The sequence below is a fragment of the Rhizobium sp. Rhizsp82 genome, from assembly GCF_047325115.1.
GTDB lineage: Bacteria > Pseudomonadota > Alphaproteobacteria > Rhizobiales > Rhizobiaceae > Rhizobium.
This window is the reverse complement of sequence record NZ_CP168571.1, coordinates 604,496-658,423: the sequence shown is the minus strand read 5'-3', so window position 1 is coordinate 658,423 and position 53,928 is coordinate 604,496. Positions and strand designations below refer to the sequence as shown.

Genomic DNA, 53,928 nt, shown 5'->3' with positions numbered 1-53,928 from the left:
TCACCCCGCGGCCACCGCCGAGCATCACCGATCGGCAATACGCCCGGAAATCCGGACCGCAGGTGCGGCGCATGACGATCAGTTCTTCGCGCGGTGTAAACGACGCCATCGGCATCGCCGCGGGCGCGCCTCCACTGGCCGTCTTGGCGGTATTCGCAGCGGGTGCGGATCCGCCACCGCCGAGCGCGCCGACCGCCGCTTGGCAGGATGGCGAGAGCGCCGCATTGTGCTGTTGAAGGCAGGCAAGCGCCTGCGATCCGCCGGGTGTCACGCCCGAGCACTGCGCCATGAAATCCGAACGGCAGGCCGATTTGATCGCATTCCGCTGCGCATCCGTCGGCTGTCCCGCTGGTTTCGGCGGAGCGGCAGGCGCTGCTGCAGCGGTCGTTGGCTGAGCCGCGGGTGTCTGCGCCGGCGCAGCGTCGCTCAATTTCTTCTTGCCGCCGAGCGCCGAGATCGCATCCCGGCACGCCTTCGAAAGTGACGCGTCATGCTGCTGCAGACAGTTCAGCGCCTCCATGCCTCCTGGCGTTACACCCGAGCATTGCGCGATGAAGTCCGACCGGCAGGCCGAGCGGATGGCGTTCCGCTGCGCATCCGTCGGCTGCTGCGCGTGGGCGGCGATCACTGGAAGGCACAAAGCGCCCGCAAGCGCCAGGGCCGCCAGCCTCACCAGCCGAAAACCGGATTTTTCATACAGAATTATCGCCCGAAAGGCCGCAAATTTTCCCATCGTTACCTCCCCCCAAGGAAGAACTTTCCGGAATATGCAGAAACGTGGCAGACCAAGGAAATAACGCAGGCCGGACAATCAGGAACCACGCCTCAAGTCTATCTTCGATTATTATAAATTAGCACAAACGGATACTATCGGAAAGCTTGTGAAGGCGTGAATTTTTCTGACAATTACAAGGCGTATATTCATCGACAGCTTGTTTTCTTGAAGACAACAAATACCGGCCGCCGCCGGAGGCAAGGCCGGGGCGGGTCTAAGGAAAGCTCGCCATATGAAGCGCCGGCCGCGTCAAAAGGGGCAGCCGTCCTTACAGATATTACATGATGCTACAGGCCCCAGCCGACACCAACTGCTAGCGTTCGCCTCCAGGACATCCCCTTCGAGCAGCAGCCGGAATGTGCAGATGGTAAAACGCGTTGCCCCTATTCTCCTTCTCCTGTTGCTGACGGGTTGCGGGCATCCTGATGGCGTCATGGTGCCGGTCGCGGCCTCGACGGTGGCCCCCGTGCCATCGAAGGTGGAGATGCTGGTGGCGACGACACGCCAGCCATCCGGCGACCCCGCCACGCTCTTCAACGGTGAGCGCAGCCCGAAACCCTACCTGACGCAGATCACCGTCTCGATCCCGGCGAAGCGCGAGGCGGGTACCGTCGAATGGCCGAAGCGGCTGCCGCCCAATCCGGCAACTGAGTTTGCCGTCACCCATGTCTCGCAGATCGATACGATCGCTCAGGGGCGGACGTGGTTCAGCCAGCATACGAAGGGTGGCCATGCGCTGGTCTTCATCCACGGCTTCAACAATACCTATGAGGATTCCGTCTTCCGGCTGGCGCAGATCGTCCATGACAGCAAGATGAATGCGGTGCCGGTGCTTTTCACTTGGCCCTCGCGCGCAGAGATCACCGCCTATCAATACGACAAGGAAAGCACCAACTATTCGCGCACCGGCCTCGAGCAGGCGCTGCGCACGCTGGCCGCGGATCCGAATGTGAAGGACATCACCGTCATGGCCCATTCGATGGGCTCATGGCTTGCGATGGAATCGCTGCGCCAGATGGGGATCCGCGACGGCCATGTGAATTCGAAGATTCACAATGTTATCCTCGCCTCCCCCGATATCGATATCCAGGTCTTCGCCAAGCAATATGTGGAGATGGGCGGCGCGCCGCGTCCGAAGCTGACGATCTTCGTCTCGCAGGACGACAAGGCGCTGGCGATCTCCAGTTTCATAACCGGCCGCGTCTCCCGTCTCGGCGCGATCAACCCGGCCGAGGAGCCATACCGCTCGAAGCTTGAGGAAGCCGGCATTACGGCCATCGACCTGACCAAGGTGAAAAGCGGAGACGGCCTCAATCACGGCAAGTTCGCGGAGAGCCCGGAGATCGTCCAGCTCATCGGCCAGCGGCTGATGACCGGACAGACGCTGACGGATTCCAACGTGTCGCTCGGCGAGGGCATCACCGCCGTGGTCGGCGGCACCGTATCGAATATCGGCACGGTCGCTGCAACGGCCGTTGCAGCGCCCGCGATCATCGTCGACCAGCCGCACCGCGCCAAGAAGAAGGCAGCCGACCAGACGCTGAGCGGCGATCTAGAACCACAGACGCTGACGCAGTAGGGATGTCATCATGAGATGGTTTCTGTCTCTCGCCGCCGCATTTTTCTTCGCCTTCGGCGCCTTGGCGCAAACCCCTGCGCCTGCTGCTCCTGCCGCTTCGCAACAAAAGATCGATGACCTCGTGCGCCTGTTGCAGGACCCCGACATCAAGGCCTGGCTTGACACCAGGGCCGCCGCAGCGCCCCCTGCAGCAAAGCCGGCGCCAGCGGCTGAAAGCTCCCCCTTGGCAAAATGGGAGGCCGTAGCACGTGGCCGCGTCCATGAAATACTGACGGCAATCCCGAATATTCCGACAGAGATCGGAGCCACCATCCTCCGTGTCCGGCAGGATGCGACGAGCCGCGGCTATGCCCCCGTCTTCGTCATCTTCGGCGGCCTCGTCGGTCTTGGCCTGATCGCCGAAGGGGTCTATCGCAAACTCGCCGTCCGTCGCGAAACGCTGATTGGCCGGCTGATCCCGATCGGCATCTTCACGGCGGCGATGGCGATCGTTTTCTTTGCGGTCGACTGGCCGCCGCTGGCGCGCATTTCTCTGCTTGCCTTTCTCTCCGCCTTCGTCGTCTTCCGCGTCGTTGCCGTTCTGCTCGCCGCGGCCGCCTCGACGCCTGCCCTGCGCAGACGGCTGACGCTCATTGCCGGGGTTCTCTGCCTGGCGATTTCGATCGCCGCGCTCGGCGAGCCGCTCGGCGTCTCGGCCCCGGTCACCGATGCCATCAGCTACTGCTTCTCGGCCGTCGTCCTGCTTCTGGCGATCGAAGCCCTCTGGTCGACCTCCGGCAAGACCCTGTCGCGAAAGGCCGCGCTCGCCGCATTTCTCGTCCTGCTCTGGCTGATCTGGTGCGTGAACATGCGCGGCCTCTTCTGGATCGGCGTCTATGCGCTTGCTCTGCCGTCAGCGCTGAACACCGTCGGCCGCATCGCCGGTTCCTTCGTCAGCGATCTCAGCAGTCTTCAGGGCATTATCGTCGTGCGCGGCGCACGCGCGATCGCCATTGCGCTCGCCGTCGGCTGGCTGGTGCTCGTCTGGCAATTCAATCCCGATACGCTGGGGCGCCGCGATCCGATCTTCGCCGCCCTGTTCTACGGCGCATTGAAGAGCATCCTGATCATCGTCGTCGCCGATTTTCTCTGGCAGCTGGCCAGAGGCTGGATCGACCGGACGATCCGTGTCTCAACCGACACGACATCGCTCGCCCCGGCCGATGCGGCGCGGCGGGCACGCTTCCGCACTCTTCTGCCGATCTTCCGCAATGCGCTCGCGGTCATCGTCGCGGTCATGGCCGGCCTCATCGTGCTGTCGCAGATGGGCGTGCAGATCGCTCCACTGATCGCCGGCGCCGGTATCTTCGGCGTCGCCATCGGCTTCGGGTCGCAGACGCTGGTGAAGGATGTCATCAGCGGCGTCTTTTACATGCTCGACGATGCCTTCCGCGTCGGCGAATATATCCAGGCCAAAGATTACAAAGGAACAGTCGAAGGCTTCAGCCTGCGCTCGGTGCGCCTGCGCCATCACCGCGGGCCCGTCTTCACCGTCCCCTTCGGCGAACTCGGCGCGGTGGAAAACATGAGCCGCGACTGGGTGATCGACAAGTTCAGGATCACCGTCGGCTTCGACACCGATATCGAAAAGGCGCGCAAGCTCACCAAGAAAGTCGGCGCGGACTTGAAGGAAGATCCCGAACTCGGAAAGCTCTTCATCGAGCCATTGAAGATGAAGGGCGTCGAACAGTTTGCCGATTACGGCATCGTCCTGAGCTTCGCGATGACGACGGTACCCGGCATGCAGACCTATATCCGCCGCAAGGCCTACGCCAAGATCCGCGAAGTTTTCCTCGCCAACGACATCTCGTTTGCCCAGCCGATGGTGCAGGTCGGCGGCGACGACAAGGGAGGAGGCGCAGCCGCCGCCCAGGCGCTCAGGGCCCAGCAGGCTGCGGCCACTCCGGCGAAATAAGCCCGTAAACGCAGCTGTTCGCTACCGTATTATACGTCCCCCCCAGCGCCGCTTCGTGCGACTTTCGCCGTGACGGAAGTCAGAGCGAGGGAGGACCAACATGTTGAAACGCCGATTGTTATTGGCGGCAGTTACCTGCATGCCGATGATCTTTGCCGCAACGGTCTCAGCACAGACGCTGAGCTACGCGGATGCCGTGACCAAGCTTGCCGACGATTGCGGCAAGGATATCCAGAAACTCTGCAAGGGGCTGAACCTTGGCGGCGGGCGCATTGCCGATTGCCTGCAGCAGAATGCAGACAAGGTATCGCCGGCCTGCAAGGCGTCACTGGCGACCGTCTTCCAGTCGATCACCCAGCGCGAACACGCGCAGACCGCCTACCGGCAGGTCTGCCAGCGCGACATGTCGAAGAGCTGCTCGGGCATCAAGGGCGACGGCTTCGTGCTCGCCTGCCTCGTGAAGAAGGAGCCGCGCGTCAGCAAGGAATGCAATCAGGTCATCACCGATGCAGGTTGGAGATAAAGCCATGAGACACAGCATTTCCAAAACCATGCTGCTCTTCGCCGCCGGGCTGCTGCTCTCGGGAACCGCCTCCGCGCAAGAGGTCTCGCAGGAACGGATCGTCAAGGGCCTCGGCAAGCTGACCGCGGCCGCCCCAGCGATCGATCTCGAAATTCTGCGGCAGGAGGCGATCAACGGCGGACACAAGCCGATGGCGGAGCTTCCGAACTGGAAGCGGATCGCCAAGCTGCCGCAGATGGTCGTCGAGATCAATTTCGAGAACGACTCCGTTGCCATCCAGCCGCAGTCCTACCGCACGCTCGGCCTGATCGCCGATGCGCTGCATCATCCGAACCTGTGGGCCTACAAGTTCCTCGTGGTCGGCGTTGCGAGCTCGACGGGCGATGAGAAGCACAATCTCGAACTTAGCGAGCAGCGGGCGGCGGCGATCAAGGAAGCACTCTCGACGACCTTCGCGGTCGATCCGCAGCGGCTCTATGCGATCGGGGTCGGCGAGTACCTGCCGATCGAAGGCAGCGATACCGCGGCATCGAACAACCGCCGTGTGCAGCTGATCAATCTCGGCGTCTTCAAGAGCAAATCCTGATCGCGGTTTGCGAGACCTCTACTTCTCGGTCACCTGCCTGTCGTCCAGCGGCAGGCCGGCGGCCGCGAGGCCGGCGAAGAAACGTTCCTGATCCTCGGGCCGTGCCAGACGCCGGCCGATCTCGCGCCTGACGTTTGGAATGAGAGCCGGCGAGCGGGTCTTGAGCCAGGTGAGCTGCGTTGCCGCCTCATCCTTCTTTCCAAGCGTGCCGAGAATGGCGAGCAGCACCAGGCGGTGCATCGGATTGTAATCGAGATCGGACATGCGCGACCAGAGTTCGGCCGCCTGCGTATCGCCGCGCATGAAGGCGCAAAGCGCCATCCCGACCTCGTAATAGCCGCGCGGTCCGGCATTCTTGCTGACGGCTTCAGAAATCAGCGCGCAGCCCTTATCCCATTCTCCCGACATCGACAGGCGCACGCCGTATTCGCCGGCAACCTCGGTATCGTTGGGATTGATGGCATAGGCGGCCGCCCCCGCCCGCATGGCCCCGGCATTGTCGTTTTCAAAGAAGTCGGCAAGCATCAGCGCCTGGAGAGCACGCGCATTTTTCGGGTCCAGCTGCACGGCGCGTTGGGCGAGATCCTTGGCGAGCTTCAGCGTCTCAGCATCCGGCTTGGTGTTCAGCTGATAGGGAAAGCGGAACTCGTCGAGATAGGTGAGCGACAGAAACGCGGCCGCGTTGGAGCTCTCCGGCGCCTTTTCGATGGCTTGCTGCAGGCAGGCTTTCGTTGCGTCATGGGCCGCAAGCGTCAATTCAGTGCGATAGCTGTAATAGGACAATGTGCAGGAGAACGCATCGGTGCTTCCGGCAATGCTGGCGGCATTTGTCTGGAACATGACCCCGAAGGGCCGCGCCACCGCGGTCACGATATCGTCGGCGAGGCTGGCCTGGGTCTTCAGGATGCCCTGCACCTTCATATCGGCATCGTAGTTATTCGCCCAGATGACGGCTCCATCGGCGCGCCGCATCAGCCGCGCCGTCGAGCGCAGCGTGCTGCCCTCGAGCCGGACGCTGCCCTGCAGCGCATAGAGCGGCTCGGGCGCGGCCTGACCGCTCCTGCTTTTCGGCAGGGCGGCAACGACGACGATGTCGTTGAAGGGAACCAGCTTCTCGATGACATCGTCGGTGATACCCCGCGATATATCGGAGGCAAGCCTACCCTCCGAGGCGCTTTCGAACGGCTCGACCAAAATGGTCGCGTGGTTCACCGGCGCCGGTGGCGTGGTGCCGCCGAACTCCCAGCCATGCAGCATGGCGGATGCGGCGACGAGAACCAGCAGCGCCCCTCCGGCGACGAACCAGTAGCGGGCAAGCGGCCAGTTTTGATCGGCAATGCCGCTGCTGAGACCGCGCCGGACCCATTTTTCCTGCCGACCATCATCTCCCGAGAAGGACACGCGGGCGGGCTCCACATCCTCATCCGCAGCCTCCTGTCTGACGTCGAAGACCGGTGCATATCCACCCCGGGGAACGGTGATGATCACCCGGTCAGCGCTGCCATCCGTCAGGTAATAGTGCTCGAGCTCCCGCCTCAGCCGGCCGGCCTCGATGCGCACGCAGGGGTCCTGCTGCGCGTCGAAATTCGCATCACGGCCGAAGACGGCCTGGGCAATGGTGAAAGCCTTGAGATAATCGCGCCGCCCGGCCAGCGTTTCGGCCACGACGAATTCGAGAAACCGTCTCGTCCGCTCGGGAAGACGGAATTCCGGGCTCAGCAAAATGCGCTCAAGCTGCTCCCGTACCTCACCCTCGGCCGGAATACTGCTGGTAGCGCTGTCAATACTTGCACTCGCCATCGGCTCCCCAGCCTCCGATTCCGTACAATTTGCAGCTTGATGCGCAACGATAATCCCAAGTTGTGGCCGCGGCAACGCAGGAGAAATATTAAATCAGATTACTCTTAATAACCCGAATGTGTAGGCACATGCGGTGCAATTCGGCGGCCCAAACGTAGGCTACAGTATCTTACTGCCCTCGCTTCTCCCCGCGCCCTATCATCTTCTCGACACTCTGGAGGAGATGGCGATGACAGCACCTGAAACGTCCACATCCAAACCCATGGCGAGCGCCGAGGAGTTGCGCAAACGCGCGCTCGAACTGCAGCTTCTGGAAATGGAGCGCAACGACAAGATCAAGGCGCGCGAAGCCAAGAAGCATGCCGAATTCGTCGAGGATTTCTTCCGCAAGCATATCGGGGAAACCGAGCGCGCCGTCATCAAGCGGCTGGTGATGAAGGCGGCGGCGGACGGCAAATACGAGGCGCTGATCTACAGCTTCCCATCGACCTTCTGCACCGACAGCGGCCGGGCGATCAACAACAACCTCCCCGGCTGGCAGAAGACGCTGCAGGGCCGCGCCAAGGAGCTGCACGAGCTTTTCGAAGAGGTTGCCAAGCCGCAGGGCTACGGCCTGAAAGCGATGATCATCAATTTCCCCGACGGCATGCCGGGAGATGTCGGCTTCTTCCTCACTTGGGAACCGCCTGTCGAGGAGTAAGACAGGCATCGACGAAGGATTGGCACGTTGAAACTGACCGAGATCGAGCGAAAGTTCCTGGTCCGCAATGACGGCTGGCGCTCCTGCGCCGCCGATCCGCATGTCTTTCAGCAGGTCTATCTTTCCCGCCGTGACCAGACCACCGTCCGCGTCCGTCTCATCGACGGCACCTCGGCGCTGCTGACGATCAAGTTCCGCAGCGTCGGCTTCACCAAGCAGGAATATGAATATGAGATCCCCGTCGACGAGGCGATCGACCTGCTCACCAAGACCGGCCATGTGCTGGAGAAAACCCGCTACCACGTGCTCCATGACGGCAGGAATTGGTATGTCGATGTCTTCGGCGGCGCCTACAAGGGGCTGACGCTTGCCGAGGTCGAAATGGCGAGTGAGGAAGATTGCCCCAATCTGCCGCAATGGCTAGGGCGGGAAGTGACGGGCAAGAAGCGCTATTCCAACCGCGCCATGGCCGCTGCGCTGCGGATTCCTCCGCCAACGCAGGGCCATGCCGCCGCCGCTGATATCAGTCGTTGACGACGCTCCAGTTGGCGTCCGGATTGAAATCCTTGATCGCCGCCGCCAGTTCTTCGGTCTTCGGTCCGAGATCGCGCTGATAGATGACGTTCATCGCATTGACCATGAAGGTCTGGACACCCGTCACCCGGTATTTGACCGGCCAGGCGATAAGCGCGAAGCCACCGGTCATATAGCCGTTGACGATATAGCTCTGCTTGCCGCCGAGCACATTGTCGCCCTGGCCCGTCAGGATCCGGTAGCGGTAGCCGAAATAGCCCTCCCCGCGCTTGGCAGCGCCAAAGGCGGCGTTCTCGACGAGAGCGCTTGCCGGGCTTTCCTCGGGATAGACATTCGGATCCCAATAGAGACCGTCGAGCTTGCCGGGGCTGCTGATCAGCTTGCGGGCAAATTCCTGGATACCGTCGCCGTCGCGGTCTTCCGAGACGTATTGATACTGGGCCGCCACATATTCCCGCATCGTATCGATGGTCGCGAGCTCGTTCTCGCCGACACGGCGATTGACGATCTCCTCAAGGCCGCGCTTGGTATCGAAAGCCCATTTGCCGTCCTTGTTCTCAGTCAGCGGAAACGGCAGCGGCCAGAGCCGGTCGCCGATCGTGATGACCTTCATGCCTTCGAAATCGCGCATCATAACCTGCCGCTCGGCGCCTTCGCGGATCAGCCCATAGGCAATCATCGCCGCATTGTTGGCACGCAGCTTGTCGGCCTTGAGGCCCAGCAAGTTGGCGAGATCGTCGATATTGTTGGAGGCGAGCACCGCCTTCAGCCGGTCCAGCGCCAGCTCCGGTGTGTCGAAGGTCTGTTGCGGCGATGTTGCCCGGTATTCGGCGAAATCGCTATTGGATTGCGCGTGCGCCGGGGCGGCTGGCAGTGCGCCCAGCGCCGTCGCAAGGATGAGCGGAATTACGGTCGAACGACGTTTCATGATGTAACTCCCGGGTTGAAAGGGTCTCAGCGGCGCCGGCCGCCGCCACCACCACCACCGCCGCGATGGGCAGGCGGACGCCTGTGCTGCGCAGGCCGCGATTGTGGGCGATGCCCGCCCATGCTCTGTCCGCCACGCTTGGAGGCGACGGCCTCGCGCCGGCCGGACTGGACATTGCCGAGCGCGCTTTGCTGGCGTGCGCGGTTGTCGGGCCGCGCCGCCATCTGCGGCTTGTTCGGCCTCTTCGCCGCCGCCTTCTGCGCAGGTTTGTTTGGCCGGTTGGCGGAGTTCTGCGGGCGGTTGTCAGGCCGGGCCGCGGCGTTCTGCCGGTTGCCGGCGCCGGCCTTCGGTTGCGGCCGGTCCTTCAGCCCCTGCGCCGTTCCCTTGCGGATGTCGTCTGCGCGGGCAGACATGGCGCGGTTGGCGGGCAGCTGGCTCGCCTTGAGATCGGACGCGCGGTTGCGCAGCTGGTTGCGATTGTCGCCCTGCAAACCCGATTTAATGGCCGAACGATCGATCTTCGCCAGTTGATCCCTGTTGATATTCAGCTTGCTGCGATCAACCTTCGTCCAGTCGACATCATTCCACTTCAGCTTTCCGTTGAAGTTCCGGTCGTTAAAGCAATTGTTGCAATCGATATCGACATCGCCGTTCCACCGGCCGCCCCAGACGCCCCAGTCATCCCAGTTGACGATCGCCGCCCAGGCGAGACCGGTCACGGCGCCTGCGAAGAAGAGCGCTCCGGGGTAGTAATAGTTGTCGTAATATTCGGGATAGTAGGAAATGGGCTGCGAAACATAGGCCGGCTCATAGAGCATTTCCGGCGGATATTGCGGAATGTAGATTTTTTCCGGATTGGTCGGGCGAATGATGATGTTGTCGTTTTCGGTAACGACCGTCACCTTGTCATCGGTCTTGATGATGTTCTTCGCAACCGCCTCGTCGCGAAGCTGCTGGATGGCGATCAGCACGTCCTTTTGCTGGTTGGTCAGCGCATCGGCGAGCGACTGGGTCCAGTCGAGGTCGTCGCTCATCATCTTGACGACCTCGGGATAATTCAGGAGCGAGATGACGCTGCCGTCCCAATCGCTTTTCGGCTTGAGGTCGGCATTCTTCTTTTTCGCGTCGAGGAAGCGCTGCGCCTCGATGATCTGCAGCGGGAAGAGCGAGGCGGACGATATGGCCGCGACGAGTTCATCGGGATAGAGGGCGATGCGCGCCACCAGCACTTCGAGCTGGTCGTCAGTCAGCAGCGCTGCCGGGGCTTCGGCCGCCGCCGTCTGTGCCGGTGCTGCGGCCGGCTTCGCGGCCTGCGCATAAGCGGGAATGGCTGGGTGCAACGCGATGATCGCGAGAACGGACAATCCGCTGAGCAGTTTGCGGGAAATTGCTTTCATCGCTCAAAGACCTCCCTTGGATTTATTGAATGGCAGGCACGCTCAAGGCGATTTCCGGCCGTTCTCCGGCGCTTGCCGGAGGACGACGATCTTCGACTGGGCGATGGCCTCGCCCATCTCTTTCAACAGCGCATCGACGAGACCCGCATATTCCAGCTGCCGTGCATCACGGAGCGTCTCGGGAAGCCGGTCTGTCGTCGCCATGGCCTGTGCCGCAGCCGCGAGATCCTCGCACATGCTGTGGAAGGCATCGTTCACGTAAAAAAGCCGCTGCACGAGCCGCTTCTGGTCGGGGAAGTAAACCTCTGCCGCCTCCAGCGCCGACAAATATGCAGAACCACCCTCTCCCGACACCATCTCCGCCCCCGCCGAACTGCGCCAAGCAGACATGAGAAATATATAGCAACCGGCTCTGCCGCAGACGTAAAATACGTGATCTTACGGCGGCTCGTTTCGAAAAAGCCTTTGAATTCAATCCTAGTCGGTAAAGAAGCGCGCCGTCCCCGCTCGCCCCTGCAGCCGGGACTGCTCTCGCCTGTCCGCCCGTCCTGATCGCGCCGATAGAGATTACGCGATGCTACAGGCCTCACCGGCAAAACGGGTCTAACATCCGCCTGTCGATAGCGATCAAAACGGCTCGTTCAGACCAGCCGGAGGGAGGAGCCGTGTTTCTCGACTATTTTGCCCTGGGGGTCCTGGTCTTCGTGGTCATCACCCTTTTCTATGCGGTGATCGCGATCCATGACATTCCGCATCTCATCGCCAAATCACGCAATCATCCGCATCAGGATGCAATCCATGTCGCTGGCTGGGTGAGTCTCTTCACGCTGCACGCCATCTGGCCGTTCCTCTTCATATGGGCAACGCTCTATCGCGAGGATCGCGGCTGGGGCATCCGCCAGGATGGAAAGCTGTCGGCCGAGGCCGAGGCAAATGCCGAAATCGCCCGTCTGCACGCCCGCATCGCCGAGCTCGAGGGACAGACGCCGCAGAGGGAGAATGCCTGATGGATCTGCTCCTCATCCTGACCTATGCCGCGATCTGCTGGACGATCTTCAAGATCTTCCGCATCCCGGTAAACCAGTGGACGCTCTCGACCGCCGTTCTCGGCGGCGTGTTCCTGATCTCCGGCCTGTTGCTGCTGATGAGCTATAACCACCCCTATTCGAGTGATGGGCGCATCTACTTCACCTCGGCTCCGGTCATTCCGGTCGTCGGCGGGCAGGTTGTCGAGGTTCCCGTGACCCCGAACGTACCGCTGAAGAAGGGCGATGTCCTCTTCCGCATCGATCCGCGGCCCTATCAGTTCGCCGTCGATCAGAAGAAGGCATCGCTTGCCGAAGCCAAACAGACCGTTCTGCAGCTGAAGGCCGCACTCGACGCCGCGAACGCGGCCGTCACCGGCGCCGAAGCCTCTCGTGACCGGTCGTTGCAGGCCTTCGAGAAGTTCCAGCAATCCAACGAGAATTCGAAGTCGAGCGGCCGCGGCGCTGTTTACTCCGAACTCGAAGTCGAAAACCGCCGCGGCATCTATCTGACGGCAGAAGCAGCGGTTGATACCGCCCGCGCCCAGGCTGCCCAGGCAAAGCTCGCCTATGAGGCCGAAATCGACGGAACGAACCCGACCGTCGCCCGACTTCAAGCGGAACTCAACAATGCCGAGTACGAGCTCGACCAGACCACGGTGCGCGCACCGACGGATGGCTATGTCACCCAGGTTTTCCTGCGTCCGGGCATGATGGCCAATCCGCTGCCGCTTCGCCCGGTCATGGTGTTCATCAACAGCGAGGACCGGATGCTTGCCGCAGCCTTCATCCAGAACTCGCTGCAACGCGTGCGCGTCGGCGATGATGCCGAGGTGTCGTTCAAGGCCGTGCCCGGCAAGATCTTCAAGGCGCGCGTCCAGGAAGTCATCGACGTCATGGCGCAGGGCCAATTGCAGCCGAGCGGTGCGCTGATCGACCCGCAGGCGCCCGAACGCGTCGCGCCCGGCCAGACGCTGGCACGCATCGAGATCCTGGAAAATACCGATCAATATCAGCTACCTGGCGGTGTCGTCGCCGATGTCGCCGTCTACACGCACTATTGGCACCACGTCGCCATCCTCCGCAAGGTTCTGCTGCGGATGAGCGCTTGGATGAACTACGTGTTCCTCGAACATTGATGCAAAAGGCGGCTCGCGCTTGGGCGGGCCGCAGACAACGGAGATGCAGTGAAACGATAGGAGCAGGCGGTGATAGGCAGTCTACCGATGTTGCGAGGCCTGACCGGCTTCAACAAGGACTGGTTGCGCAGTGATATCCCGGCCGGTTTGTCGATCGCCGCCGTCGGCCTGCCGAGCGCCATCGCCTACCCCGCAATCGCCGGCCTGCCACCCGAGACCGGGATCTATGCCAGCATCGTCGCACCGATTGCCTATGCGATCTTCGGCCCCTCGCGCCTGCTCATTGTCGGACCCGATGCCGCGACCATGACCGTGCTTGCTGCAGCGATGGGAACGATCGTCGCGGCAGCCCCGGCCGGAGCGGAAGTCGACCGGGTGGCGATCGCCGCGGCGCTCGCGCTCGGCGTCGGCATCTGCTGCATCGCCGCCAAGCTGTTGCGGCTCGGCATTCTCGCAAGCTTCCTTTCGCGCCCCATTCTCGTCGGCTTCTTTGCCGGTGTTTCGCTCTCGATCCTCGTCGGGCAGATCGGCCGCTTCACCGGCGTGAAGATCGAATCGGAGGGATTGATTGCGCCGTTGCTGGAGATCGCGGCGAAGGTTGCCGGGATCCATTGGCCCTCGCTGCTGCTCGGGCTCGCGATGTTTGCCCTGCTGTGGATCGTCAAGGCCTTCCGATGGCGCGTTCCCGGCCCGGTTCTGGTCGTCGTGATATCCGTCATCCTGTCGGCGCTTTTCGATTTCCAGGGCCGGGGCATCGCCGTCGTCGGCGACCTGCCGAGCGGGCTGCCCGCCTTCTCGATCCCCGCATTCCAGCATATGCCGCTCGACAAGATCATCCTCGGTTCTGCCGCGATCTTTCTCGTCAGCTTCGGCGCCGGCATCGTCGCCGCCCGCAGCTTCGGATCGCGCACCGGCGAGGAGGTCGACGCCAACCGGGAACTGATCGGCATCGGCGCCGCCAATATCGCGCCGGGGCTCTTCGGCTCTTTCCCGGTCAGCGTCTCGGACTCCCGCACCGCGATCAACCTGTCGACCGGTGGCGTTTCGCAACTCTCGGGCCTGGTCTCGGCGGCGACGCTGATTGCCGCACTCGTCTTCCTGCACGGCGCCCTTCGGATCCTGCCGATCCCGGCGCTCGCCGCCATTCTGGCGACGGCGGCGATCAGCCTTATCGATGTCGATGAGCTCAAGAAGATCTGGCGCATCAGCCGCATGGAGTTCGTCTTCGCGCTGATCGCCATGTGGGGCGCGATCAGCTTCGGCGTGCTGAACGGTGTGGTCGTCGCCGTCGGCGCCACCTTCGTCTACCTGCTGCGCCAGACCATGTTTCCGCGTGATGGCCTGCTCGGCCGCATCGAGGGCCGGCACGGCTTCTTCGATCTCAAGCGCTATCCGGAAGCCCGCCCGGTCGAGGGCGCGGCCGTCTTCGCGGTGCAGGGGAGCATCCTTTTCTACAATGCCGACTATGTCCGCATCCGGCTGACCTCCGTCATCAAGGAGCTTCCGCCGGAGACCAGGTGCCTGGTGCTCGATGCCAGCGCGATCAGCCAGATCGACAGCACCGGCGCCACCGCTCTGGAGGCCGTGGCCGAGCTTCTCCAGAAGCGGAACATCACCTTCGCCATCGCCGATCTCAGCGAGGACAGCCGGCCGATCCTGGAGCGCGCCGGGGTGATCAAGGCGATCGGTGCCGAGAACCTTTTCAATGGCAGGGAAGAAGCTCTGCGGACGCTGATCGGCGACATCGACCAGATCGGCCCGGCCGCAGTCGCGCATAACGCATCTTAAACACGCCAGGAGGGAGAGCCATGGAAGAGAACTACGAACCAACCGAGGCCAATGGCGACGCAACGCCCAAGACCAAGGCGAAGAAGAAAAAGAAGGCCTGGGACTACGACAAGGAAATCGTCCGCCTGCAGGTGGAGCTTGCGCATCTGCAGGCCTGGGTGAAGAAATCCGGCGCCCGGATCGTCATCGTGTTCGAGGGGCGCGACGCTGCCGGCAAAGGCGGGATGATCAAGCGGATCACCGAGAAGGTCAGCCCGCGCGTCTTCCGCGTCACGGCGCTGCCGGCACCGACCGAGCGCGAGAAATCGCAGATCTACATGCAGCGCTACATCGCCCATCTGCCGGCCGCCGGCGAGATCGTCATCTTCGACCGCAGCTGGTACAATCGCGCCGGCGTCGATCGGGTCATGGGTTTCTGCAGCGACAAGAAGGCGCAACGCTTCCTCGAGCTCGCACCGCGTTTCGAAGCCGCGATCGTCGAAAGCGGGGTCATCCTGCTCAAATATTTCCTGACCGTCAGCGAGGAAGAGCAGGAACGCCGCTTCCGCCGCCGGATCGACGATCCGATGCGGCAGTGGAAGTTGAGCCCTATGGACGTCGAATCCTACCAGCGCTGGTGGGACTACACACGCGCCTATGACGAAATGCTGCGCATGACCGACACCAATCATGCGCCCTGGTGGATCGTACCTTCCGACGACAAGAAGCGGGCGCGCATCAACTGCATCTCGCATATTCTGCAGTCGATCCCCTATGAGCGGCTGAAGTTCGACGAGCCCGATCTCGGCAAGCGGCAGAAGCGTCCGTCCGACTTCATGGAAGATCGCAGCGTCCGCCATGTCGTGCCCGATACGACGGCTTAAGCAGCCGGCCGGGGATAGGCGGATACCGGGATGGAGCAGATAACCGAGAACACGGCTCCACGAGCCGATTCAGGCCAGATCTCGATCGAGGCCCGAGTGAGCGATATCGTCCGGCTGGGCATCATCGCGCTCTTTGCCTATTGGACGATGGTGCTCATCGCACCGTTCCTGCTGATCGTGATCTGGTCGGCCATCCTGGCGGTCGCCCTCTATCCATTGTTCGCGACCGTGTCGCGGCTGATCGGCAACCGGCCGGTCATCGCCGCAATCGTCATCGTCATCGGTTGCCTCGTATTGATCATCGCGCCGCTGGCGCTCGTCGCCGTGAATTTCGCCGACACGGTACAGGGCCTGATCGGCAAGCTATGGTCCGGCAACTTCACCCTGCCTGCCGCCCCTGAAGCCATCAAGGCATGGCCCCTCGTCGGCGAACGGCTGCATGAGTTCTGGAACCAGGTCTCCGGCGACCTCGCCTCCACCATCATCAAGTTCCAGGCGCCGATCCGTGAGGTGATGGGCGTGGTCGTCACCAAGCTCGCCTCGATCGGCGGCGGCGTCCTGAGCTTCGTCGTCTCGATCATGCTGTCCGGGCTGTTCCTGACGCGCTCGGCGCGTCTCGCCTCGGCCGTTCAGGTGCTGGCAAACCGGGTCGCCGGCGAAAAGGGTGTAGGATTTGCCCGGCTGGCCGGGAATACCGTGCGCAACGTCTCGCGCGGCGTCATCGGCGTTGCCTTCCTGCAAACGCTGCTGTGCGGCCTCTGCTTCGTGATCTTCGGCGTTCCCGCCCGCGGCGCGCTGACCTTCCTGGTCTTCATGTTCTGCGTCATGCAGATCGGGCCGGGGCTGGTGATCCTGCCATTGATCATCTGGGCCTGGTTTTCCTGGCCGGCGGGGCTGGCGCTCGTTTTCACCTGCGTCGCGGTGCCGATCACCCTCGTCGACAATGTGCTGAAGCCGATCCTGATGTCGCGCGGTCTCTCGACGCCGATGCCCGTCATCCTGATCGGCGTCATCGGCGGCACGCTCTCGCATGGTCTCCTGGGGTTGTTCCTCGGACCGGTCATCCTCAGCGTCTTCTATGAGCTGCTGCGCGCCTGGGCCTGGCCACCGGCAGCGCCGGAGAATGCGGCCACGGATCCGGTCGTCGGCCTGCATGGGCAGCTGGAGCGGAACCTATAGGTTCAGCGCTCGGTACAGTAGACGACGATCTCCTGCTCGATTTCGCGGCATATCTGCTCGTATTCGGTCACGAGCTTCTCTTCCCTTGGCCACTGATTGCGGAAGCGGTCGAGCGCATCGACAGCCAGATCATAGGCTTCGAACATCTCCCCGAGCGCCTCGCTGCTGACACCCGCCAAGAGATGACGGATGTCGGGCAGTCGTAGCATCAGTTTTCTGCGGCCGCGTTCTCGGCTCATGGATCAGCTCCGCGTTCAACGCACTCCCCGTGCATCTAATACGAAGCCAACAAGGCATCAGATCGTTCCCCGCGATCACAAAAATGTATCGATCCGGGACCGAAGAGGTCAAAGACATATCCCTATTCGGGCAAAGCCGTCTGCTGGAAGAATGTCACGGTTGCAATATCCGGCGGCCCGAACCAGGTGGTGAAGAGCGCCGGGAAATCCTGTGCGGCATAGGTCTGGCTCAGCGCCCGGTCGACGGCAGCGCGGAAATCTTCGTCACCCCGCGCCAGCTCGAGGCCGAGCGGTTCGAAGGTGAAATAGCGCTGGATGACGATCAGGTTGCCTGAATTGTCGCTGCGGGCCGCCGCATCCATCAGGAGCGGCATATCGCCGAAGAGGACAGCCGAACTTCCGTCCAGCACGCGCGTGATCCCTTCCTGATAGTTGGCGACAGGTGTCGCCGTCGCCGCGAGCTGGAAGGTCTTGATCCTCTCCGAAAGCCAGCTCTCGCTGGTGCTGCCGGCAATCGAGGAGAAGGTCTTGTGCTCGAGGATCGTTCGCGCGGGAGATCCGCGCCAGACCGGCCGGTCGGAGGGCTGCCCATATTGCAGCACCTCGCGAAGCGCCAATGGCGAACTGGCGCTCAGCAGCGCGCCCGTGCCGCTCGGAAAGATCGGCAGTGAAAAGGAAACCACCTGCCGCCGCGTCAGCGTCACCGGCTCGGCGCCGCAGACGATATCGGCGGCACCGCTCTGGATTGCCTGCGTCTTCGCGTCGCCGGCAAGCGAGACCCATTCGACGTCGAGCTTCTCAAGCTGTAGCTGCGTCTTCAGGCTGTCGGCGATCTTGTTGCAGAGCGCAACGGCATAGCCATCCGGTTTCCCCTGCCCGCCGTCGAAAGAGAAGGGCCTGGCATCCGGGTCGTAGCCGAGCTTGAGCGCGCCGCTCGACTTGACGCGGTCGAGCGTCTGGGCCGAAGCCGGAACGGCAATCGCCAGCGCGGCGGCAGCCGCTGCCAAGGCGATGGCGGCAAGCGCCCAACGGGGATTCTGTCCTGACATGTCTGGTCCTCCCGCTATTGGCCGGCCGGGACGCGGTTCGCGCCGGTGGCGAAACGCGGGGCAATCAGGCCGTAGATGATGAAGCCGATACCTGTGACGATCATGCCGCCGAGCACCGCATCCTTGCCGGAGGCGTAGATCGCAAAGACGCTATAGGCCATGCCGATGATCACAACCGTCGCATTCAGCCGGAATTTCGACTGCGGCACACCCGCGGCCCTCATCATCACGAACAGGGCCGAAAGCGAAATGATGTAGGGCAGCACATTGGTGACCACCGCGAGATTGACGAGCGCCGAGAACTGCTCGCTCAGTGTCGGCGATATGGTCATCAAGGCAAGGCCGGTCTGAACGATACCAAGGACGATCATTCCCGGGACCGGAGCCCCCATCTCGTTGACCCGCTTGAAGATCGACGGAAACATCCGTTCTTCGGCCGCCGTACGCGCCGTCTGCGCGATCGTGAACTGCCAGCCGAGCAGCGACCCGAGGCAGGCGAGCACGGCGAGCGCCATGATGATCGAGCCGATCGTCGGGTTGAACATCGTGGCATAGGCGAGCGCGAACGGACCGGTCGAGCTTGCGAGATCCGCATTCGGAACGATGCCCTGGATGACCGTCGTCGACAGGATGTAGATGACGGCGGCGCCGAGCGTGCCGAACATGCAGGCAAGCGGCACGTCCCGTTTGGGATTTTCGACGGCATCCGAGTTCTGCGCGGCCGACTCCATGCCGAGGAAGGCCCAGAGCGTCAGCGAGATGCTCGACCCCATGCCCTGCGCGATGCTCACCCCCTTCGGGTTCCAGGCGGCGGCGAAGGTGGTCGAGCTGAACCACAGCCAACCGATGATCGACAACAGCCCGACCGGAATGATGACGCCCCAGACCGTGACCGAGCCGATGCGCCCGGTGATCCGCGGCCCGCCGAAATTCGCGGCCGTCGTCAGCCACAGAAGCACGATCAGCGCCAGGCAGGTCATGACGGGCGTCGAGGTCAGCACCGGGAAGAAGCCGGCAAGATAGCCGACCGCCGAGATGCCGATGGCAACATTGCCGACGGCAAGCGACAGGAAATACAGGAAGAAGACCATGAAATAGCCGTCCTTCCCGTAGGCATCCTCCGCATAGGCGGACATGCCGCCCGGCCGCTGGTTGAACAGCCCCGCCTGCGCGAAGCCATAGGCGATCGCCATCGAGCCGACGGCCGTTACCAGCCAGGAAAGCAGGGAGATCGCGCCGACCTGGGCCATGTTGGCCGGCAGCATGATGATGCCTGATCCCATCATGTTGACGGCAACGATGAAGGTCAGCTGCACAAGATTCATCTTCTTCTTGGCCGTCGTTTCGGCTGCAAGATGCATTGTGTTGTCGGTCATGATGACATCCTCCCGTCCCCGCTATTCGCGCACGACATAGGTGTAGAATTTGATCCGTCCGTCGACCCGCTCCTGGAACACACCCTGGACCTCGTAGTTGAAGCCGGGAAAACGGTTGAAGGATTCTTCGAAGGCCAAGAAATAGTCGCGCATCGGGCGCGCCCGCTCGTCCCAGCGCTCGCCGGGCACGATGACGCCGATACCCGGCGGATAGATCAGCGCCAGCGTCGCCGAGATGCGCCCGGCGGCCTCTGTCAGCGGTACATAATCGACATTGTTGGCGACAAGCGCCTCGTAGGCGAGCTTGGGCGGGAGTGCCGGCTCCGGAAAGCTCTCGGAGCGGAAGCAGAGCCGCTGCAATTGCTTGACGCCGGCCTGGCGGTAGAAGGAGTGCATCTCCTTGCACACCTGGCGGACTGTGTAGCCCTTGTAGCGCTCGTGATTGGCGGCGAATACCGTCGGCAACACCTCCTGCAGCGGCGCATCGCGGTCCCAGAGGTTCTTGAACTTCACCAGCTTGGCGATCAGCGTGTTCAGCTTGCTCTCGTCCTCGGCGGGCGTCATCAGGAAGAGCAGGCTGTTCAGATCGCATTTTTCCGCCACCACCCGCTGTTCGCGCAGGTAATTGGCAACGACCGTCGCCGGAATGCCGAAATCGCGATACTCACCGGTCTTGCGATCGATCCCCGGCGTGAGCAGCGCCAGCTTGTTCGGATCGACCATCGTATAGCCGGGCGCATAGCCGGAATAGCCATGCCATTTCGCCTCCGGATCGAAGCGCCAGCATTGCTGTTCGCGCTTCAGCACATCGGTCGGGATATCCTCCCATCGCGTTTCTGCGAGGTCGCTGGTGTGCTTCGAGCCCGATATCGACACCTTGTCCGGTACGAAGGGATCGAAGAACCATTGCTCCTCGGCGTCGCCGGCCTTCGTCTCGTAGTGATGGACGAAGCCGCGCAGCTTCTTGCGGGCCTCGATACCGAGTTCGATGCAGCGATCCCACAGCATTTCGCCGGCCTTGCCCTCGTGCACCTTGGCATTGACGTCGAGCGAGGCGAAGAGCGGATAGAAGGGTGAAGTCGAGACGTTCATCAGCAGGGATTCGTTGAACCGCTTGTGCTCGACGAACCGGCGCTGGCCGCTGATATGTTCGTCCCGCTTGTGGATCTGCGAGGCCTGCGAAAAGCCCGCTCCCTGCTTGTGCACCGACTGGGTCGAAAATAGGCCGGGCATATCGGGCCGAAGGTCCGTCAGCCGCATCGGGCTATGTCCCTCGAACAGCGGATGGAAGGCGTTGTAGCCGATCCAGGCCTCGTCCCAGAGAACGTAATCGCAGAGGTGGCCGATCTTCTCCATCACCTGGCGCACGTTGTAGATCGTGCCGTCATAGGTGCAGAGCTGGATGCAGGCGAGCCGGAACGGCCGGTCGGCGCGGGCGCGGCTCTTGTCCTGCACCAACGGATGCGCCTCGATCCGCTGCCGCAGAGCGCCCTCGTCCCAGGCCTCCCAATCGACGGCGCCGATCATGCCGAAGGAATTGCGGGCTGTGGGCAGATAGACCGGAATGGCGCCGGCCTGCACCAACGCTCCCTGATGCAGCGACTTGTGATTGTTGCGGTCGAACAGCACGAGATCGCCCGGCCGCAGCACGGCATTGGCGACGACCTTGTTGGAGGTGCTGGTGCCGTTGAGAATAAAATAGGTGCGGTCAGCGCCGAAGATGCGGGCCGCCTGTTTCTGCGCTTCTGCCGCCGGCCCCTCATGGATCAGGAGATCGCCGAGATCAACATCGGCATTGCAGAGATCGTTGCGGAAGATGCTTTCGCCGAAATATTTGAAGAACAGCTGTCCGGCCGGTGATTTCCGGTAAAACTGTCCGCCCTGATGGCCGGGGCAATCGAAGGCGATATTCGCCTCGCCGTCATAGGCCATCATGCCGCCGAAGAATGGCGGCAGCAGCGACTTGCCGTAATTGTAGAGGCTTGAAATGACCTGCTTGGCATAGAAGGCTGGCGTCTGCTGGCCGAGATAGACGAAGCCATCGACCTCACCCGCCATTTCGACGACATCCATATCCGAGATCGTCAGCGTATCGGCCATTGCCCAGATCGGCGTGCGGAAGCCGATCTCCCTGACGGAGCGCAGGAAGCGCCGTGCATCGGGCAGCCGTCCACCCTCCACCGAGCCGACATAGGCACCCACCGAGGCATCCTCGGAAACATCGGCGGAATAGTCGTCGCGCAGCTCCACCTCGAAATTCTCGGCCGCTATCTGCGCGACCAGCTCCTGGACCTGCGGATTACCGCCATCGGCGACGATCACCACCTTCAGCATCTTGTGGAAGGGGATGGCGACGGTCGGAGATTTCACATCGCGCGGGATCATTGTTCCGGTCCTTCTGCAATGCAGTCGACGAGATAGCGCCGGCCACCATCGGCAGGCGCAAAACGCAGGCCGTGGATATCGGTCTCGAAGCCCGGAAACTTGCGGTCGAATTCGCGGGCATAGAGCAAGTAGTCCTGGATCGACTTGGTCGCCGGCGTGATGCGCTCGCCGGGCATGATCAGCGGAATGCCGGGCGGATAGGGGACGATCATCACCGCAAGCATGCGGTTCATGAGATCGTCGATCTCGACGCTCTCGATCTTGCCCTTGACGAGCCGGTCATAGGCATCGGCAGGCCGCAGCGCCATATCGGGCAGCACCGTATACATCTCGCGCTGCGCCTTCGGCACGTCGTCCTTGCGATAGACCGCATGAATCTGCTCGCAGAGATCCCTGAGGCCCATCTTCCCATAGGCTTCCGGATGGGCGGCGGCGAGCGCCGGCAGCACCCGCGTCAGCGGTGCATTGGCGTCGTAGAGATCCTTGAAATTGATGAGCTCGGTGACGAGCGTGCTCCACTTGCCCTTCGTGATCCCCATAGAGAACAGCACGAGGAAGGAATAGAGGCCGGTCTTCTCGATCTCGATGCGGCGGGACGAAAGGAACTTGGTGACGACGGCGGCCGGTATGCCGTGTTCCTGCATGGCGCCGCTGGCGGAAAGGCCGGGCGACAGGATGGTGACCTTGATCGGATCGACCATCACATGGTTTTCAGCGAGCCCCGCAAAGCCGTGCCACGCTTCGCCGGGCCGCAGCACCCATTCGACGTGATTGTCGCTCGGCGTATGTTCGGCAACGGTCGGTTCCCAGACCTTGAACCACCAGCCTCCCGCCGTCTGCGTCCTCACCGAATGCATGGCGCGGCGAAAGCTGATCGCCTCGTCGATCGTCTCCTGCACCAGCGCCCGGCCCGCCGGCTGCTCCATCATAGCGGCGGCGACGTCGCAGGAGGCGATGATGCCGTATTGCGGCGAGGTCGAGGTGTGCATCATGAAGGCTTCGTTGAAGCGCGTCACGTCGAGGCGCTTGTTCTCGGCATGCTGGATATGGATCATCGAGGCCTGCGAGAGCGCCGCCAGCAGCTTGTGGGTCGAGTGCGTAGCAAAGGTGATGGCGCTCTTCGAGCGGGCCGGCTGCGTCGACGAGATGCCGTGGAAGCCGTCGTAGAACTCGTGGAAATTCGCATAGGCATACCAGGCCTCGTCGAAATGCAGCACCTCAACCGCATCCCCGAGCGACTCCTTGATGGCATCAACATTGTAGCAAAGCCCGTCATAGGTCGAGTTGGTGATGACCATCAGCCGCACCTTGCCGCTCGTCTGACCGGCGAAGGGGCTGGCCGCGATCTTGCGGGCGATGGCTTCGGGGGTGAACTGATCCTTGGAAATCGGCCCGATGATGCCGAGGCCGTTGCGTGACGGTGTCAGATAGATCGGTGTCGCGCCGGTCATGATCAGCGAATGCAGGATCGACTTGTGGCAATTGCGGTCGCAGAGTACGAGATCGCCGCGGCCGACCATACCATGCCAGACGATCTTGTTCGCCGTCGATGTGCCGCCGACCACGAAGAGCGTTTCGTCAGTGCCGAAGATGCGTGCCGCATTCCGCTCGCCCTCGGCGATCGGCCCGACATGATCGAGCAGCGAGCCGACACTGCCGACCGACACCGAAATATCGGATCTCAGCGTGTTCTCGCCGAAGAAGGAGTAGAAGAGCTGCCCGACCGGGCTCTTGCGGAAGGCAACGCCGCCGCCGTGACCCGGCGTATGCCAGGAATAGGCGCCCTCGAGCGTGTATTCCATCAGCGCCTTGAACATCGGCGGCGGCAGCCGGTCGAGATAGGTGCGTGCCGCCTGCACGATGGCGCGGGCCATGAACTCCGCGGAATCCTCGAAAAGCCGCATGAAAGCATTGGCGTGCCTGAGCACCGCCGTCGGAACGTCCTCGGCCGTCGTGTCGTCGCCGAACAGGAAGATCGGCAGCCGGTCGTTCTTCTGGCGCTTGGCGCTCAGAACCTCCTCCAGCACCCGCCAGCGCGTCGTCCGGTCCTCGGCACCATCGACGGAGACGAGCCAGCAGGATTCGGTATTGAACACCTGTACGAGGCGGCGGGCATCGTCGTAGGAAATGCCCGAGACGATGCGGAACCCCTCCCGCTCGATCGCCGCTGCGAGATCGCGCATGCCGCGCCCGGCCGCGCTCTTGCCGTCAAAGTCCTCGTCGATAACGGCTACCGGAAATGCCTGTTGGAATTCCATGCGCCCCTCCAAAGCCTGGACGGCTGAGCTATTTCGCCATGGGAGGAGATCGTACACACCGGGGGCATGAGCGTCGTTGATTGCAATCAAGGCGCGACCGAAAGAGGCCGGTGGCTCTATTCGGCCCATTCCGTATCGGCGGTAAAGGCAATCGTCAGCCAGCGGTTGGCGCTTTCATCGCCGATCGCATCGCCGATCTCGTCGCGCAGCGCGTCCCACTGCTCGATCGTCCTGGCAGGCAGGCCTTCGGGCACGATGAAATAGAGCTCGATCTGCGTTGCCCGGCCGACGCGCGCGACATAGGCGCGATGGGAAAGGAAGCCGAGCCGCTGCACGATCTCCGAAGCCACCCGATCGACATGGTCTTTCAGGTCGACCGGAGCGATCAGCAGGATTTCGGTCAGCGCCCGCCGCACCGTGCCGATCGGAAGCGGGATCATGACGAGGCAGACGAGTGCGAGCACGGCCGGATCCAGATAGGCGGCAATCCAGGCAATCGGCGTCGCCTGCACCGCCATGCCGGCGAGAAACGCGATCAAGAGCGCAAGAGCGATGCCGCCCGACATGATCCAGGCCTTGATGTCGAGCGAAACGAAATCGGATTTGATGCGCCGGTTCAGCCTGATGCCTGAAAACGCCATGATGGCGCAGACGACCACCGTCGAGGCGGAATAGAAGACCGCCATGCCGAAATGCAGCTCGTGCCCGCCGTTCAGGATGCTGATAATGGCGCTGATCAGCGCGTAGACACCGACCGTCATCAGCAGGCAGCCGTTCAGCATCAGCACGATCGGCTCCAGATGCCAGAAACCCATGGTGAAGCGGTTGCGGATACGGCCGGAGCGAGCGTCGCTTTTCGTCGAGTCGATGATCAGGCTGGAGACCCAGAGCGCTAGTCCGGTCATCGCCGCGTCGGCCAGCGAGTAGACGCCATCGAAGGCGATCGAGAACGATCCTGAGAGAATGCCGAAGACAACGCCGAGCGTGGCGACGACGACGGTGGCCGCGATCGAAATTCTGAGAAACCCCTGCTCGCCCATCCTCTTCCGCCCTCCGGACCAGATCACTGTTGCGCCTACTATAAAGGCTAGCCCGCCCGCGGCGACTACGCATTGATCCGAATTGCGGGCGCCAAATTTTGCAACGACAATCGCGCCTCGAAGGCAAAACCCTTGGGTCATCGGCTCAAGCGGAGCTCGGGAGGGACGGCATGACCAGCTCATCTGACGGCAAAAGCCTCGGACTCGCCGCCTGCACCGCGATCGTTGTCGGCAATATGGTGGGCTCCGGCTTCTATCTCTCGCCGGCCGCGGTCGCCCCCTATGGCAATCTCGCCATCCTCGTCTGGATCATCATGGGCGCCGGCGCCATCTGCCTCGGCCTGACGTTTGCGCGCCTGGCGAGCCTCGTTCCGGCGGTTGGCGGACCCTATGCCTATACCCGTCTCGCCTATGGTGATTTTGCCGGCTTCCTGATCGCCTGGGGCTACTGGATCTCGATCTGGACATCGCTCCCCGTCATCGCCATCGCCTTTACCGGCGTCATCGTCGACCTGTTCCCGGCGCTCGGCAATCGCGTGACGGCGACGATCCTGACACTCGGGGTGATCTGGACGATCGTGCTCGTCAATCTGCGCGGCGTTCACGCCGCCGGTCTCTTCGCCCAGGTGACGACCTATGCCAAGCTGCTGCCCTTCGGCGCCGTCGCCATCATCGGCCTCCTCTTCATCGACACCTCGCATTTCGCCGACTTCAACCCGAGCGGCCAACCACTGCTGCAGTCGATCGCGACGCTCGCGCCACTGACGATGTTTGCCTATCTCGGCCTGGAATCGGCGACCGTTCCTGCCGGCGACGTCCAGAATGCCGAGCGGACCATTCCGCGCTCGACCGTGCTCGGCATTTCCATCGCCGCCATTCTCTATGTGCTCGGTACGATCGTGGTGATGGGGCTGGTGCCGCGCGAACAGCTGATCCATTCCGTCGCGCCGTTCTCGCAGGCAGCCGGCATCATGTGGGGACGCCCGGGCGAGCTGGCGATCTCGCTTGCGGTCCTGCTCTCGTCGATTGGGGCGCTGAACGGCTGGACGCTGCTGATGGGCCAGGTTCCGATGGCCGCCGCCCGCGATGGCCTGTTCCCGCCGCTCTTCTCGCGGCTCTCCTCCCGCGGCGTCCCGGCCTGGGGCATGATGGTCTCGGCCTCCCTCGCGACGATCCTGGTGCTGGTCCAGGCGATCGGTTCGGAGGGCTTTGCGGCTGCCTACAAGCTGATGGTCGGCTTGAGCACCATGGCGGCCGTCGTTCCCTATGCCTTCTGCGCCCTTGCCGGAAGCCTCGTGGCCGGCGCGACGCAGGGGCGAATGCCGCGTGTCACGGTGATCGAGCTCATCGCCTTCATCTTCGCGATCTTCACGCTCTATGGCTCGGGCGCCGAGCCGGTGCTCTACGGTCTTGTCCTCTTGATGCTCGGCATCCCCGTCTATGTCTGGCAACGGCGCAATGGCCGCGAAACCGTCAGCCAAACGAAAACGGCGCCAGGTGCAGCAACGCACCCCGCCGTTTCCGGATAGTCTCTCGCTGACGCTATCAGCCGTGCCAGGTCAGACCGGCAAAGCCCGTGTTGATGATCGTTCCGCGATCGCCGCGCACCATCCCGGCGATATCAGCCAGCGACCCGATGGCGGCCGTCTTGCCGCTGGTGCGGGCAAAGTGACTGGCGGCCTCCACCTTCGGCCCCATGGAACCGGCAGGGAAAGAGAACTGCTCGAGATCATCGGGGCGCACCCGATGGATCGCCTTCTGCGAGGGCTTGCCCCAATCGATGCAGACGGCTTCGGCATCGGTCGCCATGACCAGGAGGTCGGCGCGCAGCTCGCGCGCCAGAAGCTCGGAGCAGAGATCCTTGTCGATGACGGCCTCGACGCCGATCAGTTTGCGATCGGCGCCCTTCTCGTACATCGTCGGAATACCGCCGCCACCGGCGCAGATGACGATCGTGCGCTGCTCCAGAAGCCAGCGGATCGGCCGGATCTCGAAGATGCGCTTCGGAGCCGGCGAGGCGACGACCCGCCGCCATTTGTCGCCATCCTGCTTGAAGACCCAGCCCTTCTCCCCGCGGATACGGTCCGCCTCACCCTTGTCATAGACCGGCCCCACGAACTTTGTCGGGTTCTGGAAGCCGGGATCGCCAGCATCCACCTCGACCATCGTCAGCAGCGTTGCGAGCGGTTGCTCGAAGGGAAGGAGATTGCCGAGCTCCTGCTCCAGCATATAGCCGATCATACCCTCGGTCTCAGCGCCGAGAACGTCGAGCGGATAGGCTTCCTCCGGCTTGTAAGCCGCCCCCTGCAGGGCGAGCAGCCCCACCTGCGGGCCATTCCCGTGAGTGATCACCACCTCATGTTCGGCGGCGAGCGGCGCGATGGCCTGAGCCGCGACGCGGGCGTTGCGCCGCTGGCTGTCCGCGGTCATGGCTTCCCCGCGCCGGAGAAGCGCATTGCCGCCGAGTGCTATGACGACACGCATGCTCAATCCCCCAGGGTCGCGACGAGCAGGGCCTTGATCGTGTGCAGGCGGTTCTCCGCCTGCTCGAAGGCAACGTTCGCCTCGGACTCGAAGACATCGTTGGTGACTTCAACCCCGTTGGTCATGCCGTAGTCCTCGGCGATCTGCTTGCCGAGCGTGGTTTCGGTATCGTGGAATGCCGGCAGGCAATGCATGAACTTGGTCTGCGAATTACCGGACGCCTTCATCAGATCCGTGTTGACCTGATAGGGCGTCAACAGCTTGATGCGTTCGCGCCAGACCTCCTTCGGCTCACCCATCGATACCCAGACGTCGGTATGGATGAAATCCACGCCTTTGACGGCCTCCTTGGGATCTTCGGTGACAAGCAGCTTGGCGCCCGAGGCCTGCTGAAGATCCTTGGCGATCTTCATATACTCCTCCGACGGCCACAGCGACCTCGGTCCGCAAATGCGCACATCCATGCCGAGCAGGCAGCCGACGATCAGCAGCGAGTGCCCCATATTCGAGCGGGTATCGCCGACATAGGCATATTTGATATCGGCGATCGGCTTGTCGCTATGTTCGCGCATGGTCATGACGTCGGCGAGCATCTGGGTCGGATGATACTCATCCGTCAGGCCGTTGTAGACGGGCACGCCGGCATAGCGTGCCAGCGTCTCGACGCCATGCTGCGCGGCGCCGCGATATTCGATCGCGTCATACATGCGGCCAAGAACGCGCGCCGTGTCCTTGAAGGATTCCTTGTGGCCGATCTGCGAACCGGACGGGTCGAGATAGGTGACATTCGCGCCCTGATCGGAGCAGGCCACCTCGAAGGCGCATCGCGTCCGCGTCGAGGTCTTCTCGAAGATCAGGCAGATCTCCTTGCCCTTCAGGTGCTGCTGCTCGGTCCGGGCATATTTCGCCCGCTTCAGATCCCGGGCGAGATCGAGGAGATAGCGGAATTCCCGCGAGGTATAATCCTGCACGGTCAGAAGCGAACGATTACGCAGATTGAAGCTCATGGTCTTGCTCCGTCAGTCTGTTCGTGGATGAAGAGGGTCATTAGGCCGGGTCGCGCCAGATCGGGCATGTCATGCAATGCCCGCCGCCACGGCCGCGCCCGAGTTCGGCGCCGCGTATGGTGATGACCTCGACACCGGCCTTGCGCAGAAGCGTGTTGGTGTAGGTGTTGCGGTCATAGGCGACGACGACGCCGGGTTCGAGGGCGACGACATTGTTGCCGTCGTCCCATTGCTCGCGCTCGGCCTGATAGGAATTGCCACCCGTCTCGACGACGCGCAGCTTCGGCACCTCAAGCACTTCGGCGACGACATCGAGCATCGGCCGGTTTTCGGGGCGGATCTCGAAAGTGCCGTCGTCGCCCTTCGGGTACATGCTGTAGCAGCGGATCTGATCGACGACCTCGGCAAACAGCGTGACGACATCGCGGTCGCAGAAACTGAAGACCGTATCGAGATGCATCGCCGCGCGGCTTTTCGGCATCAGGCAGCCGATGACGCGCTTGGCGGCCTTGCTGCGGAACAGCGCCTGCGCCACCTGGCCGACGGCCTGATAGGTGGTGCGCTCACCCATGCCGATCAGCACGGTGCCATTGCCGATCGGCATCACATCGCCGCCTTCGAGCGAGGCATTGGCAAACTGATCGTCCGAATCCCCCCACCAGATCTGGAAATTGGCGCCCTTGAAGAATGGATGGAACTTGTAGATCACCCGCTGCAACAAGGTCTCGGCGCGGCGCGCCGGCCAGAACATCGGATTGCAGGTGACACCGCCATAGATCCAGCAGGAGGGGTCGCGCTGGAACAGCGTGTTCGGGATCGGCGGGATGACGAAATCGCTCGCCGGCAATGCGCTGAGCATCAAAGCCTTTGCCTTGACATCGGGCAGATCGGAGATCGCGATGCCGCCGATCATGACGGCGGCGAGCTGGGTGGCCGGCATTTCGTCCAGCCAGGGCCGCATCGCCTCGGCGACCTGCGAACCGATGACATTCGGCGTGATGCGACGGTCCAGCACGAAGGCGCGTGCCTGCTCGTTGGCAAGCGTCTGCGCCAGCAGGTCATGGAGTTCGAGAACCTCGACGCCGCGCTCCTGCATCTTCAGGACCATGTCATAGTGGTCCTTCTGAGCCTCATGCACCCAGAGCACATCGTCGAAGAGCAGGTCATGGCAATTTGCCGGCGTCAGCCGTTGATGTGCGAGCGATGGTCTGCAGACCATGACGGTTCTGAGCTTTCCCACCTCAGAATGAACACCGAAACCACGCATGCGGGTCCTCCTTCCAGCCATCGGGATGGCGGCCGCGCCGCCGGTTTCTTGCCGTCAGTCTATTTTTGCCGGGCACCACGGTCATTGATCGCAGACAAGCCAGACCGGCTTTTGCTGATCCTGACAGTCCTCAGTGCAGTTCGGACGTGTCGGCGCGGCGAAGCTGCCAGGTGCGCCAGTGCGTCGGGTGGACATCGAGAATCTCGCCCGTCAGCGCATTCGCCCAGCCGCCGGGCAGCCGCTGGCAGGGGAAGACCAGAGCATGAATGCCGTCGTCATCGAGGACGGCAAGCTCGATATCTTCTTCGAACGGAGCTTCGACGACCAACCGCCACATCACCGACCCTCCCGACGATGTATGCGCGTCGACCGGACGGAGGCCATTGTTTCCGCCTACCCCGTTGCCGGACGGCAATCGCTCAATCGATGTAGAAAACCATGTTGCCGTTACGGGCACGCCATGCCCAGAGAATCTGGCTGGGCGACACCTTCTTCGCCTTCAGCTGATCGACGAGCCACTTGTTGGAGCGGATTGCCGAGCGGATCTGCGCCACCTGCTCCGCACTACCAGGCGACGGATGGTGGCCTGTCTCCTCCTGCATGCGATAACTGACGACAGTGAAGCGCTTGTTGTGAAAAGTCTTGATCGACGCCGGCAGATTGTCTCCCCAGTTCATCCGCCGGTATTCCTTGCGGGTCTGTGTCGAGGTCTGCTGCGCAGCGGCGGGCACGACGATCGACGCCGCACTCAAAATGGCGATAGCAAGGGCAAACTTCCTCATGTTCCTGCTCCTCAGGTGGCGTGAACCCATGCAGCTCAGAGTAACGGAGCAAAGGCGCAAAGGCATTGAGCCGGATCAATGGTTGAGAGGCTGAACGAGGGCCGCTTTCATGGCTGAAAGGCCCGCAGGGTAAGACCAATAGAGGCTACGCGATGCTACATCTATCCGTCAGAGAAGAAGAGTAGTCTCGCGCCATCGTTGAATGGGAGAGCCGCCGGGACACCCGTCCCAGATCGTAGGGCGAGGGGAATATCATGGCTACCAGCACGAAGGCATTGGACATTGCCGATCGCGGGTCCGTCGCCCCTCACCTATCGAGGAAGCCTCTGTTTGCGGAGACGCTCGCCCAGAAGCAGATGGACCGCCCGCCCCCTGGCGGCCCGTCTGCGGATTGGCTGAGAAGTCTATACGGCCATGTTCCCGACGCCGTCTTCGTCATCACATCCTGCCATCGGATCTCCGCCTGCAATGCCGCCGCAATCGCCCTGCTCGGTTACCAGGAAGATGAACTGATCGGCCAGAAGATCGACTTCGTCTGGTCGTCGACGCCGGGCTTCCGGCTCAAGGCCCGCTGGGCAAGCCAAGGCGCCATGCGCGCCGGTATTGCAAGCACCAAGGACGGCGCGCGGTTTCCTGCCGCCTTGACGATCGTTCGCGAACAGGGCTTTGCGGCCGCAATCCTCGAGGACTTCCGTACCGAGCATGAGACGTTGCAGCAGGTTCGCGAGCTTCAGAGCGAAATGGCACGCCTCGCGCGAACGGTTGCGCTCGGCGACATGACGCCGGCGCTTGCCCATGAGCTCTCGCAGCCGCTCTCCTCGATCCTCGCCTATTCGCAGGGGTGCGGGCATCTGGTGAGCGACAACGGCTGCGAATTCGCGGCACTCAGGGAAGCCTTGTCCGAAATCACCCAGCATGCGCTCTGGGCCGGGACGATCGTGCAAAGCATCCGCGAATTCGCTGGCCGCGGCGCCGGTGAGAAGCGGTTGGAATCCATGCATACGCTGATCCGTGAAGCCGCAGCACTCGCCCTTAGCGGGCTGCCGCGGAAGGATCTACGGGTCGATTTCAAGCTCGATGCAAGGAGTGACGCCGTCATTGCCGATCGCGTGCAGATCACCCAGGTGCTGACGAACCTGTTGCGCAACGCCGCGGAAGCCGCCGACGGGGTTCAGGAGCCCGAGATTACAGTGACGACACGGAGCGTCGATCGCACGCGTCTCGTCGTCGAGGTCTCCGACAACGGCTGCGGGATTGCCGCCGAAATCGAAACAACGCTGTTTCATCCTTTCGTGAGCAGCAAGCCGCGCGGCCTCGGCATGGGGCTGGCGCTCTCCAAGCGGATTATCGAGGCCCATGGCGGGCGCATTACGGCCCGACGGGGATTGCAGGGCGGCTCGGTACTTTCCTTCTCGCTACCCATCGTGGAGATCGGCCAGAATGGCAAACGACCTTACGATCCATCTCGTCGATGACGAGGAGGCACTCAGGCGGTCCCTGACCTTCATGCTTGTTTCCGCCGGCTTTGCGGTACGTACGCATAGTTGCGCGCGTGCCTTCCTCGATCTGCTGCCCCTCTCCGGCAGAAGCTGCCTGGTGACGGATCTGCGCATGCCCGGCATAGATGGCATCGAGCTGATCGGCCAGCTGCATCAGTACCGCATGGACATCCCCACAATCGTCATCACCGGGCAGGGCGACATTGCAGCCGCCGTTCAGGCAATGAAGGCGGGCGCTGTCGACTTCCTCGAAAAGCCGGTGAAAGAAGAGGCGCTGATAGCAGCCATTCATGCGGCGACCGGACAGGCACGTCCAAGCCGCGCAACGCAGGGACCCGACAGTGTCACCGCCAGGCTGTCGCAACTCACCACCCGCGAGCATCAGGTTCTCGTCGGCGTGCTTGATGGCCTGCAGAACAAGATGATCGCCTATCACCTCGGCATCAGCGCCCGCACGGTCGAGGTCCATCGCGCCAATGTCATGGCCAAGATGGGTGCGCGCAATCTGGCAGAACTGATGCGCATGGTCATCGCGACCGGCGTGGCCGCCTATCCCCTCGAAGGCCGCAAGGCGACGCCAGCGAACGGCTGGCCGAACTAGCGCAAGCAACTCCGAAAGCAAATCTTGCAACCAACGGCATGTGCGATATGATGCCTTAGACAATGCTTAAGTAATTGCATGATCTTGTGTTGTAGGGGCGATCATGACGAGTGCAAGAGCGACTGCCTTTAGCCGTCTTGGGCCGACGGCTGACGAAATCTGCGAGCAGGTCGAACGAATTCTCGCCAGCGAGGAGTTCCACGCGGCCAAGCGCGGGCGAAGCTTTCTCGAATTCGTCGTCAACGAGACGCTGGCCGGACGGTCGGAGTTTCTCAAGGCCTTTACAATCGCCAATGTGGTCTTCGGCAGGGAAGCCTCGTTCGACCCGCAGAACGATCCCGTCGTGCGCATCGAGGCCGGCCGGATCCGCAAGGCGCTCGAGCGCTACTATCTCGTGGCAGGACGCTCGGACAGCGTGATCGTCACCGTCCCCAAAGGCGGATATGTCCCGCATTTCGAATATGCCACGAGCGCTCCGGCGCCGCTGCCGGTCAAGCAGCCTGAACGGGCGCTGCCGCCTCAACACGAGAGCCGCGAGAAGCCGGTTTCCGGCAGTACGCATCCGGTAAGGCTCACCCTTCTTCATCTCGGAGTATGCGTCGCGGCGCTGCTGGTGCTCTTCGCCGCCGTGCTCGCATTTCTTCTGCCCGCACGGCCGAATGCACAGGCCGCCACCGCAAGCCCGAAGGTGATGGTCGAACTCTTCGCCGAGGCCGACCGCGACGACACGCGCTCCGATATCGCCCGTGGCCTCAGGGACGACGTCATCGGCCAGCTGGCACGGTCCCGCGGCATCGTGGTCGTGGCGGATACGCTGCGTGACGACAGTATCGCCGGTGCCGATTTCACGCTTCAGGGCAATGTCCAACTGGATGGCAACAGATTGCGCGCCGCGGTCCGGCTCGTGCGCCAACAGGATGGCGCGGTCATCTGGGCCAACAATTTCGATGCCAACCTCGGCGTCCAGAACAAGCTCGCGGTGCAGGGCCAGATCGCTCAACAGATTGCCGGCGCCATCGCCGAACCTTTCAACGCCGAGGGCATGGCCCCGACGGCGCAAAGAGGCGATCAGAGCACCTATGCCTGCACGCTCGCCTATTACAGCTACCGGCAAAATGTCACCGCCACCGGCCACAGCGTTGCACGCAACTGCCTGCAGAATGCGACCCAGCGCTATCAGGACAATGCCACGTCCTGGGCGCAGCTATCGATGATCTATCTCGACGAAATCCGGCTTCGCTACAAGCTCGGCACCCCGGCCTCGCCGGATGCCTTGCGGATGGCAAGCAACGCGGTGAACCGCGCTGCCGTGCTGGCGCCGTCAAGCCCGCGTACGCTGCAGGCGCTGATGATGGTGAGTTTTTTCCGCGGGGATGTCGACAGGGCGCTGCAAGCCGGAACCGCAGCCTATGCGGCAAACCCTGACGATGTCGAAGTCGCCGGCGAATATGGCATCCGCTTGGCGATGTCCGGCAAGTGGCAGACCGGCTGCGAGCTGCTGTCGATCGCGCTCAACCGGGGCATCGGTTCGAAAGGCTATTACGAGGCCGGCATGGCGCTCTGCCAGCTGATGAAGGGCGATATCGCCGATGCCGAGCAGTGGTCGCGCAAGTCCGATCTCGAAGCCAATCCCATGCACCATCTTGTCCTGCTTTCCATCTTGGGCGCAGCAGGAAAGACGGACGAAGCGCGGCAGGAGACCGATTGGCTTACCCTCCACGCACCGGGGCTGATGCGCAACATCGACGGTGAAATTTCGCTTCGCCTGCAGCGGCCGGAAGACCGGGAACGGTTCTTCAGCGGCCTACGCGCGGCAGGTGTCGATCCGGCAGCGATACCCTCGCAATAGCACTCACGACTGCGGGCGCAGACCGTTGAGCTTGCCGCTGCCGGAAATCTCCGTGACGATATCGGCCGCGATGTCATCCTCGATGTCGAGGATCGCCTGACCATCGAGATTCCGGTCATATTGATTGGCCCATATCACCGCACCATTGGAAACGTTGATCAGCCGCACATGCAGCCGCAGGACCGTACCCTCGACAAGTGCGCCGCCTTGCAGGCTGAGAAGCAGCCCGCCACCGTCCTGACCAGCGCGGCCGGGCGCAAGCACCACGATATCGGTAACCTTCGTCAGCCGGGCGATCACCTGATCGGTCAGGCCCTTCGCCAAGTCCTCGCCGCGCGCCGTGCCACCCAGCGCGTCGAAGGGCTCGACGGCAATCCGGACGCTGGCCGCCGTCGTCGATGCGGTCGAGAACGGCGAGGTCTTCGGTGGAGAGAGATAGGCCTCGAGCGGGCGGATGAGCGCCAGAACGGCCATCACGCCGAAGAATGCCGGAACGCCGATCGGCAGCAGCAACTGGCGCAAGCGGAGCGGAGGCTCGCCATCATGGCTCTGCGCCTTCGAGCTGCCCGGCAGGCTCATCATACGGTCGTCATTGCCTGAAAACTGCGGCGAATAGCTGCCCTTGGGGATGGTGACCCGGATCGGGTCCTGGCTGCCACAGACGAGATAGTAGCGCTCCAGCGCCCGGCGGATGCGCCCCGCCTCGATGCGGACCACGGGATCGCTCTGCGCATCGAAGGAGGCGTTGCGTCCGAACACCGCCTGCGCGATCGTATAGGCTTTCAGCTGGGCGCTGCGCCCTTCCAGCGTTTCCTCGACGATATATTGCAGGAAGCGCCGCCCGCGCTCGGGCGCATGGAATTCCGGGCTCGCGAGGATCCGCTCAAGCTGCGCACGGATGCCTTCGGGGTCCCCGGGTGCGCGGTCTTCCCCTCCGTCTACAGATGACATCGAGATCTCCGCCATATCTCCGTATCGCCTTCATCAAGGGGGCATGGCCTTATACACCCACCGCGCATTCCGGGCTTCCGTAGCAATACGTAAGGGGTTTCTCGAATACCGGAGCGAGCCGCCTTTCCCTATTCTGCGGATCGAGATGGGGGTGATGCCATGCTTCATGACCAGACGATCGGAGACTATGCAGCGGGCGGGCGGCACTATCCGCCTGCGCCAGCGAGAGATCAGCCGATCCGGCTGAAGCCCGACGAAACGATCTATAGCGAAGGCGAGCACGCCCGGGCGATCTATCAGGTCGAAACCGGTGCCGTCAGGATCTATCGCCTGACGCCGAGCGGCCAGCGCTACATCCTGTCTTTCTGCGGCAAGGGCGAATGGTTCGGCCTCGAAACCGGCAATGTCAGGACGGATTTCGCAGAGGCTGTGTGCGAGACGTCGATACGGCCCTTTCGCGCCAGCCAGAATACCGCCGCGCCCATCGACCTGCTGCATATCGCGCTGACCAACCTGGCCAAGGCGCAGCACAAGCAGCTGGTCATCACCGAGCAGAGCGCGCTGAAGCGGGTCGCAGCCTTCGTCTTCGAAATGGCCGAGCGCCATCCGGGCGCCCGCGAGTTCGACATGATGATGTCGCGCAGCGATATCGCCGATTATCTCGGCCTGACGGTGGAGACTGTCGCCCGCTGCTTCACGAAGCTCCGCGAAAAACATGTTCTTTGCCTGAACGGCAAACTGCAACGCATCGTCCGCCTTCTGGACCGGGATGCACTCATCGCCTTGACGGTCTAGCCCGCCGTATCCGGGGCATTTGAAGAAGGGGATTACCTATGACGCCCGCATCCCGCCATCTCTCCCGCCAATCGGCCTGCACGCTGCTCGCCGGCCTTCTGGCACTCGCCGCCCTGCCGATCTCGACGGCGCGAGCGGAGGACAATCCCTTCGGGAAATTCCCCGTGCTGATCCAGTGCAAGCAGAACGACACCTACCACGCCTTCTACATATCGCGCGTCTCCAAGGACGGCGTCGCGACCTATGTCGCCTCCGAGCGGATCGGCGGCACGATCACCCTTGGCGGCGAGGCCAAGGCGATCGGCAGCAACGCCGCCGGCACCTGTGTCGGCAAGACGCTGGCGGAACTTCGAGCTGACGGTCAGGCCTTTGATCTGAAGCAATAGGCGTAGAGCGCCGAATGACAAAAGCCCGCCAGAGGCGGGCTTTCCTGTCTTGCTACCACGCGGCCGTCAGGCCGCCTTGCGCTTGGCCTGACCCTGCTCGCCGGAGAAGCCGGACATCAAACCTTCGAGGATCGTCGCCTCATGGGCCAGCGCATCGGTGGCGCTGAGCGATTGCTGCACCATCGTCGTGTTCTGCGCCGTCAGGCTATCGATCTGCACGATGATCGTATCGAGCTCGGCAAGCCCGGCCGCCTGCTCCCGCGCGCCTGAAATGATCGTCTCGATGTGCTCGCTGATCTCGGCAACCTCAGTCGCAATATGGCCGAGGGCGTCGCCGGTCTGGTCGACGAGCGCGACACCCTGCTTCACGTGATCACCCGAAGCGGTGATCAGCTGCTTGATCTCCTTGGCGGCGTTTGCGGAACGCTGCGCCAGTTCCCGCACCTCCTGGGCAACGACCGCGAAGCCCTTGCCAGCCTCGCCCGCACGGGCGGCCTCGACACCGGCATTGAGCGCCAGAAGGTTAGTCTGGAATGCAATTTCGTCGATGACGCCGATAATCTGGCCGATTTCCTCGGAGCTCTTCTCGATGCGGTCCATGGCGCCGACGGCGCTGGTGACGATGCCCGCCGAGCGCTCGGCCGCTTCCTTGGCGTGGCTGACGAGACCGCCGACCTTCTCGGCGACCGTTCCCGTCTGGCCAACGGTGCCGCGGACATGGGCAACTGCATTCGTCGCGCCTGCGATCGAACCTGCCTGGCGCTCCGAACGCTCGGAGAGTTCGCCCGCCGCGGCGTTGAGATCCCCGGCCTCGCGGCGAACCCGCTGCGTGACCTGGCTTGCCTGGGTGATGACGGCTTCGAGATTGTTGGCCGACTGATTGAACGAGAGCCTGAGATTGTCGAGCTCTCCGGCAAAACGGCCATCGATGCGCGTTCCCAGATATCCGTCCGACAGCTTTTCGAGCGCGCCTCTGAGGACGCGGATGGCGTGATCCGTTTCCTCAGCGGCGATCCGCTTTTCCGCCTCGCGCTCGGCGCGCTCCGCATCGGCCAGCCGGTCGGCGGCCTGGGCGCGCTCGCGCGTCTCGCGTTCGCTGGTGCTGGCATTGTTGGCAGCGTCGAGCGCTCCTTCGGCGGAGACGAATGCGTTGGAGATCGAGCTCGTCAGCGAGATAAGCGCCGCCGACTGGATGGCGACGATCGCCGCATGCAGCAGTACGCGGCCGAAATCGGAGGCTCCCGGAAAGACCAGCGCGGGGGCGATCAGATAGAGCAGCGTGTGATGAACGATGGTGATGCCGCCAAAGGCGACGACAGCGCGCCAATCAAGCCAGGCCGCGCAGATCGCCAGGACGGCGAAGAAATACATGTGTATGTCAGACTGGAGGATCGAACCCTCGAAGGCATAGACGATCATCGCCACATTGACGGCGTGAGCCATGGACGTCACGAGCCGCGTCACCGGCCCGGTGCGATCCTGCAACCAGCAGACCGAAGTCATCGCCAAGACTGCAGCGCAGGCGATGAAAGCCGTCCAGTCGAAACCATTGCCGCGCAGCACCGGCACCAGAATGGCGATGCCGGCATTGATCCAGAGGAGCCCGAAAATGACGGGCGAGACACGCAGCCGGAAGGCATGAAGCGAGTTCATTCAGGTATCCTTTTGGAGGCAGCCCACGGCAAGGGCGTGATTGAGAACGAGAAAGGCACCGGCGGCGCTCAGTTTGCGAACGAAATCCGGGGCGCTCGAATGCGCAACGGCAATCCAGCCGAAGCGTCCCGGCGCGACGAAGGACCCGCCTGCCCTGCCGATCAGCTCGACGACCTGACCTTCGGACTGTCCGGGCTTGCCGACGACGAGTACGAATTCACCGCGAGGCGTCGCCAGGGCAAATGCCAGCAACGCCAGGAAAATCGCTCCATAGACGCAAACCGCAAGCAATCCGCGTCGGCCGAGCGAGGCATCGTGATAGCGCGCGTTCGAGAGGGTTGGCGTTGGCATCTTGGTTCGGATGATCGTATCTGATTGCTGGCCGGTGCCGCCTGCGGGGTTGCAAATGGCGGAGTGAAGGTGTGGATCGACAGGGCCAAAAACGCCGGCCGGACTGCTGCCGAACCACAACCATTCACGACAATTATTCTAAATAAGGTAGTATTAATTTAGCGTTTACGCTACTTGCAAGTATTGCGGGGTATCGGCCGCGATTACATCAACAATACTATCGCTATACGTGCTTTCGGGCGCATCTACTAAACCCACCGGCTGAATGCGACTATCGTCCGGCCGCCTGCCTCGCGCACTTGCACAACTCGTCCCTGGTCTGCGATCCGCCTCAATCAGCCGGCCCCGGTTGCCAATTCGCGCAAATCAGTTCACGCTAATCTTCATCCAATATTTGCGAGGACGTGACGATGATAACCTTGTCCGCAATCTCTGCAGTTTTGGCCCTCGCCGTCGTGTTGTGTTTCATGGCGATCGCCCCGATTGAAGCCGACGACCGGTAGCCGGCGCCGCCTTTGAGCGATATTTCCAGGCCGTTTGTCACCGAAGACGATCCTGACCGACCCATCCGATGCCAGGATGCCTTGCAGCTTGCATTCCGCGAACTGGTGGACCACGCCGTCGATAGCGGCTGGAAGGAAGCCGAAGTACTGGCCGGATTGCGGGAACTCGCCGAGCACCAATCCCTGGCGCTCACCTCCAGCGAGAGAACCGAAGCCCTGCTGCGCGCCTTGAAACAGCTGACTTAAGCTTCACAACAGCCGGAGAAGCCCTGTCACGCCGGCGTCACGCGACACATCTGACCCTTTGTGGTTGGATAATGCCAGAGAGCTAGTGATCCTCTTTTTTGTTGCGAGTGAGGAAGCAGATGGCAAACAGACGCGCAAACAGCGTGCGTGTTCCAAGACCGACGTTCCGCCAGCGGCCGAAGGCCCCGGTCAAGAACGTCCCGCCGACACGCAGACCCGACAACGATAGCGAGACCGAGGTTCTCTACGACCTCCTGGATTATCTTGCCGAGGACGAGGACGCCCTGGCCGCTTGATCGCGCCGGAGGCTGGCCAGGCGTACAACCGCCTACTCTCGCTAAAGTATGAACGGTGGGGGCAGAAAGATAATCAGCCATTCACCACTGTTCGAAAGTATATCAGCACATTCTGACAAGACGGATTGATTTTTGCTGCCGGAGCCCGTTCTCTTGGAGAGCAATAGGGTGGGTAGCGTATGCAGAGATATCAGGTTCAACATCTCGAGAACGGAAGCTGGGCAGTCATCGACGCCAAGGATGGCCGCGCCATCGACGAACACGCCGGACAGCCGACGAGAACGAGATTACAGGCGCAGGCCCTGGCCGATTTCCGCAACGGCATCAGCACCCCCGTCCATGAGCGCACGGCATCCCGCCTGCAAAAGCTGCGCCTCGCCTGGGGCATGATCACCGCAAAGCGCACCGCCTGAGCGGCGCTGCCCTCTCGGCAATTGTCTAGAATTTCTTCCTTGGAACAGGACCGGGCTTACGCCGCGTCGAGATCGCCCGCCGGGCGGTGGGCGACGAAGCGGTTTCGGCCGGAGGTCTTGGCGCGATACATCGCCTTGTCCGCCTCTTCGTAGAGAGAAGCCGACGTTGATCCGGGGCTCGCCCAGGCGATACCGACGGATGCTCCGAGCATGATGCCGTCGCCGGCATCCCATTGCAGGGCGGCAACGATGCGTGCCGCGGCAGCTTCGATCTGGTGGACGGAGGCGCCGTTGTAGATGACGGCGAACTCGTCGCCGCCGACCCGCGACACCAGGTCGGCATGCTCGGCCGCAGCGCTCAGCCGGTGTGCCGTTTCGACCAGGCAGATATCGCCCGTCTGATGGCCGAGGATATCATTGACGCGTTTGAAACCGTCGAGATCGACGAGCAGCAGCGCGCAGCCTGTTTCCGAGGCGCAGAGACCGCCGAGGCGTTCATGAAAGCGGAACCGGTTCGCGAGCCCGGTCAGGTGGTCGAAATCCGCGCGGCGGCGGATTTCTTCGAGCAGCATCACCTCTGCCGTTACATCCTGCTTCAGGCCCGAGACGCGGACGGGACGGCCGTCCTCGCATTCGACGGTCGCGGTAATCCTGATCCAGCGGCGGTTACCCTTGCGAGTGACGATCTCCGCATCGAGCGAGAAGCCGCCCTGCTGCTCGATCGCATCGCTGCGCAGTCTCTGAAGCTCAAGAAGAGCGGCGGGCGAATACATGGCGACGATCTCGCTTCGCACGAGCGGCGTGCCGGGCTCGATGTCGAAGAGTTCGTAGACCATGTCGGTCCAGGAGAGACGCTCATCGGCGAGATTGCATTCCCATACGCCGATGCGGGCGGCCTTCGAGCAGCGGTCGAAGACCTGCTTGAGGTGATGAACGTCGTTGGCCAGTTCCAGCCTGTTGATGTTGCGATCGTCCGAGCGGCTTCCGATCTTCTTCACCAGAGACGACAGCAGCATCACATTCCTCTATCCGCAATTGTCTGGCGTAGCTTGGCATAGATTCATTGACGCCCCGTTATTCCTCGGCAGCGCTCACGCGATCGTGGCTGGAACAAAATCGCCAGCCTCTCCGTTCATTTGCGATAGGTGAATGGAGTGGCAAATGAAGCCGGCAAGGAAAATTCTGACAGCATGCGCCGTGACTGCGGTCATTGCCCTGTCGGGCGCGCCTTCCGCCTTTGCTTTCAGGATTTCTCCTCCGGCAACGGCAGGCAGTTCCGACAACAACGCCGCGGTCGCGGCCTATTCCTCTGGGACGAGCAAGGCGGCGGAGCCGGAGAGATGGCTGCTCTCTCCCGCCGAGATCGCGCATATCAAATGGTGCGCGCAGCGCTTCCCATCCTATAACCCGACAGACAACACTTATACGGGTCCACAGGGCAAGGACATCACCTGCCATTCGCCGGGCTGATCACGGCCGCGGCCGGGACAGGACGAATGCGGCGCAGGCGAGAAGCGCAAGGCTGACTGCGACAGCAGGGATCGGCGACGGGTGCGACGTTGCAAAGAAGATCGCATAGCCCGAGGCCATACCCAAAACAGCGAGAAGCTTCGACGAGTGTGAAATCGCGCCGCTGTCGCGCCAGTCCTTGAGCGGCGCGCCGAACCGGCTGTTGATCAGCTTTGCTTCGAGCCTCGGCGAGGACCGGGCGAAGCACCAGGCGGCAATGATCAGGAAGATCGTCGTCGGCATCAACGGCAGGAACGCGCCGATAATGCCGAGCGCCACCATCACCAGGCCAAGCCCGATATAGGCGGCTTTGACAACCGGATTGCGCCGCGGCGCGGCAGTCGGACTTTGATCATCGGGCAAACTGCAGGCACTCCAGCGCACCCTCGATCCGGGTGCCGATGCCTTCGTCGGGAAATTCGGGATGATTGTAAAGGGGCCGCCGGACACAGCAGCCCTAAAAGGGAAAAGGCCGGGCGAATTCTCGCACCGACCTCCCATCATCGCCGTCAGCCGGTGCCAGTACATCCGTGGTCACCTGCGAAGCGATTTCATAGGCTTACTCTATGCCGATGCAGCGGCTTTGCAAGCGCTTGATGCTACCAATTTTGGACAGGCGGGAGTTGTCGGAGAACGCAGTTCCGGCGGTAGGCGCTCTCATAACAGAAAATGCTCAATAAGCGCTGATCATTGGAGCCTGAATGTTTTCAAAACAGTGGCTGAACGGCGATTATGAACTCGCCGACAAGCATCGAGGCCACTCCTCCCGGCCTTCGTCGGCGGTTCCCTCTGGAGGTTTTCGAACTCTCCCATTTGGGCCATCCACGGATGGCCCTATTTTTTTGCCGGAACTAATGCAGGACGACCGGCTGCTCGGACCATTTGTGCGACAGCCTGAGATCGTCGAGCACGACGAGCAGTTTCTCGAATTCCACCATGATCGATCGGAATTCCTTGGCATCAGCCTCGACGATGCCGCGGGCCTTGGAGGACACAGCTTCGATGAGGCGCAGCATCCAGCCGCAGCGGCGGTCGGGCAGATCACCCAGCACGTCGCGGCGGTAGTCTTCCAGATAGCGGTGGATATGCGCAACCAGCATGCGCTTGTCGGCTGGCGTCAGCGACGGCACGCTTTCGCTCGCGGCCTGGATAGCGGTAATGACCGGAATCGACATCTGCTACTCCCGTGGTTGGGCCACAGATGTATTCGCCGGACCGGATGGGCACCACGGCACAAAGTCTGATGCGGGTCAATTTATCGCGGTGACCACATCCTGAGACGGCGGCTGACATTGCCGGCGCGGCCCGTCAAAAGGCTGGTAGCTGTTGTCTTCCGCACGGTAGGACTGGTAGCGCGCCGCGCACCAGGATGCAGCCGCCTGGCCTTCGACAGCGCTGGGGCTGGCTGTCGCGGCAGTCTGCGTCACAGCCTCTCCGCTGCCAGCCTGCTCTGAATAGGGCGAGGTGCAACTGCGCATCTCGCCGCTGAAGGCGCGGTAGCTGTTGGTCGCGGGATCGTAGGAACGGTAGCGCTGCGAGCACCAGTTGAGGTGCTCTGCCGGCAAGGCCGGCTCCGCCGCGGCAGCCACCACCGGCGCGGGATCCGGCTTGCGCGACGCGACGCTGATCTTCGGCTCATCGGTGACATAGCTCGAATAGACGGGTGCAACGCGCTGGTAATTCTGCGTGCCCGGATCGACGCGAACCGGGCTCGTCGTCCAAAGATCCGGCGAAGAGAGATCGGCGAGCCGATGCGTCTCCGATTCCGCCATGACGATCGAAGCCACAGATGCCGCCGCGATACAGCCGGCGACCGACGTCACGATACCGAATGTCAGTGATGCGACCGCGTTCATTTGCCAAGCTCCCGCTGTTCGACCGGAACGAATACCCTGCCCTGCTTCTCATCGCCGCGATCGACATTCGAAAGCAGAACGAGGATGCAGCCGGCCATCGCCATCAGGATGGCGACGATCGGAAGAACGGCGCTTGCCGATTTTGGTTCCCCGTAGATCATCTCTCTCTCCATAAGAAAAACCGGCGGCGCGAACGCCACCGGCTCAGGCCGTCAGGCCGTGATGATGTAGACAATCGTGTAGGCCGTCGGATCGACGATGACGATCCGTCCATCGGCCAGGATGAAGAAGCGGTAGGTTTCGTACTGCGGCACGATCTTGACTATCCGCGGCGGCAGCGGCTCCAGCCGGATCTTCTTCGGGATCGCGGTGCCGACCGAGACCGTGAAGTTCACTTCGCGAACCGGTTCGACATGCACTTCCTTCACGACCTGCCGGATTTCCGTCTGCTGTTCGACCGAGATGTTGACGTTGGTCGTCTTGTTGACGGTCGCATTGTTTTCGACATTGGTCTCGCTGTTGGTCTGCGTCTCGGTCGAGCCGGACGGCTTCGTGGCATCACCGGATTTCTGGGTCTCGGATGACGTGCCACTCTCCTGCGAACCGGATTTCTGGGTTTCGGTCGATGGCTTGGAGCCGTCAGTGCCCGAGGTGCCGCTGGGCTTCATGCCGCCACCCTGCGCGGCACCATTGCCTGAAGCGTCCGGCTTCGTCTCACTGCCGGATTGGGCCGGCGCCGTGCCACCTTCTGTCGAGGTGCCGGGCTGAACCTGCGCCTTGCCGCCAGCACCGTCAGTCGATGTGGAACCATCCGATCCCGCAGCCGGCTGCTGGGTCTGCTCGCCGCCGGTTGCTGCACCGGGCTGCGAGCCCTGAGCGCCGCCACTGGCATCCGGCTGCTGCGGAGTGGCGCCACCGGACTGATCGGTCTGGGCTGCACCCTTCTTCTTGATGATCGGAGCATCCTGGGCCGAGGCGGACATGATGCCGACGGGCGATACACCGATCGACAGGGCCGTCATCAGGACGGCAAGGGTCTTGGTTTTCATGACAATCTCTCTGAGTTCGGGCCGCACGAGGCCGTGGCCTCACGATGTGCGGCTGGATTTCGTTTCGTGTTGAGGAATGGAGGACGCGACCTCGGCCGCGTCCGGGATCCGGTCAGTTGATGACCTGGATCACCTTGCGGGACGACGGCTCGACGATGACGCGCTCATCGTTCACGACCGCAAAGGCATATTTCGGATTTTCAGGAACCGGCGTGACGACGACGGTCTCCGGAAGCGGCTGGCCGACGACGATCTTTTCCTTGACCACGACGCGGGCCGAAGGCGCCGGCGCCTCACGGACATAGGTGACGACCTTCTGCGGCGGCGGATCGATGACCGTGCCGACGACGGCACCTGCCACGCCACCAACGGCAGCACCGACAGGACCACCGACGATCGCGCCGGTCACGGCACCACCTGCAGCGCCATTGACGGTGGAAGACTGGGCGAGTGCAACGCCCGACATCAGGGTCGCGGCCGCAGCCACGCCTACCATAAGCTTGGAGAGCATTTTCTCCTCCTTTTGTCGCTAGGCGGCCTCGATGACCGCTGCCTACCCAACCATTGGAGACGCAGCCTGTTCCGGGCATCGGACCTCAGTCCGGGGCACCCCGGACCATGGTCGGGGGTCGGGAACTGCGGCCATTTCGGCTCGTTGCTACAGGGACCAAAGGAGCCCAGTCATGAGCAGCATCCATAGACCTTCCGCCGGCCCGGTTGCGATCAATGCGTCGGTCGTCGCACTGGTCGTCTTCCTGTGCGGCGTCCTCTATTTCTTCGGCGCGGCGATGTCGGGCGATACGCAGATCACCAAGAGCGTTGCCGGCGCGGATATCATCGATACACGCGATGTTCCGAACTAGGCGCCGTCGGGATGTCACGCAGCTATCTGGAATTCCTCTAGGGTAGTACCATGTCTGCCGGACACGCAGTCGACAGGTCGCAGATGCATTGGCTCAGCCGTTGGAATGCCCGCTCTTTGGCCTCCCAGTTCTTCATAACCGGGGGCGTCGTCTCGATCATGGCGATGCTCCTGATCGGCATTCTGCTGACGCGGCTGATCGAGGACGCGGTGATCCATAATTCCGGCGCAGCGACCGCGCTCTATGTCGATAGCGTCGTCGCCCCGCTGCTTCCCGATATGCAGACGGAAACCCTTCTCGACGAAGGAAGCGCCCAGGCGCTCAACGAGACGCTGTCGCAGGGCGCACTCGGCAAGCGCCTCGTCTCGTTCAAGCTCTGGAGAAGCGACGGCACCATCCTCTACTCCAACGAACAGGAGCTGATCGGCCGGAAATTCCCGGTCAGCGACAAGCTTCGCCAGGCCTTTTCAGGCGCGCTCGTCGCCCGCTACGAGGTCGCCAGCGATCCGGAGAGTGAAAAGGAGAGGCTGCTCGGCAAGCCGCTGATGGAAATCTACAATCCGGTGCTGCAGCCATGGTCCGGCCAGCCGGTCGCCGTCGTCGAGTTCTACGAGACGGCTGAGGGGCTTGCCGACAGCATTGCCCGCGCAAGACTTTGGAGCTGGGCCTCTGTCGCCGGACTGACGGCGATCTTCTTTCTGGCGCTGTCGGCTCTGGTTTTCCGCGGCAGCCGGCTGATCGAGGCGCAACGCAGTGATCTCCGCGACAAGGTGACGGAACTCTCGGCCCTGCTTGCCGAAAAACTTGCCCTGCAGCGGCGCCTGCAACGGTCCTCGCTGCGGGCCGCCGCTCTCAACGAAACCTATCTTCGCAGCGTCGGCGCCGACCTTCATGATGGTCCTGCCCAGCATATCGCCTATGCCTCGCTGCGGCTCGACAGCGAGATGCTGGTCGATGCCAAGACAAGCCCCGACATGCGGGAAAAGGAGCTGTCCTGGATCCGCTCGAGCCTTGCCGAGGCGATGCGGGAAATCCGTACGATCTGCCGAGGCCTCGTCCTGCCGGAGATCGAGGGCGCCTCATTCGCAGAGATCATCGAGCGGGTTGTCTCCGCCCATGAGACACGGACGGCGAGCACGGTTTCGCGTAGCGTCGAGGACGACCACTCCGACCTCTCGGCCGCGGTGAAGATCTGCGTCTACCGCTTCGTCCAGGAAGCGCTCAACAATGCCTATCGCCATGGCGGCGGCATCGAGCAATCGGTGACGGCGCGTGTGCGCGACGGCGAGGTCAGGATCGAGGTTCGCGATCAGGGCGATGGCTTCGATCCGAATGAGGTGCGGCCGACAAGCCTTGGGCTTGCGGGACTTCGCGAACGGGTCGACAGTCTCGGCGGAGACTTCGATATCAAGACCAGCGGCGCCGGCACGGTGGTGTCGATGACGCTTCAGCTGATGGAACTGGAGGATGCAAAATGACGGCGATCACCATCGGCATCGTGGACGATCACCCGCTGTTCCGAGAAGGCGTCAGCCGCAGCCTCTCGGAGGTCGATGACTTCGTGGTGATCGGCGAAGGCGCGAGCAGCGACGACGCAATCCGGCTTGCGGCCTCCGACCGACCCAGTGTGCTGCTGCTCGACGTCTCCATGCCAGGTGGTGGCCTGGAGGCGATCAGTTCGGTTCTGTCGCGCAGCCCGGAAACACGGGTGCTGATGCTGACCGCGTCCGAGGAGGTCGATACACTGTCCGCAGCCCTGCAGCGCGGCGCAGCCGGATATGTGCTGAAGGGGATCGGGTCGCGCGGCCTCGCCGAAGCGATCCGGGCCGTGGTGCGAGGCTCGAAATTCGTCTCTCCGGCGATGTCCGCCAAGGTGATGGAGCGCTCGCTGGGCGCTCAGTCCTCGCCGAAGGCATCACTCACGCCGCGCGAGCTCGAGGTGATGGAACTCGTCGCCGAAGGTCTCTCCAACAAGCATATCGGCCTGCGTCTCGACCTGCAGGAAAAGACCGTCAAGCATCACATGACGCAGATCTTGCTGAAGCTCGGCGTCACCAACCGTACCGAGGCCGCCATCAAATGGCGGGATCTGGCCTAGGATCGGTCCTAGCGGAGATAACGCGACAGGCGCGTAACATCGGCCTGCGTCGCCAGCCTGTTGCTGATCGTCCGGCCCTTGGCATCCTTCATCACGTAGCGGTTAGAGACGATCGTCTCGGTGATGCCGTTGCGGTGGCGGATCCGGATCGTGCCATCCGCGCCGCGCGTTGCCTGGACGCCAGCGCCTGTAGAGGCAGCCCCGGTATCGGCAGGCTCGGCCGAGCTTGCCGGACCGCCATTGCCCTTACCATTCCCGTTATTGCCATTGCCATTTCCGGTGCCACCGCCGGAATTTCCATTTCCGCCGCCGTTCCCGCCGCCATTGCCGTTATTGCCGCCGCCATTGCCATTGTTGCCGCTCTTGGCGAAGGCATCGAGGCTCAGACGACGTGCGCCACCGAGCGGCAGAAAGGCTGCGGCCAGCCCGGCTCCGGCGATGATCTTCAGAAAGCGTCGTTTCGACTGGCTCATGGTTTCCGTCTGTGCTTCTTGCAGCCTCTACGCAAGACAGGACGTATGAGATCGCTACCGGCTGCGAAAAGCAAGGTCCCGGGACCATGGTGCCGGGTCGGACACGGACCATGGTCCGACGTGCCGGGCGCAATTGCGCACCTTTCCTCAGCGCCCGCGGCGCTTGGAAGCACCAGCGGCCACCGCTTTGATATTGCGAATACTCCGCGCTTGTCATAGGCCTCATCAGACGATCGCAGGGAGCCCGCTGGATGACAAAACAGAAGCCGAAAATCGCTATCAATGGCTTTGGCCGTATCGGCCGCTCCGTTCTCCGTATCCTGCTGAAAGAGCGCCGCGATATCGAGGTCGTGCTCGTCAACGACATTGCCCCGCTGGAAAGCTGCGCCTACCTCTTCCAGTATGACAGCGTCTTCGGCCCCTGGGCCGAAGACGTATCAGCCGAAGACCGTGCATTGCGGATCGGCTCGCGCTCTATCCCCTTCCACAACGAGCGCGACATTCGCGCCCTCGATCTCTCCGGCGTCGATATTTTCCTCGAATGCACCGGCCAGCCCTATACCCGCGATTATGTCTGCCGGGCGCTGGAAGCCGGGGCGAAGCGCGTGCTGATTTCGGGTCCGGCTGAATCGGCCGACGTGACGGTCGTGCTTGGCGCCAACGAGCAGATGATCGCCGGCCACAAGATCATATCCAACGCCTCCTGCACCACCAATGCGCTGGCGCCGCTCCTGAAAACGGTCGATGACCTCTTCGGCATAATCGGCGGGCAGATGACGACGGTTCATTGCTATACGGGCAGCCAGCCGACCGTTGACCAGCCGCGCGACGATTTTGCCCGCAGCCGCGCCGCCGCCCTTTCCATGGTTCCGACCAGCACCAGCGCCCACAAGCTGGTCGGCAAGGTTCTGCCGTCGCTTGCGGGAAAGATCGAGGCCCGCGCCATTCGCGTTCCGACCGCCAGCGTTTCGGCGATCGACCTGACGGTATCGCTGGAGAAAGCGCCGTCCCTCTCAGAAGCACGCGATAAGCTGAAAAGCGCGATCGCCGCATCGCCCGTCATCGGCTGGATCGAGAAGCCGCTCGTATCCGTCGACCTGCGCGCCCGGCCGGAATCGCTGGTGGTCTCAGGCCCGGAACTCTCGGTATCGGCCGGCGGCTTGCTGCGCGTGTTCGGCTGGTACGACAACGAATGGGGCTTTGCCAACCGGATGATCGACGTCGCATCGCTGATGGCCAATTCCTGAGGGGACGATAGCTTTGCTGCATCGAAACTCATTCATCGCGCTATCAGCACTCGCGACAGTCGCCTCCCTGTTGTGGGCGCCGGCACTCATGGCGCAGGACGCGGCGGCCGGTGCGGCCTGGTCCAAGGATCCGGCCAGCCATTGCGAATTCGTTTCTCCCATCTCGTTGACCACAGGCCCGACCTATTGGACCGGTGCGTGCCCCGGCAACAAAGCCTCCGGCCTCGGCATGCTGCGCCGCCGTGACGGAGCCCAGGCCGGTCCGGCTTTCTACGGCGAAATGCAGAACGGCGTGCCTGTGATCGGCGTGATTGACAACGAAGGCTACCGCGTCGGCCGCTTCAGCAACGGCGATATCGGCGGCAGCCCCGAGCTTGAGCCGCAGGATCGCCTTGACGCCTTCCATGCCGCGGCAAAGGCGGCGCGGGCAGTTGGCACCCACTATGCCAAGGAGGGCAACGCCGCGTCGGCCCGCCACTATGAGGAGATTGCCCAGCAACTCGACACGCAGATCGAATGATGGCCGGGCGGCGGCTGACATATGCAGGCTTGGCCCTGGTCCAGTTCTGCCTCGCCGCGCCATGTCTCGCAGATGACGCCACCCTGCCCGACGACGTCAGGGCTTTCATCAGCCGCCGCGATGATTGCGACCATTTCCGCGGCGAAGCCTCGCCCGACGAAGAACGGCAGGCGGAAATCGATCAGCAGCTGCGCACGCTGTGCAGCGGAAGCGACGCAGAGCTGGCCCGGCTGAAGCACCGCTATGCCCGGAACAAGACCGTCCGGAAGGCGCTTGGCGATTACGATCCGAACATCGAGGGCGGCTCTCCGGATTGACATTCTATCGCCGTTTCCGGATGAGGGCCACGACCTGCTGTGGCGTTTTCTTGCGGCATCGCCTATCTGGTAGGTTCACAGAGCACGACTGCGCGGAACTGGACATTCGATGAGCAAATCCACGACGACCCTGAAGATAACCGCGCTCGTAATCGCAGCTCTGGCCGCCGCTGGCTCCGCGTCTGCCCAAGAGGCGGCGGCACCCTCGCCCTTTGCCGATTTCGCCGAGAAGTGCATGAACGAAGGGCCGCGTTATGACCGCACGGCGGCACTTGCGAAGGAAAGCGGGTGGGGAGCGCTGTCGCAGGACATGACCCTCGGCATCCTGCCGCTCGACGAGCCGACCGCCTTCGACGGCTGGATCACCCAGACGGGTGGCGACAAGCCGTTCGAAGCGATCGTCATCGCCAAGGCGACCGTCGGCGAGAAGCCGGTCGAAAGCTGCACCATGGCCTTTGCCGGGGTTGACGCCGCGCAATTCGAACGCGATCTCATCGCGGCGAAAAGCGCCACCGCCTCCGGCCAGCAGAATGGCGAAGTGCGGGTGCGCAAATTCTTCTCGATCGAACGCGAGGGTTTCAAGGAAGCCGTGACGCTCGACCTGCCGACCTATCCGAATGGCGCCGACGAAGTGGTTGCCAGCGTCGTCGCCGAGCAGCAGATCGAGAACTGATCGCTGCCGCCAGATCCGATGCTTAGACGGCGCCGAAATAAAATCTTTGTGATGGAAGCTATCGGCCTCCTGCTTCGTACATGCAGGTATGAGGACCATCAGACGACTTTCCGTTTCCGGAAATCAACTCTCGCGCTACGCCCTGCCCGAAACACGGGCCGCCCGCAAATGGGCTCCGCCGGTTTTCTCGCCCGAGAACCCGGCTGCACCGGCCCTGCCTGCATTTGCGCTGCGCGCACCCAACTAAACCCTGATTTGACCACCGCGGATACCACCGCCAAGGAGACATGCATGGATCGCAACGATCAGCAGGCCATCGACAGCCTTTTCACCAAGCTCGCGAATGTCGAGCGGCAATCGGCGCCGCGCGACACGCAATCCGAACAGTTCATCAACGACCGCATCACCCAGCAGCCCGGCGCGCCCTACTATATGGCGCAGACGATCGTCGTTCAGGAACAGGCGCTTGAGGCCGCCCAGCGCCGCATCGAGGAACTGGAGATGTTGAGCTCCAGTGCGCAGCCGCAGCGCGGCGGCTTCTTCGCGTCGATGTTCGGCAGCAGCAACCCGCCGCAGCGCGCGGTCGCCCGCCCGCAGAGATACGATGCCGCTCCCGCCTCCCCCTGGGGTGGCGCTCCGAACCAGGGATACGGTCATGCCGCTCCGATGGCACCGCGTGCCGGTGGCGGCTTCCTCGCCGGTGCCGCGCAGACGGCAATGGGTGTCGCCGGCGGCATGTTGCTGACCAATGCCGTCATGGGCATGATGGGCGGCAACGAGGCGCAGGCCGCCGAACCTCAGGAGGAAGCCCCCGAGGAAGAGATGGACATGTTCGGCGACGAGGAATGATACTGCCTGAGGATGCGATCAGCCGCGCCTCAGTCGTGCAGATACATGTCGCGTATGCCTAGATCAGCCTCGCCACCCTGCGGCGGGGCTGATCCGCATTCGGGCGTAACACTGGCGACTGCAATCGATCCCGCCAGAGCATCGTCTGCCCGGTTGTCAGGCAGGCTCCTTGCCACGGCGACGGCCAGCACAAGAAGTGCCAGGCGAAAAGCGAAGGCACGCAAGATTTTTTCAGAAGCGTCCATATCCAATCCGGCTCCAAGACCATATCAAGCATGATCGGCAGCCGGCGATTTCGCACAATGCGGAAGATACAAGGCAAGGCTTCGGAAAATCCGAAGGCCCGACGCGGGAGGGACTATGCGCTTCGATCTGACCGACCTTCGTCTCTTCCTGCATGTCGTCGAAGCGCAGAGCATCACGCAGGGTGCCGAGAGATCGGGCATGGCGCTGCCTTCGGCGAGCGCCCGCATCCGCGGCATGGAAGAGACGAGCGGCATCCCGCTGCTGGAGCGCGAGGCACGCGGCGTCCGGCCGACGCCGGCGGGAGAAGCGCTCACCCATCACGCCCGCATCGTGCTCGGGCAGATGGAGCAGATGCGCGGCGACCTGCAGCTCTATGCGGGAGGATTGCGCGGCCAGGTCCGGCTGTTTTCCGGCCGCGCCGCCATGGCGCATCTTCCGGCCAGACTGCGCCACTTCCTGGCCGATCACCCGGCGATCGATATCGACCTGCAGGAAAAGCAGAGCCCGGATGTCGTCGCGGCTGTCGCGGGCGGTCTCGCGGATCTCGGCATTGCCGCCGATACGAGCGAAACCGGATCGCTCGAAACCCGCCCCTTCGAGATCGACCGCCTCGTCGTGGTGGCCGCCTCGGACCATCCGCTGGTCGCAGAGGGGTCGGTGGCGTTCCGCGATATCCTCAGCGAGCCCTTCGTCGGCCTCCCGGCTGACAGTGCGCTGCAGGGGCACCTGTCGGCCCATGCCGCCCGCGAGGGCCGGCAGTTCAAGATTCGCGTACGGCTCGACAGTTTCGAGGACATCTGCGCGTTGGCCAGCAGCGGCGTCGGCCTCGCCATCGTTCCAGACGTTTATGCGCGGCGCTATCAGGCCGAAATGGCACTCGGCGTGATCCCGCTCACCGATGCCTGGGCGCTGCGCCATCTGCTCATCTGCGCCCGCAGCTTCGCCGCCCTGCCCGTCCACGCCCGCAAGCTGGTCGAGTACCTGACCAGTTCCTGAGGCTCAGCCGAAGGAGGCCGAACGCTCCGCAGGCATTTCCGCCCGCTGCGCGATTTCGCAGGCAAGCGCCCGCATGTCATAGGGCTTCGGCAGGAACACAGCAGCGCCCAAGGCGGAAATATCGACGTCACGGCCCGAGGTTATCCAGACCGGTAGCGACGGGCTGGTTGCGGCGAGCAACCGGCTGAGGTCCAAGCCGCTCAACCCACCGGGCATATCGACATCCGTCACGACGGCATCGATTTCGGCGCTCTTGCCGAGAACCGCAAGCGCCTCCAGCACATTGCAGCACTCGATCACCATATGCCCGCATGCGATCAGTTCATCGGCCAATGCAAAGCGGATCAGGGCTTCGTCTTCCACGATCATCACGACTGCCATCCGGTTTCCCTCCGTTGTCGCATGATGAAGGAACGCACGGAAATGCGGATCAGAGCGCGGCCGATGATTAAGATTTTAGTTTATGTTTAATAAAGTCCGAACGAACGGCAGGCGGTCACACCGCGCCCGTCCAGGCATAGATCTCGGCCGGCTCCTCGACACCGCGAAGCTTGAAATGTCCCGCCGCCCGGAAGGCGCCGCCGGTCTGGGCCGCAAATTGCGCCGAGGCCAGCAGGTTGGTTTCCAGCGCATCGGCGAGCTTTTCCATCCGCGACGCCTCGTTGACGGCCCGGCCGATGACGGTGAAATCGAGCCGCCGATCGGTGCCGACATTGCCGTAGAAGATCTCGCCGAGATGCAGCACGATATCGACAAGGAGCTCAGGTTCGCCGCGTTCCCGCCTGCCCTGATTGAGCGCGTCGTTCGTGGCGAGCGCCCTCCGCGCGGCCGACAGCGCCAGACGGCAGGCCTGCGCCGTATCCGCGGCCTGCACCGGGAAGATCGCCAGCAGGCTGTCGCCCATGAATTTCAGGATCTCGCCACCTTCCTGGACAACCGGTTGGCCGATCGCGTCGAAATGCTCGTTCAGCAAGTCGACGATATCGTGCGGCTCGTGCCTTTCGTTGAGCGACGTGAAGTCCTTGAGATCGG

60 protein-coding genes (2 of these 60 only partly in view) are annotated in these 53,928 nt (G+C 62.7%); 30 read left to right on the top strand and 30 right to left on the bottom strand.

What is annotated here, in order from left to right; genetic code table 11:
- Positions 1–733, bottom strand: partial view of a cysteine rich repeat-containing protein gene (locus tag ACEN84_RS27270; RefSeq protein ID WP_413712365.1) — the 5' portion only. 68 nt of this gene lie to the left of the window's left edge; the window shows 733 of its 801 coding nt (coding positions 1–733); the start codon lies at positions 731–733; the stop codon falls past the left edge of the window.
- Between the two features lie 406 nt (positions 734–1,139).
- On the opposite strand from ACEN84_RS27270, the gene ACEN84_RS27265 reads away from it, so the two are divergent.
- From ACEN84_RS27265 to ACEN84_RS27250, 4 genes are all read left to right on the top strand, one after another.
- Positions 1,140–2,354, top strand: coding sequence for an alpha/beta hydrolase (locus ACEN84_RS27265; RefSeq protein ID WP_413712364.1), 1,215 nt, complete (start codon positions 1,140–1,142; stop codon positions 2,352–2,354).
- Positions 2,355–2,364: 10 nt separating this feature from the next.
- Entirely contained in the window at positions 2,365–4,308 is a 1,944-nt protein-coding gene (locus ACEN84_RS27260; protein WP_413712363.1) for a mechanosensitive ion channel family protein, read from the top strand.
- A 100-nt stretch (positions 4,309–4,408) separates the two neighbouring features.
- A complete protein-coding gene (locus ACEN84_RS27255) occupies positions 4,409–4,831 on the top strand; it encodes a cysteine rich repeat-containing protein (RefSeq protein WP_413712362.1) in 423 nt (140 codons plus the stop codon).
- 4 nt (positions 4,832–4,835) lie between these two features.
- On the top strand, positions 4,836–5,417 hold the full coding sequence (locus tag ACEN84_RS27250) for an OmpA family protein (RefSeq protein WP_413712361.1): 582 nt from the start codon (positions 4,836–4,838) through the stop codon (positions 5,415–5,417).
- Between the two features lie 18 nt (positions 5,418–5,435).
- Here ACEN84_RS27250 and ACEN84_RS27245 read toward each other — a convergent pair whose 3' ends face one another.
- Entirely contained in the window at positions 5,436–7,217 is a 1,782-nt protein-coding gene (locus ACEN84_RS27245) for a hypothetical protein (protein WP_413712360.1), read from the bottom strand.
- Positions 7,218–7,446: 229 nt separating this feature from the next.
- Between ACEN84_RS27245 and ACEN84_RS27240 the strand changes: the two genes are divergently transcribed.
- Positions 7,447–7,917 carry a hypothetical protein gene (locus ACEN84_RS27240; protein WP_199628230.1) on the top strand — a complete coding sequence of 157 codons (471 nt, stop codon included), beginning with the start codon at positions 7,447–7,449 and terminating at the stop codon, positions 7,915–7,917.
- Positions 7,918–7,944: 27 nt separating this feature from the next.
- Positions 7,945–8,451, top strand: a complete 507-nt coding sequence (locus ACEN84_RS27235) for a CYTH domain-containing protein (RefSeq protein WP_413712359.1) — start codon at positions 7,945–7,947, stop codon at positions 8,449–8,451.
- On the opposite strand, the gene ACEN84_RS27230 is transcribed toward ACEN84_RS27235, so the two are convergent.
- Genes ACEN84_RS27230 through ACEN84_RS27220 form a run of 3 tightly spaced genes read right to left on the bottom strand, consistent with a single transcriptional unit; the run spans position 8,441 to position 11,133 of the window.
- Positions 8,441–9,379 carry a DUF2950 family protein gene (locus ACEN84_RS27230; RefSeq protein WP_413712358.1) on the bottom strand — a complete coding sequence of 313 codons (939 nt, stop codon included), beginning with the start codon at positions 9,377–9,379 and terminating at the stop codon, positions 8,441–8,443. The two genes, ACEN84_RS27235 and ACEN84_RS27230, sit on opposite strands and share 11 nt — an antisense overlap.
- Positions 9,380–9,405: 26 nt before the next feature.
- Entirely contained in the window at positions 9,406–10,776 is a 1,371-nt protein-coding gene (locus ACEN84_RS27225) for a DUF3300 domain-containing protein (RefSeq protein WP_413712357.1), read from the bottom strand.
- Between the two features lie 42 nt (positions 10,777–10,818).
- Positions 10,819–11,133: a hypothetical protein gene (locus tag ACEN84_RS27220; protein WP_413712356.1), complete on the bottom strand. Its 315-nt coding sequence runs from the start codon at positions 11,131–11,133 to the stop codon at positions 10,819–10,821.
- A gap of 308 nt (positions 11,134–11,441) precedes the next feature.
- Here ACEN84_RS27220 and ACEN84_RS27215 point away from each other — a divergent pair, with 308 nt between their 5' ends.
- The 5 genes from ACEN84_RS27215 (at position 11,442) to ACEN84_RS27195 (ending at position 16,770) form a co-directional block, all read left to right on the top strand.
- Positions 11,442–11,783: a DUF3302 domain-containing protein gene (locus ACEN84_RS27215; protein WP_112711152.1), complete on the top strand. Its 342-nt coding sequence runs from the start codon at positions 11,442–11,444 to the stop codon at positions 11,781–11,783.
- Positions 11,783–12,940, top strand: a complete 1,158-nt coding sequence (locus ACEN84_RS27210) for an HlyD family secretion protein (RefSeq protein ID WP_130281516.1) — start codon at positions 11,783–11,785, stop codon at positions 12,938–12,940. The genes ACEN84_RS27215 and ACEN84_RS27210 overlap by 1 nt, the downstream gene beginning before the upstream one ends.
- Before the next feature lie 69 nt (positions 12,941–13,009).
- On the top strand, positions 13,010–14,728 hold the full coding sequence (locus ACEN84_RS27205) for a SulP family inorganic anion transporter (protein ID WP_413712355.1): 1,719 nt from the start codon (positions 13,010–13,012) through the stop codon (positions 14,726–14,728).
- A gap of 20 nt (positions 14,729–14,748) precedes the next feature.
- The gene (ppk2, locus tag ACEN84_RS27200; protein WP_112711155.1) at positions 14,749–15,591 is read left to right on the top strand and encodes a polyphosphate kinase 2; all 843 of its coding nucleotides are present in this window, start codon (positions 14,749–14,751) and stop codon (positions 15,589–15,591) included.
- Between the two features lie 30 nt (positions 15,592–15,621).
- Complete coding sequence (locus ACEN84_RS27195) at positions 15,622–16,770, top strand: AI-2E family transporter (RefSeq protein ID WP_413712354.1); 1,149 nt, start codon at positions 15,622–15,624, stop codon at positions 16,768–16,770.
- Between the two features lie 2 nt (positions 16,771–16,772).
- Here ACEN84_RS27195 and ACEN84_RS27190 read toward each other — a convergent pair whose 3' ends face one another.
- The 6 genes from ACEN84_RS27190 to ACEN84_RS27165 all read right to left on the bottom strand — a co-directional run bounded on the left by ACEN84_RS27190 (position 16,773) and on the right by ACEN84_RS27165 (position 25,117).
- A complete protein-coding gene (locus tag ACEN84_RS27190; protein WP_112711157.1) occupies positions 16,773–17,009 on the bottom strand; it encodes a hypothetical protein in 237 nt (78 codons plus the stop codon).
- 122 nt (positions 17,010–17,131) lie between these two features.
- On the bottom strand, positions 17,132–18,058 hold the full coding sequence (locus tag ACEN84_RS27185) for an amino acid ABC transporter substrate-binding protein (protein WP_413712353.1): 927 nt from the start codon (positions 18,056–18,058) through the stop codon (positions 17,132–17,134).
- Between the two features lie 14 nt (positions 18,059–18,072).
- The gene (gene potE / locus ACEN84_RS27180; protein WP_413712352.1) at positions 18,073–19,434 is read right to left on the bottom strand and encodes a putrescine-ornithine antiporter; all 1,362 of its coding nucleotides are present in this window, start codon (positions 19,432–19,434) and stop codon (positions 18,073–18,075) included.
- A gap of 21 nt (positions 19,435–19,455) precedes the next feature.
- The gene (gene speC, locus ACEN84_RS27175; protein WP_413712351.1) at positions 19,456–21,819 is read right to left on the bottom strand and encodes an ornithine decarboxylase; all 2,364 of its coding nucleotides are present in this window, start codon (positions 21,817–21,819) and stop codon (positions 19,456–19,458) included.
- Entirely contained in the window at positions 21,816–24,077 is a 2,262-nt protein-coding gene (locus ACEN84_RS27170) for an Orn/Lys/Arg decarboxylase N-terminal domain-containing protein (protein WP_413712350.1), read from the bottom strand. The genes speC and ACEN84_RS27170 overlap by 4 nt, the downstream gene beginning before the upstream one ends.
- A 116-nt stretch (positions 24,078–24,193) precedes the next feature.
- Positions 24,194–25,117 (bottom strand): cation diffusion facilitator family transporter, encoded by a 924-nt coding sequence (locus ACEN84_RS27165; RefSeq protein WP_413712349.1) that lies wholly within the window; start codon positions 25,115–25,117, stop codon positions 24,194–24,196.
- A gap of 170 nt (positions 25,118–25,287) precedes the next feature.
- Here ACEN84_RS27165 and ACEN84_RS27160 point away from each other — a divergent pair, with 170 nt between their 5' ends.
- On the top strand, positions 25,288–26,646 hold the full coding sequence (locus ACEN84_RS27160) for an amino acid permease (protein ID WP_130281532.1): 1,359 nt from the start codon (positions 25,288–25,290) through the stop codon (positions 26,644–26,646).
- A gap of 16 nt (positions 26,647–26,662) precedes the next feature.
- On the opposite strand, the gene arcC is transcribed toward ACEN84_RS27160, so the two are convergent.
- The 5 genes from arcC to ACEN84_RS27135 form a co-directional block, all read right to left on the bottom strand.
- Complete coding sequence (gene arcC / locus ACEN84_RS27155) at positions 26,663–27,601, bottom strand: carbamate kinase (RefSeq protein ID WP_413712348.1); 939 nt, start codon at positions 27,599–27,601, stop codon at positions 26,663–26,665.
- A gap of 2 nt (positions 27,602–27,603) precedes the next feature.
- Positions 27,604–28,608: an ornithine carbamoyltransferase gene (locus ACEN84_RS27150; protein WP_112711165.1), complete on the bottom strand. Its 1,005-nt coding sequence runs from the start codon at positions 28,606–28,608 to the stop codon at positions 27,604–27,606.
- A 40-nt stretch (positions 28,609–28,648) separates the two neighbouring features.
- Entirely contained in the window at positions 28,649–29,875 is a 1,227-nt protein-coding gene (gene arcA, locus ACEN84_RS27145) for an arginine deiminase (RefSeq protein ID WP_130281538.1), read from the bottom strand.
- 130 nt (positions 29,876–30,005) lie between these two features.
- On the bottom strand, positions 30,006–30,212 hold the full coding sequence (locus tag ACEN84_RS27140) for a hypothetical protein (protein ID WP_112711167.1): 207 nt from the start codon (positions 30,210–30,212) through the stop codon (positions 30,006–30,008).
- 82 nt (positions 30,213–30,294) lie between these two features.
- Complete coding sequence (locus ACEN84_RS27135) at positions 30,295–30,657, bottom strand: hypothetical protein (RefSeq protein WP_112711168.1); 363 nt, start codon at positions 30,655–30,657, stop codon at positions 30,295–30,297.
- 254 nt (positions 30,658–30,911) lie between these two features.
- Here ACEN84_RS27135 and ACEN84_RS27130 point away from each other — a divergent pair, with 254 nt between their 5' ends.
- From ACEN84_RS27130 to ACEN84_RS27120, 3 genes are all read left to right on the top strand, one after another.
- Positions 30,912–32,132, top strand: a complete 1,221-nt coding sequence (locus ACEN84_RS27130) for an ATP-binding protein (protein ID WP_413712347.1) — start codon at positions 30,912–30,914, stop codon at positions 32,130–32,132.
- A complete protein-coding gene (locus tag ACEN84_RS27125; protein ID WP_413712346.1) occupies positions 32,098–32,757 on the top strand; it encodes a response regulator transcription factor in 660 nt (219 codons plus the stop codon). Before ACEN84_RS27130 ends, ACEN84_RS27125 begins: the two co-directional genes overlap by 35 nt.
- Before the next feature lie 103 nt (positions 32,758–32,860).
- A complete protein-coding gene (locus tag ACEN84_RS27120) occupies positions 32,861–34,606 on the top strand; it encodes a hypothetical protein (RefSeq protein ID WP_413712345.1) in 1,746 nt (581 codons plus the stop codon).
- Positions 34,607–34,609: 3 nt separating this feature from the next.
- On the opposite strand, the gene ACEN84_RS27115 is transcribed toward ACEN84_RS27120, so the two are convergent.
- Entirely contained in the window at positions 34,610–35,557 is a 948-nt protein-coding gene (locus ACEN84_RS27115; protein WP_413712344.1) for a hypothetical protein, read from the bottom strand.
- 159 nt (positions 35,558–35,716) lie between these two features.
- Here ACEN84_RS27115 and ACEN84_RS27110 point away from each other — a divergent pair, with 159 nt between their 5' ends.
- Together ACEN84_RS27110 and ACEN84_RS27105 are read left to right on the top strand one after the other, a co-directional pair.
- Complete coding sequence (locus ACEN84_RS27110) at positions 35,717–36,352, top strand: helix-turn-helix domain-containing protein (RefSeq protein WP_130281548.1); 636 nt, start codon at positions 35,717–35,719, stop codon at positions 36,350–36,352.
- 38 nt (positions 36,353–36,390) lie between these two features.
- Positions 36,391–36,738, top strand: a complete 348-nt coding sequence (locus ACEN84_RS27105; protein ID WP_203430596.1) for a hypothetical protein — start codon at positions 36,391–36,393, stop codon at positions 36,736–36,738.
- Positions 36,739–36,804: 66 nt separating this feature from the next.
- Here ACEN84_RS27105 and ACEN84_RS27100 read toward each other — a convergent pair whose 3' ends face one another.
- Complete coding sequence (locus tag ACEN84_RS27100) at positions 36,805–38,391, bottom strand: methyl-accepting chemotaxis protein (RefSeq protein ID WP_413712343.1); 1,587 nt, start codon at positions 38,389–38,391, stop codon at positions 36,805–36,807.
- Entirely contained in the window at positions 38,392–38,742 is a 351-nt protein-coding gene (locus ACEN84_RS27095) for a hypothetical protein (protein ID WP_413712342.1), read from the bottom strand.
- 515 nt (positions 38,743–39,257) lie between these two features.
- Here ACEN84_RS27095 and ACEN84_RS27090 point away from each other — a divergent pair.
- From ACEN84_RS27090 to ACEN84_RS27080, 3 genes are all read left to right on the top strand, one after another.
- Positions 39,258–39,491 carry a hypothetical protein gene (locus ACEN84_RS27090; RefSeq protein WP_112711176.1) on the top strand — a complete coding sequence of 78 codons (234 nt, stop codon included), beginning with the start codon at positions 39,258–39,260 and terminating at the stop codon, positions 39,489–39,491.
- 119 nt (positions 39,492–39,610) lie between these two features.
- Positions 39,611–39,787, top strand: a complete 177-nt coding sequence (locus ACEN84_RS27085) for a hypothetical protein (RefSeq protein ID WP_162708575.1) — start codon at positions 39,611–39,613, stop codon at positions 39,785–39,787.
- A gap of 179 nt (positions 39,788–39,966) precedes the next feature.
- Positions 39,967–40,200 (top strand): hypothetical protein, encoded by a 234-nt coding sequence (locus ACEN84_RS27080; RefSeq protein WP_413712341.1) that lies wholly within the window; start codon positions 39,967–39,969, stop codon positions 40,198–40,200.
- Positions 40,201–40,256: 56 nt separating this feature from the next.
- Here ACEN84_RS27080 and ACEN84_RS27075 read toward each other — a convergent pair whose 3' ends face one another.
- Positions 40,257–41,216, bottom strand: coding sequence for a diguanylate cyclase domain-containing protein (locus ACEN84_RS27075; RefSeq protein ID WP_413712340.1), 960 nt, complete (start codon positions 41,214–41,216; stop codon positions 40,257–40,259).
- Positions 41,217–41,361: 145 nt separating this feature from the next.
- Between ACEN84_RS27075 and ACEN84_RS27070 the strand changes: the two genes are divergently transcribed.
- Positions 41,362–41,670, top strand: coding sequence for a BA14K family protein (locus ACEN84_RS27070; protein ID WP_413712339.1), 309 nt, complete (start codon positions 41,362–41,364; stop codon positions 41,668–41,670).
- Here the strand turns inward: ACEN84_RS27070 and ACEN84_RS27065 are convergent, their stop codons facing one another.
- The 6 genes from ACEN84_RS27065 to ACEN84_RS27040 all read right to left on the bottom strand — a co-directional run bounded on the left by ACEN84_RS27065 (position 41,671) and on the right by ACEN84_RS27040 (position 45,125).
- Positions 41,671–42,072: a YbaN family protein gene (locus ACEN84_RS27065; protein ID WP_413712338.1), complete on the bottom strand. Its 402-nt coding sequence runs from the start codon at positions 42,070–42,072 to the stop codon at positions 41,671–41,673.
- 488 nt (positions 42,073–42,560) lie between these two features.
- Complete coding sequence (locus ACEN84_RS27060) at positions 42,561–42,884, bottom strand: hypothetical protein (protein ID WP_112711179.1); 324 nt, start codon at positions 42,882–42,884, stop codon at positions 42,561–42,563.
- Between the two features lie 75 nt (positions 42,885–42,959).
- Entirely contained in the window at positions 42,960–43,565 is a 606-nt protein-coding gene (locus tag ACEN84_RS27055; RefSeq protein WP_413712337.1) for a BA14K family protein, read from the bottom strand.
- Complete coding sequence (locus tag ACEN84_RS27050; protein ID WP_165402705.1) at positions 43,562–43,726, bottom strand: hypothetical protein; 165 nt, start codon at positions 43,724–43,726, stop codon at positions 43,562–43,564. Before ACEN84_RS27050 ends, ACEN84_RS27055 begins: the two co-directional genes overlap by 4 nt.
- 51 nt (positions 43,727–43,777) lie before the next feature.
- Positions 43,778–44,614: a DUF1236 domain-containing protein gene (locus ACEN84_RS27045; protein ID WP_413712336.1), complete on the bottom strand. Its 837-nt coding sequence runs from the start codon at positions 44,612–44,614 to the stop codon at positions 43,778–43,780.
- A gap of 112 nt (positions 44,615–44,726) precedes the next feature.
- Entirely contained in the window at positions 44,727–45,125 is a 399-nt protein-coding gene (locus tag ACEN84_RS27040; protein ID WP_413712335.1) for a DUF1236 domain-containing protein, read from the bottom strand.
- Between the two features lie 172 nt (positions 45,126–45,297).
- Here ACEN84_RS27040 and ACEN84_RS27035 point away from each other — a divergent pair, with 172 nt between their 5' ends.
- The 3 genes from ACEN84_RS27035 to ACEN84_RS27025 all read left to right on the top strand — a co-directional run bounded on the left by ACEN84_RS27035 (position 45,298) and on the right by ACEN84_RS27025 (position 47,575).
- On the top strand, positions 45,298–45,477 hold the full coding sequence (locus ACEN84_RS27035) for a hypothetical protein (RefSeq protein ID WP_112711183.1): 180 nt from the start codon (positions 45,298–45,300) through the stop codon (positions 45,475–45,477).
- 83 nt (positions 45,478–45,560) lie between these two features.
- On the top strand, positions 45,561–46,955 hold the full coding sequence (locus ACEN84_RS27030; protein WP_413712500.1) for a sensor histidine kinase: 1,395 nt from the start codon (positions 45,561–45,563) through the stop codon (positions 46,953–46,955).
- Positions 46,952–47,575: a response regulator gene (locus ACEN84_RS27025; RefSeq protein WP_112711184.1), complete on the top strand. Its 624-nt coding sequence runs from the start codon at positions 46,952–46,954 to the stop codon at positions 47,573–47,575. The genes ACEN84_RS27030 and ACEN84_RS27025 overlap by 4 nt, the downstream gene beginning before the upstream one ends.
- 8 nt (positions 47,576–47,583) lie before the next feature.
- Here ACEN84_RS27025 and ACEN84_RS27020 read toward each other — a convergent pair whose 3' ends face one another.
- Positions 47,584–48,048 (bottom strand): hypothetical protein, encoded by a 465-nt coding sequence (locus tag ACEN84_RS27020; RefSeq protein WP_413712334.1) that lies wholly within the window; start codon positions 48,046–48,048, stop codon positions 47,584–47,586.
- A gap of 251 nt (positions 48,049–48,299) precedes the next feature.
- On the opposite strand from ACEN84_RS27020, the gene ACEN84_RS27015 reads away from it, so the two are divergent.
- From ACEN84_RS27015 to ACEN84_RS26995, 5 genes are all read left to right on the top strand, one after another.
- A complete protein-coding gene (locus ACEN84_RS27015) occupies positions 48,300–49,295 on the top strand; it encodes a type I glyceraldehyde-3-phosphate dehydrogenase (RefSeq protein ID WP_413712333.1) in 996 nt (331 codons plus the stop codon).
- Between the two features lie 88 nt (positions 49,296–49,383).
- Positions 49,384–49,815 carry a hypothetical protein gene (locus ACEN84_RS27010; protein ID WP_413712332.1) on the top strand — a complete coding sequence of 144 codons (432 nt, stop codon included), beginning with the start codon at positions 49,384–49,386 and terminating at the stop codon, positions 49,813–49,815.
- Positions 49,812–50,132 carry a hypothetical protein gene (locus ACEN84_RS27005; protein WP_413712331.1) on the top strand — a complete coding sequence of 107 codons (321 nt, stop codon included), beginning with the start codon at positions 49,812–49,814 and terminating at the stop codon, positions 50,130–50,132. The genes ACEN84_RS27010 and ACEN84_RS27005 overlap by 4 nt, the downstream gene beginning before the upstream one ends.
- Before the next feature lie 109 nt (positions 50,133–50,241).
- Positions 50,242–50,805: a hypothetical protein gene (locus tag ACEN84_RS27000; protein WP_199628261.1), complete on the top strand. Its 564-nt coding sequence runs from the start codon at positions 50,242–50,244 to the stop codon at positions 50,803–50,805.
- Positions 50,806–51,096: 291 nt separating this feature from the next.
- On the top strand, positions 51,097–51,654 hold the full coding sequence (locus ACEN84_RS26995) for a DUF2076 domain-containing protein (RefSeq protein ID WP_413712330.1): 558 nt from the start codon (positions 51,097–51,099) through the stop codon (positions 51,652–51,654).
- 29 nt (positions 51,655–51,683) lie between these two features.
- Here the strand turns inward: ACEN84_RS26995 and ACEN84_RS26990 are convergent, their stop codons facing one another.
- The gene (locus tag ACEN84_RS26990; RefSeq protein ID WP_413712329.1) at positions 51,684–51,905 is read right to left on the bottom strand and encodes a hypothetical protein; all 222 of its coding nucleotides are present in this window, start codon (positions 51,903–51,905) and stop codon (positions 51,684–51,686) included.
- A 109-nt stretch (positions 51,906–52,014) separates the two neighbouring features.
- On the opposite strand from ACEN84_RS26990, the gene ACEN84_RS26985 reads away from it, so the two are divergent.
- Positions 52,015–52,896, top strand: coding sequence for a LysR substrate-binding domain-containing protein (locus tag ACEN84_RS26985; RefSeq protein ID WP_413712328.1), 882 nt, complete (start codon positions 52,015–52,017; stop codon positions 52,894–52,896).
- A 3-nt stretch (positions 52,897–52,899) separates the two neighbouring features.
- On the opposite strand, the gene ACEN84_RS26980 is transcribed toward ACEN84_RS26985, so the two are convergent.
- Positions 52,900–53,277, bottom strand: a complete 378-nt coding sequence (locus tag ACEN84_RS26980) for a response regulator (RefSeq protein ID WP_413712327.1) — start codon at positions 53,275–53,277, stop codon at positions 52,900–52,902.
- Between the two features lie 115 nt (positions 53,278–53,392).
- A protein-coding gene (locus ACEN84_RS26975) for an adenylate/guanylate cyclase domain-containing protein (RefSeq protein ID WP_413712326.1) crosses the window boundary here: on the bottom strand, positions 53,393–53,928 show its final stretch. The gene runs 646 nt beyond the window's last position; 536 of the gene's 1,182 nt are visible here — the last part of the coding sequence; the start codon falls outside the window, past its right edge — the gene reads right to left on this strand; its stop codon occupies positions 53,393–53,395.

Excerpts from the sequence above, each read along its gene's own strand:
- ACEN84_RS27265 (WP_413712364.1), top strand. The coding sequence starts at position 1,140 with ATGGTAAAACGCGTTGCCCCTATTCTCCTTCTCCTGTTGCTGACGGGT.
- ACEN84_RS27260 (WP_413712363.1), top strand. The coding sequence starts at position 2,365 with ATGAGATGGTTTCTGTCTCTCGCCGCCGCATTTTTCTTCGCCTTCGGC.
- ACEN84_RS27255 (WP_413712362.1), top strand. The coding sequence starts at position 4,409 with ATGTTGAAACGCCGATTGTTATTGGCGGCAGTTACCTGCATGCCGATG.
- ACEN84_RS27250 (WP_413712361.1), top strand. The coding sequence starts at position 4,836 with ATGAGACACAGCATTTCCAAAACCATGCTGCTCTTCGCCGCCGGGCTG.
- ACEN84_RS27245 (WP_413712360.1), bottom strand. The coding sequence starts at position 7,217 with ATGGCGAGTGCAAGTATTGACAGCGCTACCAGCAGTATTCCGGCCGAG.
- ACEN84_RS27240 (WP_199628230.1), top strand. The coding sequence starts at position 7,447 with ATGACAGCACCTGAAACGTCCACATCCAAACCCATGGCGAGCGCCGAG.
- ACEN84_RS27230 (WP_413712358.1), bottom strand. The coding sequence starts at position 9,379 with ATGAAACGTCGTTCGACCGTAATTCCGCTCATCCTTGCGACGGCGCTG.
- ACEN84_RS27225 (WP_413712357.1), bottom strand. The coding sequence starts at position 10,776 with ATGAAAGCAATTTCCCGCAAACTGCTCAGCGGATTGTCCGTTCTCGCG.
- ACEN84_RS27220 (WP_413712356.1), bottom strand. The coding sequence starts at position 11,133 with ATGGTGTCGGGAGAGGGTGGTTCTGCATATTTGTCGGCGCTGGAGGCG.
- ACEN84_RS27210 (WP_130281516.1), top strand. The coding sequence starts at position 11,783 with ATGGATCTGCTCCTCATCCTGACCTATGCCGCGATCTGCTGGACGATC.
- ppk2 (WP_112711155.1), top strand. The coding sequence starts at position 14,749 with ATGGAAGAGAACTACGAACCAACCGAGGCCAATGGCGACGCAACGCCC.
- ACEN84_RS27195 (WP_413712354.1), top strand. The coding sequence starts at position 15,622 with ATGGAGCAGATAACCGAGAACACGGCTCCACGAGCCGATTCAGGCCAG.
- ACEN84_RS27190 (WP_112711157.1), bottom strand. The coding sequence starts at position 17,009 with ATGAGCCGAGAACGCGGCCGCAGAAAACTGATGCTACGACTGCCCGAC.
- ACEN84_RS27185 (WP_413712353.1), bottom strand. The coding sequence starts at position 18,058 with ATGTCAGGACAGAATCCCCGTTGGGCGCTTGCCGCCATCGCCTTGGCA.
- potE (WP_413712352.1), bottom strand. The coding sequence starts at position 19,434 with ATGACCGACAACACAATGCATCTTGCAGCCGAAACGACGGCCAAGAAG.
- speC (WP_413712351.1), bottom strand. The coding sequence starts at position 21,819 with ATGATCCCGCGCGATGTGAAATCTCCGACCGTCGCCATCCCCTTCCAC.
- ACEN84_RS27170 (WP_413712350.1), bottom strand. The coding sequence starts at position 24,077 with ATGGAATTCCAACAGGCATTTCCGGTAGCCGTTATCGACGAGGACTTT.
- ACEN84_RS27165 (WP_413712349.1), bottom strand. The coding sequence starts at position 25,117 with ATGGGCGAGCAGGGGTTTCTCAGAATTTCGATCGCGGCCACCGTCGTC.
- ACEN84_RS27160 (WP_130281532.1), top strand. The coding sequence starts at position 25,288 with ATGACCAGCTCATCTGACGGCAAAAGCCTCGGACTCGCCGCCTGCACC.
- arcC (WP_413712348.1), bottom strand. The coding sequence starts at position 27,601 with ATGCGTGTCGTCATAGCACTCGGCGGCAATGCGCTTCTCCGGCGCGGG.
- ACEN84_RS27150 (WP_112711165.1), bottom strand. The coding sequence starts at position 28,608 with ATGAGCTTCAATCTGCGTAATCGTTCGCTTCTGACCGTGCAGGATTAT.
- arcA (WP_130281538.1), bottom strand. The coding sequence starts at position 29,875 with ATGCGTGGTTTCGGTGTTCATTCTGAGGTGGGAAAGCTCAGAACCGTC.
- ACEN84_RS27140 (WP_112711167.1), bottom strand. The coding sequence starts at position 30,212 with ATGTGGCGGTTGGTCGTCGAAGCTCCGTTCGAAGAAGATATCGAGCTT.
- ACEN84_RS27135 (WP_112711168.1), bottom strand. The coding sequence starts at position 30,657 with ATGAGGAAGTTTGCCCTTGCTATCGCCATTTTGAGTGCGGCGTCGATC.
- ACEN84_RS27130 (WP_413712347.1), top strand. The coding sequence starts at position 30,912 with ATGGCTACCAGCACGAAGGCATTGGACATTGCCGATCGCGGGTCCGTC.
- ACEN84_RS27125 (WP_413712346.1), top strand. The coding sequence starts at position 32,098 with ATGGCAAACGACCTTACGATCCATCTCGTCGATGACGAGGAGGCACTC.
- ACEN84_RS27120 (WP_413712345.1), top strand. The coding sequence starts at position 32,861 with ATGACGAGTGCAAGAGCGACTGCCTTTAGCCGTCTTGGGCCGACGGCT.
- ACEN84_RS27115 (WP_413712344.1), bottom strand. The coding sequence starts at position 35,557 with ATGTCATCTGTAGACGGAGGGGAAGACCGCGCACCCGGGGACCCCGAA.
- ACEN84_RS27110 (WP_130281548.1), top strand. The coding sequence starts at position 35,717 with ATGCTTCATGACCAGACGATCGGAGACTATGCAGCGGGCGGGCGGCAC.
- ACEN84_RS27105 (WP_203430596.1), top strand. The coding sequence starts at position 36,391 with ATGACGCCCGCATCCCGCCATCTCTCCCGCCAATCGGCCTGCACGCTG.
- ACEN84_RS27100 (WP_413712343.1), bottom strand. The coding sequence starts at position 38,391 with ATGAACTCGCTTCATGCCTTCCGGCTGCGTGTCTCGCCCGTCATTTTC.
- ACEN84_RS27095 (WP_413712342.1), bottom strand. The coding sequence starts at position 38,742 with ATGCCAACGCCAACCCTCTCGAACGCGCGCTATCACGATGCCTCGCTC.
- ACEN84_RS27085 (WP_162708575.1), top strand. The coding sequence starts at position 39,611 with ATGGCAAACAGACGCGCAAACAGCGTGCGTGTTCCAAGACCGACGTTC.
- ACEN84_RS27080 (WP_413712341.1), top strand. The coding sequence starts at position 39,967 with ATGCAGAGATATCAGGTTCAACATCTCGAGAACGGAAGCTGGGCAGTC.
- ACEN84_RS27075 (WP_413712340.1), bottom strand. The coding sequence starts at position 41,216 with ATGCTGCTGTCGTCTCTGGTGAAGAAGATCGGAAGCCGCTCGGACGAT.
- ACEN84_RS27070 (WP_413712339.1), top strand. The coding sequence starts at position 41,362 with ATGAAGCCGGCAAGGAAAATTCTGACAGCATGCGCCGTGACTGCGGTC.
- ACEN84_RS27060 (WP_112711179.1), bottom strand. The coding sequence starts at position 42,884 with ATGTCGATTCCGGTCATTACCGCTATCCAGGCCGCGAGCGAAAGCGTG.
- ACEN84_RS27055 (WP_413712337.1), bottom strand. The coding sequence starts at position 43,565 with ATGAACGCGGTCGCATCACTGACATTCGGTATCGTGACGTCGGTCGCC.
- ACEN84_RS27050 (WP_165402705.1), bottom strand. The coding sequence starts at position 43,726 with ATGATCTACGGGGAACCAAAATCGGCAAGCGCCGTTCTTCCGATCGTC.
- ACEN84_RS27045 (WP_413712336.1), bottom strand. The coding sequence starts at position 44,614 with ATGAAAACCAAGACCCTTGCCGTCCTGATGACGGCCCTGTCGATCGGT.
- ACEN84_RS27040 (WP_413712335.1), bottom strand. The coding sequence starts at position 45,125 with ATGCTCTCCAAGCTTATGGTAGGCGTGGCTGCGGCCGCGACCCTGATG.
- ACEN84_RS27035 (WP_112711183.1), top strand. The coding sequence starts at position 45,298 with ATGAGCAGCATCCATAGACCTTCCGCCGGCCCGGTTGCGATCAATGCG.
- ACEN84_RS27030 (WP_413712500.1), top strand. The coding sequence starts at position 45,561 with ATGCATTGGCTCAGCCGTTGGAATGCCCGCTCTTTGGCCTCCCAGTTC.
- ACEN84_RS27025 (WP_112711184.1), top strand. The coding sequence starts at position 46,952 with ATGACGGCGATCACCATCGGCATCGTGGACGATCACCCGCTGTTCCGA.
- ACEN84_RS27020 (WP_413712334.1), bottom strand. The coding sequence starts at position 48,048 with ATGAGCCAGTCGAAACGACGCTTTCTGAAGATCATCGCCGGAGCCGGG.
- ACEN84_RS27015 (WP_413712333.1), top strand. The coding sequence starts at position 48,300 with ATGACAAAACAGAAGCCGAAAATCGCTATCAATGGCTTTGGCCGTATC.
- ACEN84_RS27010 (WP_413712332.1), top strand. The coding sequence starts at position 49,384 with ATGGCGCAGGACGCGGCGGCCGGTGCGGCCTGGTCCAAGGATCCGGCC.
- ACEN84_RS27005 (WP_413712331.1), top strand. The coding sequence starts at position 49,812 with ATGATGGCCGGGCGGCGGCTGACATATGCAGGCTTGGCCCTGGTCCAG.
- ACEN84_RS27000 (WP_199628261.1), top strand. The coding sequence starts at position 50,242 with ATGAGCAAATCCACGACGACCCTGAAGATAACCGCGCTCGTAATCGCA.
- ACEN84_RS26995 (WP_413712330.1), top strand. The coding sequence starts at position 51,097 with ATGGATCGCAACGATCAGCAGGCCATCGACAGCCTTTTCACCAAGCTC.
- ACEN84_RS26985 (WP_413712328.1), top strand. The coding sequence starts at position 52,015 with ATGCGCTTCGATCTGACCGACCTTCGTCTCTTCCTGCATGTCGTCGAA.
- ACEN84_RS26980 (WP_413712327.1), bottom strand. The coding sequence starts at position 53,277 with ATGGCAGTCGTGATGATCGTGGAAGACGAAGCCCTGATCCGCTTTGCA.